59 protein-coding genes (2 of these 59 running past the window's edge) are annotated in these 55013 nt (G+C 63.0%); 31 read left to right on the top strand and 28 right to left on the bottom strand.

Annotated elements, in window-relative coordinates:
* On the top strand, positions 1-1419 hold the 3' portion of the coding sequence (locus P3C39_RS00570) for a hypothetical protein (protein WP_275952429.1). 156 nt of this gene lie to the left of the window's left edge; 1419 of the gene's 1575 nt are visible here — the last part of the coding sequence; its start codon lies off the left edge, out of view; the stop codon is at positions 1417-1419.
* A 115-nt stretch (positions 1420-1534) separates the two neighbouring features.
* Here the strand turns inward: P3C39_RS00570 and P3C39_RS00565 are convergent, their stop codons facing one another.
* The 3 genes from P3C39_RS00565 to P3C39_RS00555 form a co-directional block, all read right to left on the bottom strand.
* Positions 1535-1894, bottom strand: a complete 360-nt coding sequence (locus P3C39_RS00565) for a tRNA-binding protein (RefSeq protein WP_013530010.1) — start codon at positions 1892-1894, stop codon at positions 1535-1537.
* 27 nt (positions 1895-1921) lie between these two features.
* Positions 1922-2422 carry a YbjN domain-containing protein gene (locus P3C39_RS00560; protein ID WP_013530009.1) on the bottom strand — a complete coding sequence of 167 codons (501 nt, stop codon included), beginning with the start codon at positions 2420-2422 and terminating at the stop codon, positions 1922-1924.
* A gap of 344 nt (positions 2423-2766) precedes the next feature.
* Positions 2767-3069, bottom strand: a complete 303-nt coding sequence (locus P3C39_RS00555) for an accessory factor UbiK family protein (protein ID WP_063168840.1) — start codon at positions 3067-3069, stop codon at positions 2767-2769.
* Between the two features lie 169 nt (positions 3070-3238).
* On the opposite strand from P3C39_RS00555, the gene lgt reads away from it, so the two are divergent.
* The 6 genes from lgt (at position 3239) to P3C39_RS00525 (ending at position 9075) form a co-directional block, all read left to right on the top strand.
* A complete protein-coding gene (gene lgt, locus P3C39_RS00550; protein WP_013530007.1) occupies positions 3239-4093 on the top strand; it encodes a prolipoprotein diacylglyceryl transferase in 855 nt (284 codons plus the stop codon).
* Positions 4090-5178 carry a class I SAM-dependent methyltransferase gene (locus P3C39_RS00545; protein WP_027162150.1) on the top strand — a complete coding sequence of 363 codons (1089 nt, stop codon included), beginning with the start codon at positions 4090-4092 and terminating at the stop codon, positions 5176-5178. Before lgt ends, P3C39_RS00545 begins: the two co-directional genes overlap by 4 nt.
* Before the next feature lie 105 nt (positions 5179-5283).
* Entirely contained in the window at positions 5284-6078 is a 795-nt protein-coding gene (pgeF, locus tag P3C39_RS00540) for a peptidoglycan editing factor PgeF (protein ID WP_063172937.1), read from the top strand.
* The gene (locus P3C39_RS00535) at positions 6078-7229 is read left to right on the top strand and encodes a Xaa-Pro peptidase family protein (RefSeq protein ID WP_013530004.1); all 1152 of its coding nucleotides are present in this window, start codon (positions 6078-6080) and stop codon (positions 7227-7229) included. The genes pgeF and P3C39_RS00535 overlap by 1 nt, the downstream gene beginning before the upstream one ends.
* A gap of 43 nt (positions 7230-7272) precedes the next feature.
* Complete coding sequence (locus tag P3C39_RS00530; RefSeq protein ID WP_063168841.1) at positions 7273-7902, top strand: hypothetical protein; 630 nt, start codon at positions 7273-7275, stop codon at positions 7900-7902.
* 237 nt (positions 7903-8139) lie between these two features.
* A complete protein-coding gene (locus P3C39_RS00525) occupies positions 8140-9075 on the top strand; it encodes a ribose-phosphate pyrophosphokinase (RefSeq protein WP_013530002.1) in 936 nt (311 codons plus the stop codon).
* Positions 9076-9087: 12 nt separating this feature from the next.
* On the opposite strand, the gene P3C39_RS00520 is transcribed toward P3C39_RS00525, so the two are convergent.
* Positions 9088-9972: a helix-turn-helix transcriptional regulator gene (locus P3C39_RS00520; protein ID WP_013530001.1), complete on the bottom strand. Its 885-nt coding sequence runs from the start codon at positions 9970-9972 to the stop codon at positions 9088-9090.
* Positions 9973-10123: 151 nt separating this feature from the next.
* Here P3C39_RS00520 and P3C39_RS00515 point away from each other — a divergent pair, with 151 nt between their 5' ends.
* A complete protein-coding gene (locus tag P3C39_RS00515) occupies positions 10124-11365 on the top strand; it encodes an MFS transporter (protein WP_063170320.1) in 1242 nt (413 codons plus the stop codon).
* A 68-nt stretch (positions 11366-11433) separates the two neighbouring features.
* Here the strand turns inward: P3C39_RS00515 and P3C39_RS00510 are convergent, their stop codons facing one another.
* Positions 11434-12291 (bottom strand): alpha/beta hydrolase, encoded by an 858-nt coding sequence (locus P3C39_RS00510; protein WP_275952428.1) that lies wholly within the window; start codon positions 12289-12291, stop codon positions 11434-11436.
* A 151-nt stretch (positions 12292-12442) separates the two neighbouring features.
* Between P3C39_RS00510 and P3C39_RS00505 the strand changes: the two genes are divergently transcribed.
* Positions 12443-12871 carry a MarR family transcriptional regulator gene (locus tag P3C39_RS00505; RefSeq protein ID WP_013529998.1) on the top strand — a complete coding sequence of 143 codons (429 nt, stop codon included), beginning with the start codon at positions 12443-12445 and terminating at the stop codon, positions 12869-12871.
* A 43-nt stretch (positions 12872-12914) separates the two neighbouring features.
* Here P3C39_RS00505 and P3C39_RS00500 read toward each other — a convergent pair whose 3' ends face one another.
* On the bottom strand, positions 12915-14921 hold the full coding sequence (locus P3C39_RS00500) for an EAL domain-containing protein (protein WP_032808605.1): 2007 nt from the start codon (positions 14919-14921) through the stop codon (positions 12915-12917).
* 295 nt (positions 14922-15216) lie between these two features.
* On the opposite strand from P3C39_RS00500, the gene P3C39_RS00495 reads away from it, so the two are divergent.
* From P3C39_RS00495 to P3C39_RS00465, 7 genes are all read left to right on the top strand, one after another.
* Positions 15217-16251 (top strand): methyltransferase, encoded by a 1035-nt coding sequence (locus tag P3C39_RS00495; protein ID WP_013529996.1) that lies wholly within the window; start codon positions 15217-15219, stop codon positions 16249-16251.
* Positions 16252-16500: 249 nt separating this feature from the next.
* Entirely contained in the window at positions 16501-17142 is a 642-nt protein-coding gene (locus tag P3C39_RS00490; protein WP_013529995.1) for a 50S ribosomal protein L25/general stress protein Ctc, read from the top strand.
* A gap of 23 nt (positions 17143-17165) precedes the next feature.
* On the top strand, positions 17166-17891 hold the full coding sequence (pth, locus tag P3C39_RS00485; protein WP_027162157.1) for an aminoacyl-tRNA hydrolase: 726 nt from the start codon (positions 17166-17168) through the stop codon (positions 17889-17891).
* An 88-nt stretch (positions 17892-17979) separates the two neighbouring features.
* Positions 17980-19083 (top strand): redox-regulated ATPase YchF, encoded by a 1104-nt coding sequence (gene ychF / locus P3C39_RS00480; protein WP_024505635.1) that lies wholly within the window; start codon positions 17980-17982, stop codon positions 19081-19083.
* A gap of 239 nt (positions 19084-19322) precedes the next feature.
* Entirely contained in the window at positions 19323-20297 is a 975-nt protein-coding gene (corA, locus tag P3C39_RS00475) for a magnesium/cobalt transporter CorA (RefSeq protein WP_275952427.1), read from the top strand.
* A 123-nt stretch (positions 20298-20420) separates the two neighbouring features.
* On the top strand, positions 20421-20897 hold the full coding sequence (locus P3C39_RS00470; protein ID WP_224621482.1) for a MaoC family dehydratase: 477 nt from the start codon (positions 20421-20423) through the stop codon (positions 20895-20897).
* On the top strand, positions 20894-21364 hold the full coding sequence (locus P3C39_RS00465) for a MaoC family dehydratase (protein ID WP_063168842.1): 471 nt from the start codon (positions 20894-20896) through the stop codon (positions 21362-21364). Before P3C39_RS00470 ends, P3C39_RS00465 begins: the two co-directional genes overlap by 4 nt.
* Positions 21365-21529: 165 nt before the next feature.
* Here the strand turns inward: P3C39_RS00465 and P3C39_RS00460 are convergent, their stop codons facing one another.
* The 6 genes from P3C39_RS00460 to petA form a co-directional block, all read right to left on the bottom strand.
* Complete coding sequence (locus tag P3C39_RS00460; RefSeq protein ID WP_013529989.1) at positions 21530-22075, bottom strand: adenine phosphoribosyltransferase; 546 nt, start codon at positions 22073-22075, stop codon at positions 21530-21532.
* A gap of 9 nt (positions 22076-22084) precedes the next feature.
* A complete protein-coding gene (locus P3C39_RS00455) occupies positions 22085-23230 on the bottom strand; it encodes an alpha-hydroxy acid oxidase (protein ID WP_275952425.1) in 1146 nt (381 codons plus the stop codon).
* A gap of 174 nt (positions 23231-23404) precedes the next feature.
* A complete protein-coding gene (locus P3C39_RS00450) occupies positions 23405-24100 on the bottom strand; it encodes a phosphatase PAP2 family protein (RefSeq protein ID WP_275952424.1) in 696 nt (231 codons plus the stop codon).
* A gap of 127 nt (positions 24101-24227) precedes the next feature.
* Positions 24228-25100, bottom strand: a complete 873-nt coding sequence (locus P3C39_RS00445) for a cytochrome c1 (RefSeq protein WP_013529986.1) — start codon at positions 25098-25100, stop codon at positions 24228-24230.
* 27 nt (positions 25101-25127) lie between these two features.
* Positions 25128-26429, bottom strand: coding sequence for a cytochrome b N-terminal domain-containing protein (locus P3C39_RS00440; protein ID WP_013529985.1), 1302 nt, complete (start codon positions 26427-26429; stop codon positions 25128-25130).
* A 17-nt stretch (positions 26430-26446) separates the two neighbouring features.
* Entirely contained in the window at positions 26447-27007 is a 561-nt protein-coding gene (gene petA, locus P3C39_RS00435; protein ID WP_013529984.1) for a ubiquinol-cytochrome c reductase iron-sulfur subunit, read from the bottom strand.
* Positions 27008-27321: 314 nt separating this feature from the next.
* Between petA and P3C39_RS00430 the strand changes: the two genes are divergently transcribed.
* Positions 27322-27666: a cupin domain-containing protein gene (locus P3C39_RS00430; RefSeq protein WP_013529983.1), complete on the top strand. Its 345-nt coding sequence runs from the start codon at positions 27322-27324 to the stop codon at positions 27664-27666.
* A 3-nt stretch (positions 27667-27669) separates the two neighbouring features.
* On the opposite strand, the gene P3C39_RS00425 is transcribed toward P3C39_RS00430, so the two are convergent.
* Genes P3C39_RS00425 through P3C39_RS00405 form a run of 5 tightly spaced genes read right to left on the bottom strand, consistent with a single transcriptional unit; the run spans position 27670 to position 32672 of the window.
* On the bottom strand, positions 27670-27981 hold the full coding sequence (locus P3C39_RS00425; RefSeq protein ID WP_013529982.1) for a DUF6665 family protein: 312 nt from the start codon (positions 27979-27981) through the stop codon (positions 27670-27672).
* A gap of 1 nt (position 27982) precedes the next feature.
* Entirely contained in the window at positions 27983-28462 is a 480-nt protein-coding gene (locus tag P3C39_RS00420) for a GNAT family N-acetyltransferase (protein WP_084015986.1), read from the bottom strand.
* A gap of 4 nt (positions 28463-28466) precedes the next feature.
* Positions 28467-30350, bottom strand: a complete 1884-nt coding sequence (locus P3C39_RS00415; protein WP_275952423.1) for an ABC transporter ATP-binding protein — start codon at positions 30348-30350, stop codon at positions 28467-28469.
* A gap of 10 nt (positions 30351-30360) precedes the next feature.
* The gene (locus P3C39_RS00410) at positions 30361-32247 is read right to left on the bottom strand and encodes an ABC transporter ATP-binding protein (RefSeq protein ID WP_064994492.1); all 1887 of its coding nucleotides are present in this window, start codon (positions 32245-32247) and stop codon (positions 30361-30363) included.
* Between the two features lie 29 nt (positions 32248-32276).
* Positions 32277-32672, bottom strand: a complete 396-nt coding sequence (locus P3C39_RS00405) for a hypothetical protein (protein WP_275952422.1) — start codon at positions 32670-32672, stop codon at positions 32277-32279.
* Between the two features lie 443 nt (positions 32673-33115).
* On the opposite strand from P3C39_RS00405, the gene P3C39_RS00400 reads away from it, so the two are divergent.
* Positions 33116-33574, top strand: a complete 459-nt coding sequence (locus P3C39_RS00400) for a tRNA (cytidine(34)-2'-O)-methyltransferase (protein ID WP_024504550.1) — start codon at positions 33116-33118, stop codon at positions 33572-33574.
* Between the two features lie 132 nt (positions 33575-33706).
* Positions 33707-34180, top strand: coding sequence for a redox-sensitive transcriptional activator SoxR (soxR, locus tag P3C39_RS00395; RefSeq protein ID WP_013529976.1), 474 nt, complete (start codon positions 33707-33709; stop codon positions 34178-34180).
* Positions 34181-34283: 103 nt separating this feature from the next.
* Here the strand turns inward: soxR and P3C39_RS00390 are convergent, their stop codons facing one another.
* On the bottom strand, positions 34284-34541 hold the full coding sequence (locus P3C39_RS00390; RefSeq protein ID WP_013529975.1) for a hypothetical protein: 258 nt from the start codon (positions 34539-34541) through the stop codon (positions 34284-34286).
* A 114-nt stretch (positions 34542-34655) separates the two neighbouring features.
* Here P3C39_RS00390 and hemF point away from each other — a divergent pair, with 114 nt between their 5' ends.
* From hemF to P3C39_RS00375, 3 genes are all read left to right on the top strand, one after another.
* Positions 34656-35570 (top strand): oxygen-dependent coproporphyrinogen oxidase, encoded by a 915-nt coding sequence (gene hemF / locus P3C39_RS00385; protein WP_024504549.1) that lies wholly within the window; start codon positions 34656-34658, stop codon positions 35568-35570.
* A gap of 311 nt (positions 35571-35881) precedes the next feature.
* Positions 35882-36142: a DUF1344 domain-containing protein gene (locus tag P3C39_RS00380; RefSeq protein ID WP_063172945.1), complete on the top strand. Its 261-nt coding sequence runs from the start codon at positions 35882-35884 to the stop codon at positions 36140-36142.
* Positions 36143-36376: 234 nt separating this feature from the next.
* Positions 36377-36562, top strand: coding sequence for a DUF1059 domain-containing protein (locus tag P3C39_RS00375; RefSeq protein ID WP_013529972.1), 186 nt, complete (start codon positions 36377-36379; stop codon positions 36560-36562).
* A 1-nt stretch (position 36563) separates the two neighbouring features.
* Here the strand turns inward: P3C39_RS00375 and P3C39_RS00370 are convergent, their stop codons facing one another.
* The 3 genes from P3C39_RS00370 to P3C39_RS00360 are packed head-to-tail and all read right to left on the bottom strand — an operon-like array spanning position 36564 to position 39090.
* Positions 36564-37829 carry a CCA tRNA nucleotidyltransferase gene (locus tag P3C39_RS00370; RefSeq protein WP_063172946.1) on the bottom strand — a complete coding sequence of 422 codons (1266 nt, stop codon included), beginning with the start codon at positions 37827-37829 and terminating at the stop codon, positions 36564-36566.
* A complete protein-coding gene (locus P3C39_RS00365) occupies positions 37826-38461 on the bottom strand; it encodes a CoA pyrophosphatase (RefSeq protein WP_063172947.1) in 636 nt (211 codons plus the stop codon). The genes P3C39_RS00370 and P3C39_RS00365 overlap by 4 nt, the downstream gene beginning before the upstream one ends.
* Positions 38461-39090: a DUF1285 domain-containing protein gene (locus tag P3C39_RS00360; RefSeq protein ID WP_063172948.1), complete on the bottom strand. Its 630-nt coding sequence runs from the start codon at positions 39088-39090 to the stop codon at positions 38461-38463. Before P3C39_RS00360 ends, P3C39_RS00365 begins: the two co-directional genes overlap by 1 nt.
* Positions 39091-39244: 154 nt before the next feature.
* Between P3C39_RS00360 and P3C39_RS00355 the strand changes: the two genes are divergently transcribed.
* The 4 genes from P3C39_RS00355 to P3C39_RS00340 all read left to right on the top strand — a co-directional run bounded on the left by P3C39_RS00355 (position 39245) and on the right by P3C39_RS00340 (position 46172).
* The gene (locus tag P3C39_RS00355) at positions 39245-40249 is read left to right on the top strand and encodes a MoxR family ATPase (RefSeq protein ID WP_275952421.1); all 1005 of its coding nucleotides are present in this window, start codon (positions 39245-39247) and stop codon (positions 40247-40249) included.
* Complete coding sequence (locus P3C39_RS00350; protein WP_013529967.1) at positions 40249-41211, top strand: DUF58 domain-containing protein; 963 nt, start codon at positions 40249-40251, stop codon at positions 41209-41211. Before P3C39_RS00355 ends, P3C39_RS00350 begins: the two co-directional genes overlap by 1 nt.
* A complete protein-coding gene (locus P3C39_RS00345) occupies positions 41208-44030 on the top strand; it encodes a DUF4159 domain-containing protein (protein ID WP_275952420.1) in 2823 nt (940 codons plus the stop codon). The genes P3C39_RS00350 and P3C39_RS00345 overlap by 4 nt, the downstream gene beginning before the upstream one ends.
* 63 nt (positions 44031-44093) lie before the next feature.
* Positions 44094-46172 (top strand): hypothetical protein, encoded by a 2079-nt coding sequence (locus P3C39_RS00340; RefSeq protein WP_275952419.1) that lies wholly within the window; start codon positions 44094-44096, stop codon positions 46170-46172.
* A gap of 53 nt (positions 46173-46225) precedes the next feature.
* Here P3C39_RS00340 and clpS read toward each other — a convergent pair whose 3' ends face one another.
* From clpS to P3C39_RS00320, 4 genes are all read right to left on the bottom strand, one after another.
* Entirely contained in the window at positions 46226-46531 is a 306-nt protein-coding gene (gene clpS, locus P3C39_RS00335) for an ATP-dependent Clp protease adapter ClpS (RefSeq protein ID WP_224621525.1), read from the bottom strand.
* A gap of 139 nt (positions 46532-46670) precedes the next feature.
* Entirely contained in the window at positions 46671-47036 is a 366-nt protein-coding gene (locus P3C39_RS00330; RefSeq protein ID WP_063168852.1) for a hypothetical protein, read from the bottom strand.
* A gap of 215 nt (positions 47037-47251) precedes the next feature.
* Entirely contained in the window at positions 47252-47485 is a 234-nt protein-coding gene (locus P3C39_RS00325) for a hypothetical protein (protein ID WP_013529962.1), read from the bottom strand.
* A gap of 39 nt (positions 47486-47524) precedes the next feature.
* Complete coding sequence (locus P3C39_RS00320) at positions 47525-47827, bottom strand: hypothetical protein (RefSeq protein WP_024504541.1); 303 nt, start codon at positions 47825-47827, stop codon at positions 47525-47527.
* Between the two features lie 254 nt (positions 47828-48081).
* On the opposite strand from P3C39_RS00320, the gene P3C39_RS00315 reads away from it, so the two are divergent.
* Positions 48082-48798, top strand: a complete 717-nt coding sequence (locus P3C39_RS00315; RefSeq protein ID WP_013529960.1) for a response regulator transcription factor — start codon at positions 48082-48084, stop codon at positions 48796-48798.
* Complete coding sequence (locus tag P3C39_RS00310) at positions 48795-50201, top strand: ATP-binding protein (RefSeq protein WP_063168853.1); 1407 nt, start codon at positions 48795-48797, stop codon at positions 50199-50201. The genes P3C39_RS00315 and P3C39_RS00310 overlap by 4 nt, the downstream gene beginning before the upstream one ends.
* 52 nt (positions 50202-50253) lie before the next feature.
* Here P3C39_RS00310 and choV read toward each other — a convergent pair whose 3' ends face one another.
* From choV to P3C39_RS00295, 3 genes are all read right to left on the bottom strand, one after another.
* Positions 50254-51435 (bottom strand): choline ABC transporter ATP-binding protein, encoded by a 1182-nt coding sequence (choV, locus tag P3C39_RS00305; protein WP_013529958.1) that lies wholly within the window; start codon positions 51433-51435, stop codon positions 50254-50256.
* Positions 51432-52286, bottom strand: coding sequence for a choline ABC transporter permease subunit (gene choW, locus P3C39_RS00300; protein ID WP_013529957.1), 855 nt, complete (start codon positions 52284-52286; stop codon positions 51432-51434). The genes choV and choW overlap by 4 nt, the downstream gene beginning before the upstream one ends.
* 134 nt (positions 52287-52420) lie before the next feature.
* Complete coding sequence (locus P3C39_RS00295) at positions 52421-53356, bottom strand: choline ABC transporter substrate-binding protein (RefSeq protein WP_013529956.1); 936 nt, start codon at positions 53354-53356, stop codon at positions 52421-52423.
* Between the two features lie 237 nt (positions 53357-53593).
* On the opposite strand from P3C39_RS00295, the gene P3C39_RS00290 reads away from it, so the two are divergent.
* From P3C39_RS00290 to P3C39_RS00280, 3 genes are all read left to right on the top strand, one after another.
* Entirely contained in the window at positions 53594-54205 is a 612-nt protein-coding gene (locus P3C39_RS00290; protein WP_013529955.1) for a thymidine kinase, read from the top strand.
* Between the two features lie 89 nt (positions 54206-54294).
* Positions 54295-54684 (top strand): cytochrome c family protein, encoded by a 390-nt coding sequence (locus tag P3C39_RS00285; RefSeq protein ID WP_013529954.1) that lies wholly within the window; start codon positions 54295-54297, stop codon positions 54682-54684.
* Between the two features lie 308 nt (positions 54685-54992).
* Positions 54993-55013, top strand: the 5' end (the start) of a protein-coding gene (locus tag P3C39_RS00280) for a hypothetical protein (RefSeq protein WP_024504535.1). It continues 1068 nt past the right edge of the window; the window shows 21 of its 1089 coding nt (coding positions 1-21); it begins with the start codon at positions 54993-54995; its stop codon lies beyond the right edge, outside the window.

Here is a 55013-nt window from a genome sequence, read left to right as displayed (position 1 = left end):
AGAATGTCGATCCTGATGCGCGCCGGTACGCCCGAAGCCCATCCCTACTATGAAGCCGCGTGGGCACCCTACCCTAATCTAGCCATGGATCTCGTCGTCCCGTTCGCTGGGCGCTTGATCGGGATCGAGCTGGCATCAAAGCTTTTCTATCTAGTCTCGCAAATGCTGGTCGTCAGCGGGGCAATGGCCGTCGGAGCGGCCGCACAGGGGCGTGTGATCCTCAGCGGCTTCGTCGCTTCGCTCTTCCTCTACGCCATGCCTTTCGCTTTCGGATTCGTGAATTTTGAATTTGGACTCGGGATCGTTCTTTGGTCCATCGCGGTTTGGATTTGGCTTGCGGAAAGACCTTTGCCGCTGCGCCTTGCGATCCACGCCGTCTTCGTCGTGGTTCTGTATATCTCTCACCTATTTGCCCTCGGCCTGTATGGCATTGTGGTGGGGCTGTACGAACTCTCCCGCTGGCCAGACCATATTGAGAATTGGAAACGCACGATCTTGCTGGTTGCCGGAATGGCTGCTCCGGTCGTCGCAGTTGGCGCCCTGGCGCTCGCCTACGGCGGCAAAGTGGGTGGCGAAGGAACCGAATGGGCCCTGTCGGCGAAATTGTTGGCGCTGGTTCAAGTCAACGGCTTCAGCAGATACACTTCCTCAGCCGTGACCGTGGTGCTGGTCATTCTCAGTTACCTTGCGGTGAAGCACAGGATGGTGGCGGTCTCTCGCGTCGGCTGCTGGATAGGCTTTGGGCTCTTGTGCCTGTTCATTCTCATGCCGTTTCGCGTTGCGGACACGGCCTTTGTCGACGGGCGCGTCCTTCTGGCGCTTGTTCTGATCCTGCCAGCCTTCGTCACGATCAAGCGTCCGCAAGGCTCGCGTGGAACACTTCTCGTCGCGCTGGCGTTTGGCGCCGGGCTTGCAAACAGTGGCATCGCGATCTGGGCCCAATTGTCGTGCCGCGGCGAATATCGTGCCCTTATGACCGCGTTCGACGCCATTCCAATGGGTTCGCGAATCCTTACCGGCCAGAATGGCCTCCCAGACGACCCGCCAACGAATCTGCTCCTTTATCCAATGTACAATGCTGCCGCGTTGGCTGTAGTCACACGCAATGCACTGATGCCAACGCTGTTCACCTATCCGGGAAAACAGCCGGTGAGGCCCCGGCCGGAAGTGGCAAACCTGACCGTACCGCAAGGCGGGCCTATCCCGATGTCTGAGCTGGAGGCCTACGCCGCCGGTGCTTTACCACCGGTCGAGGCAGCGTATGCAGCGCATTGGACCCGTGACTTTGACTATCTGCTGGTAATCGCGCCGGAGCGCAGCCCGCCACGACACGGCAACCTTGAATTAATCGCCGAAGGCAAACAGTTCAAATTTTACAGAATAAGGAAATTGGTCGACGCGGACAGGAAAAGCGGATGATGTCCACGCGCGACACTCCTGTCACGACATGGCATGAAATTCATGCTGAAGCATCTGCCGAAAGGATTATCAATCCATCCCGGTTCGCGGGGGATTCCGATCCCCAGTTGAGACCCTAAAACAACCGCCCGCCATCCGGCACCTTACGCTCGATCGCGCCGAGCACCACGGCGCCCTCTTCGTCGGGAAAGCCGAGAGTGAGCACTTCCGACATGAATGGACCGATCTGGCGCGGCGGGAAATTGACCACCGCGAACACCTGCCGGCCGATCAGCGTCTCCGGTGTATAGTATTTGGTGATCTGCGCCGACGATTTCTTGATACCGATGCCGGCGCCGAAATCGATCTTCAGCTTGAACGCGGGCTTGCGCGCCTCGGGAAACGGCTCGGCCTCGACGATCGTGCCGGCGCGGATGTCGACACGATCGAAATCGGCAAAACTGATCTCGGGCTTGCGCTCGGTGTTCGAACTCATCTTGGTCTTGTCTGCCTTAACGGGGACTCAGGCGTTGCCGTAGGTCTCGAACAGCACACCGGCCAGGGCATCCTTGGCCGAGGTTCCCGACCAGACGACGAACTGGAATGCCTGGAAATAGCATTCGCAGGCTTCCAGCGCCGACGACAGCAACACTTCGACCTGCTGGCTCGACGGCTCGACCCCGCCGGCCAGCAGCAGCGACTGGCGGAACATGATCGCGCCCTCCTGCTCCCAGAGGTCGAAATGGCCAAACAGCATCTGCTCGTTGATCAGCGACAAGAGCCGCATCACTTCCAGCGTGCGGGTCTCCGGCACCTTGATATCGAAGGCGCAGGCCAGGTGCAGCGCCTCGAAATCCTCCATCCACGAAAAGGAGACGTGATAGTCGGTCCAGCTTCCGGCAACCGAGATCGAAATCTCGTCGTCGCCGGCCCGCTCGAAAGACCAGTCGTTGTTGTGGGCCACCTGCTCGATAACATCCACCGGATGGATTTCGCGGGAGAATTCGAGTTCGAGAAGTTCCATGGAATGCTTCCTGTCGTTCTGTACGAGCGCCGCCACACGCTCCGCGGGAGGGCACACACAACGAACAATCTTGTCTAGAACTCGGACGGCCAGGACTTTCCTCGCGCAAAGACGACTTCTCGACGCAAAGACCCCAGACCGGACCCCACCGCCCGGTCGCATGATCCTGCTCCGAATCATGCAACAAATTCAGTCTATTGATCGGGAGTCGCGTGAACAGCCCAATTTTTCGCACTGCGTCATTCGCATGTGGAAAGCCGCTGTCACAAAGATTCATGCAATGCCGTTAAGCGATTCACGGCAAAGCGCTTTTCAGGATCGGGCTATGTGGAAAAGTTTAACGATTATTTTTTTGTGCGCGGCTTGGCGGCCGTCGCTGATGTGGCGTCGCCGGCCAGTTCTGCAAGCTTCGCCTCGAGCGCCTCGATGCGGGCGGCAAGGCGGGTATTCTCTTCCCGCGCTTTGGCGGCCATCTCGCGCGCGGCTTCGAACTCTTCGCGCTGCACCACGTCCATCGTGTTGAGAATGCGCTCGGCCTGCCCCTTGAAGGCGGTCTCCACCTCACGGCGCACGCCCTGGGCGGCGCCGGCGGCGTCGGTCATCAGCTTGGCGAATTCATCGAGAATGCGGTTCGGTCCGGTCGACATGGCAAATCCTCGCGCTTGCACAAAATTGACGTAGTGGCGCCGCGCGTCGAATGCAAGCTTGTTGCACCTTGCTGCGGCATCAAGTCGAGTGCGCCCACCTTGCCTTGACCCTGCCAAAACCCTGCCGCATGGTCCGCGCCGAAACACGTTCGCAATCGAGAGTTCCCCGTTGAACGAATATTTCCTGCTGCCGCTGGCCTCCCTGCCCTTCCCCAACATCAACCCGATCCTCATCCAGATCGGGCCGCTGGCGGTGCACTGGTATGGCGTCGGCTATATCGTCGGCATCCTGTTCGCCTGGTGGTATGCCAAGCGGCTCGCCGCCAATGCCAGGCTGTGGCCGAACGGCGTCCTGCCGATGAAGCCGGAGGATCTCGACGATTTCATCGTCTGGGCGGCCATCGGCGTCGTGCTCGGAGGCCGCACCGGCTATGTGCTCTTCTATGATCTGGCGCGCTACATCGCGCACCCGCTCGATATCTTCGCCGTGTGGCAGGGCGGCATGTCGTTCCATGGCGGCCTGCTCGGCGTCATCCTCGCCATGACGCTGTTTTCCATCAAGCGCGGCATCCGCACCTGGTCGCTGTTCGATGTCGTGGCGGCCGGCGTGCCGGTCGGCCTTGGCCTGGTGCGCGTCGCCAACTTCATCAATTCCGAGCTGTGGGGCCGGCCAACCGACGTGCCCTGGGCGTTCGAATTCCCCAATGGCGGGCCGTTTGCCCGTCATCCGAGCCAGCTTTACGAGGCGCTTCTGGAGGGCGTGGTGCTGTTCCTCGTGCTGCGCATCCTCACCCATTCGCGCCTCAGGCTGAAGACGCCGCGCTTCGTCGGCGGCGCCTTCATCTGCGGCTACGGCCTGTCGCGTATCTTCGTCGAGTTCTTCCGCGAACCCGACCAGCAGCTCGGCTATCTCCTCGGCACCAACTGGTTGACCATGGGCATGATCCTGTCGTCGCCGATGGTGTTGGCCGGCATCTGGGCGATGCTGACCGCCAAGCCGGTGGCACAGCCGCAGCCGGCATGACACGGCTGAAGACCCGCATCGTCGACCTGATCGAGGCCCTGGGGCCGCTTCCCGTCAACGAGTACATGGCGCTCTGCCTGTTCGACCCGGCGGACGGCTACTACACGACGCGCGAGCCCTTTGGTGCGGGCGGCGACTTCATCACCGCGCCGGAAATCAGCCAGATGTTCGGCGAACTGGTCGCCGTGTGGCTTTATCAAGCCTGGCTGGCGGGCGGCCGGTCGCGGTCGGCCACCATCGCCGAGATCGGACCCGGCCGCGGCACGCTGATGAAGGACATGCTGCGCACGCTGTCGCGGCTCGATCCTGACCTGGCCAACGGCGCCACCTTCGCCATGATCGAGACAAGCCCGCGCCTGACCGAGGTGCAAAAAAAGACGCTTGGCGTCACACCCTTCGCGGTTGGCTGGCACGAAACCATCGAGACCTTGCCGCAACAATCGCTGTTCATCGTCGGCAACGAACTGTTCGACGCCGTTCCCATCCGCCAGTTCATCCGCGCCGGCGCCGGCTGGCGCGAGCGCATGGTCGGCCTCGACGAGACCAACGACCTTTGCTTCTTCGCCGGCGCCGGCTCGGTCGACCCGACGCTGCTGCCCGCCGATGCCGCTCACGCGCCGCAAGGCGCGATCGCCGAAGTGGCACCTGCCCGCACCGCGCTGATGGCAACAATCGCCGAGCGCATATCCAGGCATGGCGGCGCCGGCCTGTTTCTCGATTACGGCCATTTCCAGCCGGGTGTCGGGGACACGCTGCAGGCCTTGCGCAGCCACGATCACGAAGATGTGCTGGCCAATCCCGGTGAGGCCGACCTCACGTCCCACGTCGATTTCGCCGCCCTTGCCGCGATCGCGCGTGCACATGGCCTCGAAGCCCATCTGACGACACAGGGCGACTTCCTGCTCGGCATGGGCATCCTCGAGCGCGCCGGCCGCCTTGGCGCCGATGCCGGTCAGGCGGCGCGCGAAAGGATCGCCGGCGACGTCGAGCGCCTCGCCGGGCCGCAAGCCATGGGCGAGCTGTTCAAGGTGCTTGCGGTGCTGCCTCGCGGCGTGGCGGTTCGGCCCTTTGCCGAGGCGGATTGACTTTTTACCGCCGCCCCTCCCAATCTCCCGTCCGCGCTTTGCAGCCTGTTCTCGACCAAGCACCTTCTTCTTGACGAAACCGCCCACACGGACAACAACGCCCGCATGCTGAATCAGACCAAACCGGATCCCGTTCGGTCGCCGCTGCTGGACAAGGCGCAGGCACAAGGCATCCGCCACGGCTATTTCACCCGCGTCGGCGGTGTTTCCGGCGGCATCTATCAGGGCCTCAACATCGGCACCGGATCGGATGACGACCAGGCGCTGGTTGCCGAGAACCGCGCCCGTGTCGCTGCCTGGATGGGCGTGCCGGCAAGCCATCTGTTGACCGCCTGGCAAATCCATTCGCCCGATGTCGTCATTGCCAGGGAGCCCTTTGCCGGCGAGCGCCCCAAGGCGGACGCCATCGTCACCGACCGGCCGGGCATCGCCATCGGCGCCTCGACCGCCGATTGCGGTCCCGTGCTGTTCGCTGATGCGCAGGCGCGCATCATCGGCGCTGCGCATGCCGGCTGGAAAGGCGCGTTCACCGGCGTGCTAGAAAACACCATCCTGGCGATGGAAAGCCTCGGCGCCCGGCGCCAAAACATCGTCGCCGTGCTAGGCCCCTCCATCGGCCCGCGAAACTACGAGGTCGGCCCGGAATTCGTCGCCCGCTTTGTCGAAGCCGACGCCGAAAACATCCTCTATTTCGCTCCGTCCGCCAATGCCGGCCATGCGATGTTCGACCTCAACCGCTACACGGTTGACCGGCTGGCCAAGGCAGGCGTGACGGCTGAGGGCCTAGACCGCTGCACTTACGCCGAGGAAGGCCTGTTCTACTCCTATCGGCGCACCACGCATCGCAAGGAGCCCGATTACGGCCGGCAGGTTTCGGCAATTGTCTTGGAGAGGGAATAATGGCGCTGCATTTTGAACGATCTGAATTTGACGCGCGGCGCGACCGGCTGATCATCGAGATGGCCGAAAAGAAGCTCGACGCCATCCTGCTGTTCGCGCAGGAAAGCATGTATTGGCTGACCGGCTACGACACGTTCGGCTTCTGCTTCTTCCAGTGCCTGGTGGTCAAGGCCGACGGTTCGATGGTGCTTCTGACCCGCTCGGCCGACCTGCGCCAGGCACGTCAGACCTCGATTATCGACAACATCGTCTTGTGGACCGACCGCAACGGCGCCAATCCCGCGGTCGACCTGCGCAATCTGCTCAACGAACTCGACCTACTCGGCGCCCGCATCGGCGTCGAATACGACACCCACGGCCTGACCGCCTTCAACGGCCGCCGCCTGGACGAGCAGTTGCAGACCTTCGGCCAGATCGCCGATGCGTCCGGCATTGTCGGCCGGCTGCGCCTGTTCAAGAGCCCGGCCGAGATAGCCAAGGCCGAGAAGGCCGCCAATCTCTCCGACGATGCGCTCGACGCGGCACTGCCGCTGATCAAGCAAGGCGGCGACGAAGCTCTGATCCTGGCCGCCATGCAGGGCGCGATCTTCGCCGGCGGCGGCGACTATCCGGCCAACGAGTTCATCATCGGCTCCGGCGTCGATGCGCTGCTGTGCCGCTACAAGGCCGGCCGCCGCAAGCTCACCAAGAACGACCAGCTGACGCTCGAATGGGCCGGCGTCTTCAACCACTACCATGCGCCGATGATGCGCACGGTGCTGACCGGCAAGGTGTCGAAGCGCCATCAGGAACTGTTCGACGCCGCCCGCGCAGCACTCCTGGCTGTCGAGAAGGCGATGATGCCGGGCAACAGCTTCGGCGACGTCTTCGATGCGCATGCCCGCACCATGGAGGCACACGGCCTGACCAAGCACCGGCTGAACGCCTGCGGCTATTCGGTCGGCGCCCGCTTCACCCCGTCCTGGATGGACATGCCGATGTTCTACCAGGGCAATCCCGAACCGATCGCGCCCAACATGACGCTGTTCGCCCATATGATCATCATGGACTCCGACACCGAGACGGCGATGACGCTTGGCCGCACCTACCTGACCACCGAATCCCAGCCCAGGCCGCTGTCCCGCCATGATCTCGACTTGATCGTAAAGTGAATCCACAGTGGGAGGCGTTCTTCGCCAAGGAGTTAGAAGGCAAATGAGACGATCGCATGTGACGACCGTGTCATTGCTTGTGGCATTGGCTCTTGCCGCCTGCACCAACGCAAAGGACGTGCTCGAACCGTCGGCGATCACCCCGCCGGCGACGTCGACCCAGACGCTGCCCGCAACGTCAGGCAACACGGCGGCAACGGTTCCGGCCGGACCCGCCACCAGCACGTCTGGCGCTCCCGCAACCGCCGCCGCACCGGTCACATCGGCCCAAAGCGCTGCCATCCTGTCGAAGACCCGCTTGCAGATCGCGCCGATCGTAGGCGCTTCGGTGGAAGCTGCGACACCTCTGACGGCGGAGTTGCAGACCCGTGCCAGGCAGCGCGGCATCACTCTCGCCGGCAGCGCCGACCAGACCGTGACACATGTGCTGAAGGGCTATTTCTCGACGATGTCGGAAGGCGCCGACACCACCGTCATCTATGTCTGGGACGTCTATGACCCCGCTGGCAACCGGCTGCACCGCATCAATGGCCAGCAGAAGGCTCCGTCGGTCAATTCCGGCGCCAGCGCGGGCGGCGACAGCTGGAAGGGGATCTCGCCGGCCACCATGCAGGCGATCGCCGACCAGACCATCGACCAGTTCGCCGCCTGGCTCGGCGGCAAGGCGGGCTAGAGGCATCGGACCCCAAAGTGGAGACGGTTTTGGGAAAATCCGATGCCCAATGAGAAGAAGAACCAGCACAAATCCCCTGCTCCCTGTTGCAGTCCGGCGATGGCGCGGAGCTTTCTTGAGTTTAGCCGGCGGATTCCCGATCTCGGCGCTTGCAATACCAGCGCGGGCCGCTAAAAGCCCGGTTAAAGGGCGCAAGCGAGTCCGTCAGGCCTCATCATCCTCCACCAGGAACCGTGCATGAAACTCTTCGCGGGCAATTCCAACAGGGTGCTGGCCGAAGCAGTCGCCCGGTACCTCAATGTCCCGCTGGGCAAAGCCACGGTCAGGCGCTTCGCCGACCAGGAAATCTTCGTCGAAATCCAGGAAAACGTGCGCGGCGAAGATGTCTTCATCCTGCAGTCGACCTCGTTTCCGACCAACGATCATTTGATGGAACTGCTCATCATGATCGATGCCTTCATGCGCTCCTCGGCCAAGCGCATCACGGCGGTCATCCCTTATTTCGGCTACGCCAGGCAGGACCGCCGCGCCTCCGGCCGCACGCCGATCTCGGCCAAGCTGGTTGCCAACATGATCACCCGCGCCGGCGTCGACCGCGTTCTGACGCTCGACCTGCATGCCGGCCAGATCCAGGGCTTCTTCGACATCCCGACCGACAATCTGTTTTCCGTGCCGGTCATGGCCCGCGACGTGAAGGCCAAATACAAGCAACTCGGCAACGTCGTGGTGGTTTCGCCCGACATTGGCGGCGTGGTCCGCGCTCGTGCGCTGGCCAAGCGCTTCGATGCGCAACTGGCCATCGTCGACAAGCGCCGCGAACGGCCGGGCGAATCGGAAGTGATGAACATCATCGGCGCGGTCGCCGGCAAGGATTGCCTGCTGATCGACGACATCGTCGATTCCGGCGGCACGCTGTGCAATGCCGCCGATGCACTGCTGGCCAACGGCGCCACCAGCGTCACCGCCTACATCACCCACGGCGTGCTGTCGGGCGGTGCCGTTGCCCGCATCAGCGGCTCGAAGCTGCAGGAACTGGTGATCACCGATTCCATCCAGCCGACCCAGGGCGTGCTCGACGCGCCCAACATCCGCGTCATCTCGATCGCCGACCTGATGGGCGAAGCCATCTCGCGCACGGCGACTGAGGAATCGGTGTCCAGCCTGTTCGACTAAACCCGCCTGCCCTTAAGGCGCGGAGCTTTCCAACCGAACCGGGCCGATCAGGCGACGAGCGACCTCGACGTTCTCGCGTGCGCCGCGCATATAGCCGCGCGGCGAGGTCCCCAGCATGCGCTTGAACATGGTGATGAAGGCCGGCACGCTGTCATAGCCGAGATCAAGCGCCACCCTGGTGATCGGCTCGCCGTCCGCCAGCCTGGGCAGCGCCGCGAACAGGCAGGCCTGCTGGCGCCATGTCGACAGCGACAGGCCGGTCTGGCGCTGGAAGGCGCGCGTGAAGGAACGGCGGCTCATGCCGGCTGCATCGGCCCACTCGTCGATGGTCGCATGCGGCGACGGTGCTGCGACGAAGCGTCGGCACAGCGCCGACAATCTTGGATCCGACGGAAATGGTAGCCCAAGAGGCCGTTCCGGCAAGGTCGGGATTTCGTGCAGCAAAAGGTTCATGATCAGCCCACCGCGTCCTTCCAGAACGCCGCCTTGCGGGAGCTTCTCCGATTCCACGATCAGGCTGTGCATCAGGTCGGTGACGCCGACGACGCGCAAGCCTTCGGGCAGCCCGGGGATCGCCTGTGGCATGACATAAACCGAACGCATCGAGACGTCGCCCAGCATCTCGACGGAATGCTCGGTGCCGGCTGGAATCCACATCGCGTGGTCGGGCGGCACCATCCAGCGCCCGTAGCGGGTCGTCACCAGCACCACACCGACAAGCGCATGCAAGAGCTGGCTGCGGCTGTGGCGGTGCTGTGGCACGCGGTAGCCGTCAGGATATTCGGTCGGCAATGCCACCGCCGGCCCGGCCACTTGCTCAAGCCACTGCCAGCGGCTCTCGTGCAACTGGCCGAGATTGGCATTGCCAGCGTGAAAGACTTCTTTGCCGTGCGGCATCTAGTTATGGCCCACTTGCGAAACTATTGGACCAAACCACGAAAGAAGTCGTCTCGCAAGCGGCTTATAAGGCACCGTCCCTAGGATGGCCGCAAGGAGCGTCCGCCAGTTGCCTGCGGGCGTGCCCGCCAAAAAGACCACGGAGCCTACCTTGACCGATACGACAGCAGCCAGCGTCGCCCCACCGGCGAGCGCCAGTCACGCCTCAGCCCAGGCGACGGCCTTCACCGTCATCCTGGCGGTGAGCTTCTGCCACTGCATCAACGACATCATGCAGTCGCTGCTATCGGCCATTTACCCGCTCCTGAAAGAGAATTATGGCCTCGATTTCTGGCAGATCGGCTTGTTGACCTTCACTTTCCAGGTGACCGCATCCTTGCTGCAGCCGCTGATCGGCATGATCACCGACAAGCGGCCGATGCCCTATTCGCTGCCCTATGGCATGGCGTCGTCGCTGATCGGCCTGATCGTGCTCGCCTATGCCGGGCATTATTCGCTGCTGCTGATCGGCGCCTCGCTGATCGGCATCGGCTCGGCGATCTTCCACCCGGAATCCTCGCGCATCGCCCGCTTCGCTTCCGGCGGCCGCTTCGGCCTGGCGCAGTCGCTGTTCCAGGTGGGCGGCAATTTCGGCCAGTCCATGGGGCCGCTGCTGGCGGCCTTCATCGTCGTGCCGTTCGGCCAGACCAGCATTTCCTGGTTCGCCGTCGGCTCGCTGATCGGCATCATCGTTTTGTGGCAGGTCGGCGGCTGGTACAGCCGGCTGCGTGCCGCGCAGGGCACCCGCAAGGCGGCGAGCTTCGTTTCGCCCTTCCCGCGCCGCAAGGTGATGAATGCATTGATCGTGCTGACACTGCTGGTTCTGAGCAAGAATGCCTACATCGCCAGCCTCGCCAGCTACTACACCTTCTATTCCATGCATAAGTTCGGCGTTTCTGTGCAGATGAGCCAAGTCATGCTGTTCCTGTTTCTCGGTGCCTCGGCGCTGGGCATCCTGCTCGGCGGCCCGTTCGGCGACCGCTATGGGCAAAAGGCGATGATCTGGTTCTCCATCGTCGGCGTGCTGCCCTTCACGCTCGCCCTGCCCTACGCCAATCTGGAATGGACGATGGTGCTGACGGTGCTGATCGGGCTGATCCTCTCCTCGGCCTTCTCCAACATTGTCGTCTTTGCGCAGGAGCTCGTGCCGGGCCGCGTCGGCATGATCGCCGGCATCTTCTTCGGCTTCGCCTTCGGCATGGGCGGCATCGCGGCGGCCGTGCTCGGCGTCGTCGCCGACATGAAGGGCATCGATTTCGTCTTCCAGATCTGCTCCTATTTGCCGTTCCTTGGATTGCTGACCGTGTTCCTGCCCAACATGAAGGAAGCGCGCAAGGCGCAGGCGGCCGCCTAGATCAGGCCTGAAACCCACGCAAGGAAAAGCACCCGCCGGACGGCGGGTGCTTTTTTCGTTCCAACGGCCTATGCTTTGAAGAAGGCCAGCAGGTCGGCGTTGACGATGTCTGCATGGGTCGTGGCCATGCCGTGCGGGAAGCCCTTGTAGACCTTGAGCTCGCCCTTCTTGAGCAGCTTGATCGTCAGCAGCGCCGAGTCCGCGATGGGAACGATCTGGTCGTCGTCGCCGTGCATGACCAGCACAGGCACGTCGATCGCCTTCAGATCCTCGGTGAAGTCGGTTTCCGAAAAGGCCTTGATGCAATCATAATGCGCCTTGGTGCCGCCCATCATGCCCTGGCGCCACCAATTGTCGATGACGCCCTGCGATACCTCTGCGCCCGGGCGGTTGAAGCCGTAGAACGGACCTGATGGAACGTCGCGGAAGAACTGGGCGCGATTGGCTGCCTGCGCGGAGCGGAAGCCGTCGAACACTTCGATCGGCAGGCCGCCGGGATTGGCGGCAGTCTTGAGCATGATTGGCGGCACCGCGCCGATCAGCACCGCCTTGGCGACACGGCCGCCGGCGCCATACTTGGCGACATAACGCGCCACTTCGCCGCCGCCGGTCGAATGGCCGACATGGATGGCGTTCTTGAGGTCCAGATGGGCTGCGAGTTCCGCGACGTCGGCGGCATAGGTGTCCATCTCGTTGCCGATATCCGTCTGGGTCGAGCGGCCATGGCCTCGGCGATCATGGGCAATGACACGGTAGCCCTGTGACACGAAGAACAGCATCTGGGCGTCCCAATCGTCGCTGCTCAACGGCCAGCCGTGATGAAAGACGACAGGCTGCCCGGTCCCCCAGTCCTTGTAGTAAATCTGCGTTCCGTCCTTGGTGGTGATCGTACCGCTGCCGGAGCTGGGTTTGGTTTGCGAGGTCATCTCAATCTCCTTCTGGTTATTTTCGCGATAAACAATATCGCGATAACGACATAGCTAACGCGGCCTAAAACCCTTGTCCACAAAAATATGTATCGCGATATCATTTTTCGTGGTATCGAAATGATGCCCACATTGGCAAAAGGAATGCGCCGTGCCTCTCCCGTTGGACAATCAGCTCTGTTTCACGCTCTATGCCACCAGCATGGCGATCAACCGCACCTACAAGCCGATGCTGGACGAGATGGGCATCACCTATCCGCAGTACCTGGTGTTGAACGCGCTTGGAGAGGCCGACGGCATGTCGGTCGGCACCATCGCCCATCGGCTCGCTTTGGAATCGAGCACCGTCACGCCGCTGGTGAAGCGAATGGAGCAGGCCGGGCTGGTGACCCGCCAGCGCAGCCAGACCGACGAACGCCAGGTGCAGGTCGATCTGACATCAGCCGGGCGCGCACTGCTTGTCCAATGCAACTGCCTGAACGAAGCCTTGGTCGAACGCTCGGGCATGACGCTGACTGAGCTCGATGCGCTGAACCGGCAGATCCAGGCGTTACGCGCCGCGTTGACCGGCGACCGCTAGCACGGCTTGACGACGGCTAGCCAAACGTCGGAAGAGGCCACCATCATGCGGACTTAAGCACGGCAAATGGCCGTTTGCGCATGGCTCGCTTTGCCTGGAAACTGACGGCGGGAGCGGGACGGCCGACATGGAAGCCCTGGATCTTGTCTATGCCGAATTCGCGCATGAGGGCCATCTGCTCGTCTGTCTCCACCCCTTCGACCAGGATTTTGTGGCCGCGATTTCGAACCAGGGTGATAATGTCCTGCAGCATCGCCTTGCCGCTCGGGGAGCTGCAGTCATGCAGAAACGAGCGATCGATCTTCACCGTATCGAAATCGATCAGGCGAAGCCACGAAAGGCCCGCAAAGCCGGTCCCGAAATCATCAAGCCAGATCTTGATCCCGAGCAGCTTCAGATCGCTGATGCAGCGCAGGATGTCGGAGTGCATCTCCATCTCCAGCCCTTCGGTGATCTCGAAGGCCAGCCTGCTGCCTGCGACACCGGTCTCGCCCAGAATTGTCGCGACCGACGTCGCGAAGCCCGGTGTCTTGAGCTGGATCGGGGAGACGTTGACACTGACGACACGGACGTGGTCGTCCGCCAGCAGTTCGGCGCACACTGTCCTTATCGCCCAGCGCCCGAGTTCCAGGATCGCACCGGTCCGTTCGGCGACCGGAATGAACAGGCTCGGCGGAACCGATGTGCCGTCGAGCATCTTGAGGCGCATCAGAGCCTCCACCGCTTCAACCCGGTCCGATTTGACATCCTGGATAGGCTGGTAAACGAGTGAAACGAGATTCTGGCCGATCGCGATCTTCAGCAAAGCCGCAATGTTCTCGCTCTCGTCACTGCTTTGCGGGTCGGTTGGATCGAACAGCCGGGCACAATTTCGGCCGCCGGCTTTTGCCAGATAGAGAGCGCGATCGGCCTCGTGAATGATTTTCTCCAGCTTGGCCCCGGTCTGCGTCCGGGTGAATGCGGCGCCAACGCTTACCGTTACGATCGAGACGCCGTCGCGCCGCAGTTCGTGCGTCAGAGCCAGGTTCTCCACCGTGCTGCAAATGGCTTCCGCAATGTCCAGGATCTGCTCCTTTTTCTCCATGCGAGCCAGGACGATGAACTCTTCGCCGCCATAGCGGCCGATGGAGCCATTATACTGTTTGATCATATCGCTAAGGGCATTGGCGACATGGATCAGGCAGCGGTCGCCTTCCTGATGGCCGTAGCAGTCATTGAACTTCTTGAAGAAGTCCACGTCGATGAGGATCGCCCCAAAGCTGGTGCCGACCTTTTGCCAATCGTTCCAGTAGTCTCGCAGCTTCTCGTCGATCGCGCGCCGGTTCTCCAGACCCGTGAGCGGATCGGTCCGCGACAACCTCAGCAGGGCCTTGCCGCGTTCGGTCGCCTCATTGTGCTGGATCTTGGCTTCCAGGGCGTTCAGGAAGACGTTGTAGCGTTCCTCATTCAGTTTCCAGTTCACATATGAGGTGAACGTGAAACAAGAAACATAGAAAGCCCCAAATACCATTTTGTATATGAGAGTTGAGGGAACAAAGTAATTTACGATATAAAGTATACATAAGATTATTGTCGAGGTTACGATAGAAAGCTTGAAATTGAATGTAAAGAAGAGATTGGCGCTCATCATGAATATGGTCCCAAAGACCATATAGTAAGAGACGCTTTCCTTGTCCGCGCCCATAATCGCCGGACACAGCCAACCAACATAGCCAAAGATGATGGCCCCGGCGCAGGTCACGTCGAGCCATTCCGTCCCGACGCCGTGGCGAAGCTGCGCTTCCAGGATCAAAAGCGCGCTCAAGCCGACCGCGAAGCGCGCCGTGATCGTATAGGCGGCCACATCCGGGATCAGCAGCAGATCCGTTGCCGAAAACAAGAGATAGATCGCAACTGCGATCCAAAGCCCTGGCCTGGCTTCCCCTCTTCGCGTCGCCCGGGCTTCGGTGCGGTAGAGGGCGCGAAGTTCGTCGGCCCCCAGTTCGTAGCGCGGCTCGTACGGCTCCGCATCAACCGTATCGGCCAATGCGGATGACACGTGTTCGTTCATCACAATCGACCCCTTTTGAAAGGGATTTTGTTTTCCGAACTCATTTCCAGCTTCTGCCCCCACGCGGGCCGGCTCCTTGGGACGCGACGGCGATTGCGAACGCCGGGCAAACAAATGCAATCGCGCAAGACAAGTTTCCGTTAACTCGAACCCGGAATCCGGCTCGGAAGCTGATTAACCAACGAACATGGTTGGCGGGAAATTAATCATAAACCTAAAATGCCGTCGGCCCGACATTGGCAAAGGGAGCATTCTACGCAATAAGTTAACCGACTGTTAACTATGGAGTGATGGCGTGCAGACCGTTCTTGATGGCAAAAGCTTGATTACTGCCGAGATGCTCGCCGGCACGCTGCCTCGGGGAAAGATCGAGCATCATGGCGAAGCGTTCGAAACCGCGCGCGCGGAGCTTGCCCTCATTCTCCACGCGACACAGCAGCAGGTCGAACAGGACAAGAACCCGGCCGAGATCGTCGGCCGCTTGCTGTCCTTCCTCAATGGCCTGCATTCCAAGGTTCATCCCGACGTCTGGCATGCGTTGATACCGGTCGCGCAGAACCATCCGATCCTGAAGTATTTTCTCGAGGATCCACTGACGCACTGGTCCTTCACCAAACCCAGGGGCTATTCCGGCGACGCGCAGTTGCTCGACTACATCTATTGTGATCCGCACGTGGCAGAGAGCGTGGCGAACGCCTCGGAGGTCGGCAAAGCACTCTATAGCCATACCCAGAACGTACCGTCATGCGTCGCGGCCCGGGAACGACGCGACCTCCTGACCCGATATGTCGACGAGATCGCGGCCAAGAACGGACCGGAAACCGAGGTTCTGGCGATCGCGGCCGGCCATTTGCGGGAAGCCAATCGTTCGGTCGCCCTGACGGAGGGCCGTCTCAAGCGCTGGGTTGCGCTCGACCAGGATCCCCAGAGCGTTGGGCTGATCTCGCGCGACTTCCAGGGCACCGCCGTCGAAGCCATCGACGGCTCGGTGCGAACCGTGCTCACGCGGGGCCACAAGCTCGGCAAATTCGACTTCATCTACGCCTCCGGCCTTTACGACTACCTCGCCCACAACGTCGCGGTGAAACTCACGAAGACCTGCCTGCAGATGTTGAAGCCGAACGGAACATTCCTGTTCGCCAACTACGCCGAGGGCACCCCCGACGCGGGGTATCGGGAGACGTTCATGGACTGGGTGTTGCTGCTGCGATCGGAGGTCGATATGTGGAACATCGTCAATGCCAGCGTCGACCGCAACACCGTCGAGGCGCAGGTATTCTTCGGCGAGAACCGCAACGTGCTCTATGCCGTCATCGAAAAGCGCGGATAGCGGCCGTCTGGGCTGCACCAGGCCGGTCGTGCCTTTGGCTTGCACCTCCGGCCGCCTTCCGCTATAGAGCCGCCACCCGCGTAGACACCCTTGGAGGCAACGCGGCGGAAGGCCGCCTTCCCGCATGATCCCGAAAAGTGGATTCCGGTTTTCGGACCAGATCATGCATGGGTATGTCGGCTTTCGACGTTTACGGTCCAGGCACTCTGCCCACCGTGAGCGCTCCAGAACAAACCGAAAGGAAATGCCATGAGCCACGACACTTACGAGCTCAAGGCCGAAGCACGCGAACAGGTCGGTAAGGGGTCCGCCCGTGCAGTTCGCCGCAACGGTAAAGTGCCTGCAGTAATTTATGGTGACAAGCAGCCTCCCCTGGCTATCGCGCTCACCTACAAGGACATCTACTACAAGATCCATGGCGGCGGGTTCCTGACCACGATCGCCACGATCGATGTCGACGGCAAGAAGATCCAGGTCCTGCCGAAGGACTTCCAGCTCGACCCGGTCAAGGATTTCCCTGTCCATGTCGACTTCCTGCGCATCGGCAAGGACACCGAAGTCAATGTCGACGTGCCTGTCCACTTCATCAACGAGGACAAGTCGCCCGGCATCAAGCGCGGCGGCGTGCTCAACATCGTGCGTCACGAAGTCGAGTTCCACTGCCCGGCCAATGCGATCCCGGAATTCATCACCGTCGATCTCACCGGCGCCAACATTGGCGATTCGATCCACATCTCGGCGGTCAAGCTGCCGGCTGGGGTCAAGCCTGTGATCTCCGACCGCGACTTCACCATCGCGACCATTGCCGGTTCGTCGGCGATGAAGCCGGAGACGGAAGAGACGGCTGAAGCGGCTGCACCTGAAGCGGCTCCTGCCGCCGAAGAGAAGTAACTCTTTCACGCCCGGAGCAGGCGATGCTGCTGTTTGCAGGTCTCGGCAATCCGGGCGCGAAATACGCCGGCAATCGGCACAATGTCGGTTTCATGGCGGCGGACGCAATCGCCCGCCGCCATTCCTTTTCGCCCTGGTCGAAGAAATTTCAGGGCCTGATCGCCGAGGGCTCGCTCGGCGGCGAAAAAGTCGTCCTGATCAAGCCGCAGACCTTCATGAACCTGTCCGGCCAGTCGGTCGGCGAAGCGCTGCGCTTCTACAAACTCGAGCTTTCCGCGCTCACCGTCTTCTATGACGAGATCGATCTTGCCGAAGGCAAGCTGCGCATAAAGACCGGCGGCGGTGCCGGCGGCCATAACGGCATCCGTTCGATCGATGGCCATGTCGGCAACGCCTATCGCCGCGTACGCATCGGCGTCGGCCATCCAGGCGTCAAGGAAATGGTCCAGCACCATGTGCTCGGCGATTTCGACAAGGCCGACCGCGAATGGCTTGACCCGCTGCTCGACGCGATCGCCGACAACGCCGCCATGATCGCCAAAGGCGACGAATCCGGCTTCATGAACAAAGCCAGTCTCGCCGTCCAGGGCAAGGCCGGGCCGGAGCCCGAAAAATCGGCACCTAAGCAGCCGGCGCAGAAGCAGCAAAGTCACGTCCGCCAGGCACGGCCCCAACAGCCCCTGGCCAAGCTGCCGGAAAGCGGTCCGATGGCCGCCATGCTGAAGAAGCTGTTCGGCGGCAAGGACTGAGCATCAAGGGAACCGAAGGGCTTGACGTTGATCACCCCTATCGCCATAGCCCTGATCAAATTTCTATTTCCCGATAGGACCGGACAAAATGGGTTTCAAATGCGGCATCGTTGGCTTGCCCAACGTCGGCAAGTCGACGCTTTTCAACGCGTTGACCAGAACAGCTGCGGCGCAGGCCGCCAACTATCCGTTCTGCACCATCGAACCGAATACCGGCGAGGTCGCGGTGCCCGATCCGCGCCTGCAGAAGATCGCGGCGATTGGCAAGTCAAAGGAGATCATCCCGACCCGCATCTCCTTCGTCGACATTGCCGGTCTGGTGCGCGGCGCCTCGAAGGGCGAAGGGCTGGGCAACCAGTTCCTCGCCAACATCCGCGAGGTCGACGCCATCGTGCATGTGCTGCGCTGCTTCGAGGATGACGACATTACCCATGTCGAGGGCCGCATCGACCCGGTGGCCGATGCCGAGACGGTCGAAACCGAGCTGATGCTCGCCGACCTCGACAGCCTCGAGCGCCGCATCGTGCAATTCCGCAAGCGCGCCGGCAGCAAGGACAAGGAAGCGACGTCAGTGCTGCCGATGATGGAGGCAGCGCTCGAACTGCTGCAGGCCGGCAAGCCGACCCGCATCCTGCTCAAGGATATTTCGGCCGAAGATTTGCGCATCCTGCAGGGCCTGAACCTTCTGACCTCGCATCCCGTGCTCTATGTCTGCAACGTCGCCGAGGCCGACGCAGCCACCGGCAACGAGCACACCAGGGCCGTGGAAAAGATGGCGACCGCCCAGGGCGCCGGCACCGTGGTGATCTCGGCCGCTATCGAAGCCGAGGTCGCACAGCTCTCCGATGAGGAAGAAATGGAATTCCTGTCCTCGCTCGGCCTCGACGAGCCCGGCCTCAACAAGGTCATCCGCGCCGGCTACGATCTGTTGCACCTCATCACCTACTTCACCGTCGGGCCGAAGGAGACGCGCGCCTGGACCATCCATAAGGGCGACAAGGCCCCCCAGGCCGCCGGCGTCATCCACACCGATTTCGAGCGCGGCTTCATCCGCGCCCAGACCATCGCCTACAATGACTTCGTCACACTGGGCGGCGAAGTGGCGGCCAAGGAAGCCGGCAAGGCCCGCGACGAAGGCAAGGAATATGTCGTCCAGGACGGCGACATCCTGCTGTTCAAATTCAACACCTGAGGCTGGTCTATCGAGCATCCAGACATCCGACGGGGTAACCGACGAAACTTTCAGGCGTGATTTTCCGACTCGGCCGGCGGCCATCCGGCGGGCCGCCCGGGACAGCCACTTGTCTTGATTTTGTCACGTCACAGGTCTAAGCGGCAGACGCACGGTCGGCGCTGGCGCCGGGAACCGTGCAATCCAACACGACGCGTCAATCCGAACGCACCCTTTGGCCCCAGCAAGGGAATCCGGCGATGATCAAGGCCTTCGTCGTGGACAATGATCGCCTGCGCGTCGTCGACGATCTCCTGGCAAACAGCGAGACCATCGTCTGGGCGGACCTCTTCAACCCGACAAAGGAAGAGGAAGCGACGATCGAGAGCTGGCTCGGCGTTGCCATTCCGACGCGCGAGGAGATGGAGGAGATCGAGATTTCGAGCCGCCTCTATGTCGAGGACGGCGCCTACTTCATGACCGCAACCCTGCCCGCGCAGACCGAGGTCGACGATCCCTTGATGTCGCCGGTCACCTTCGTGCTCGCCGGCACAAGGTTGATCACTGTGCGCTACCATGAGCCGAAGGCCTTCAAGACCTTTCCGCAGCGCGCCGAGAAGGTGGCGACCGGCTGCACCAGCGGCGACACCATCCTGATCGGCTTGCTGGAGGCGATCGTCGACCGTCTCGCCGACATTCTGGAGCGTGCCGGCCGTGACATCGAGGCGATCTCGCGCGATATCTTCGAGGCGCGATCGACCAAGGTTTCCAAGCGCAATCGCGACTTCCAGGAATTGTTGAAAGCCATCGGCCGCAAGGAGGACATCGCGTCTTCGATCCGCGACAGCCTGATCTCGCTGCAGCGCCTGGCGGGCTTTTTCGCCCATGCCTCGACCCGCACCAAGATGAGCAAGGACACCAAGGCGCGCATCAAGACGCTGTCCCGCGACGTGCTGTCACTCGCCGACCACGCCACCTTCCTATCGCAGAAGATCTCTTTCCTGCTCGACGCGACGCTCGGCATGATCTCGATCGAGCAGAACGCCATCATCAAGATCTTTTCGGTCGCCGCCGTCATCTTCCTGCCGCCGACTTTGGTCGCCTCGATCTACGGCATGAATTTCGACGCCATCCCCGAGTTGAAATGGGAACTTGGCTATCCCTTCGCCATCGCCATGATGGTGCTGTCGGCGATCCTGCCCTTCTGGTATTTCCGCCGCCGCGGCTGGCTCTGAGTGGGCCTGTCGATCGGCTGCCACAGGCTGGCGCAGTAGAAATCGCTTGACCAAATGAACGCCGGCCTGCATCCGGAAACCCCGATCCTGGGGATCGTGGGTCGACAAGCCGGATTCCAGACCATGACCGCAGAGATAAAAACATGGGCCTATGAGGACTTCATCGAGGGTGCATCGATCGACCTCGGCTCGAAGCTCGTGAGTGCCGCTGAGATCGTCGAATTCGCCGGAGAATTCGACCCGCAGCCGATGCATCTCGACGAGGAAGCCGGCAAGGCCAGCATCCTCGGTGGGCTGGCGGCGTCGGGCTGGCACACCTGCGCCATGTTCATGCGCATGCTGTGCGATGCCTTCCTGTTGGACTCGACCTGCCAGGGCGCGCCCGGCGTCGATCAGGTCAAATGGAAGAAGCCGGTCCTGGCCGGCGATCAACTGACCGGCACCCTGGTGGTCGTTGCCAAGCGCCTGTCCAAATCGAAGCCGCAACTCGGCTTCGTTACAATGCGCAGCGAACTGTTCAACCAGCGCGGCGAAAGCGTCTTCGAGCTCGAGAACTCCGTCATGTTCCTCACGCGCGATGCCGCGGGGAGCCAAGCATGACACTGGACGAGTTCTTTCGTATCGGCACCACGGTGACGCTCGGCTCGCACACATTCGAGCCCGAGGCGATCAAGGCCTTCGCCCGCAAATACGACCCGCAGATCTTCCATACCGACGAGGAGGCCGCGAAGAAAAGCGTGCTCGGCGGGCTCTGCGCATCCGGCTGGCACACCGCCGCCACCTGGATGAAACTCAATCTCGAAAACCGCATGGACGCCGAGATCGCTGCGTGGAGCGGCCCCGGTCCGGTGCCGGAATTCGGCCCCTCGCCTGGCTTCAAGAACCTGAAATGGCTCAAGCCGGTCTATGCCGGGCAAACCATCACCTTCACGCGCACCGCGCTGTCGCACCGCCCGATTGCCTCACGCCCCGGCTGGCGGCTGCTGGCGCTGCGTTCGGAAGCTTTCGATTCGACCGGCGCCAAGGTGCTCGAGTTCGAAAGCGCCGTGCTGGTGAAGGTGGAGTAGGTTTCTTCCTTCTCCCCCTGTGGGAGAAGGTGGCCGAGCGAAGCTCGGTCGGATGAGGGGTGCTCCAGCTTGGCGCCGACGGCACTCCGTCACCCACCCCTCAACCGTCTCGGCGCTGCGCGCCGATCCACCTTCTCCCACAAGGGGAGAAGGAAGAACTGCCCCTCAATGCCCCTCGAACCCAATCAGCGTCCGCACCGGCACGCCAAGCGCCTCCAGCTTGGCACGGCCGCCGAGGTCCGGCAGGTCGATGACGAAACAGGCGGCGAGGATGTCGGCACCTATCTGGCGCAGCAGCTTGACCGCCGCTTCAGCCGTGCCGCCGGTGGCGATCAGATCGTCGACCAGGATCACTTTCTCGCCCGGAGCAACACCGTCCTTGTGCATCTCCATTTCGTCCAGCCCGTATTCCAGGCTGTAGGCGACGCGCACCGTCTCGTAGGGCAGCTTGCCCTTCTTGCGGATCGGCACGAAACCGGCCGAGAGCTGATGGGCGACGGCGCCACCAAGGATAAAGCCGCGCGCCTCGATGCCGGCGATCTTGTCGATCTTCTGGCCGGCATAGGGATGCACCAGTTCGTCGATGGCGCGGCGGAAGGCGCGCGCATTGCCAAGCAGCGTGGTGATGTCGCGAAACAGGATGCCGGGCTTGGGATAGTCCGGAATGGTGCGGATCGCGGCAAGCAGCGTGTCTTCGAGCGAGGATTTCATGGGGCGAGATTACCTGAAACGGAGGTTGTTGCGCGACAATTGTTCGATCGAGCTGCAGCCCATCAGCTTCATGCCGCGTTCGATCTCGACCCGCATCTGTTCGAGCGCCAGTTCCACGCCGGGCTGGCCGGCCGCCGCGAGCGGAAACAGATAGTAGCGGCCGACGCCGACGGCCTTGGCGCCGAGCGACAGCGCTTTCAGCACGTGTGTGCCGCGCTGCACACCGCCATCCATGATGACGTCGATCCTGTCGCCAACGGCATCGACGATCTCGGCAAGCTGGTCGAACGCCGCCCGCGAGCCATCCAGCTGCCGCCCGCCATGGTTCGACAGCACGATGCCGCTGCAGCCGATGTCGACAGCGCGTTTGGCATCCTCCACCGACATGACGCCCTTGAGGCAGAACGGACCGGACCAGAGCTTGACCATCTCGGCGACATCGTCCCATGTCATCGACGGATCGAGCATCTCGGTGAAGTAACGGCTGATCGACATCGTGCCGCCGCCCATGTCGACATGCTCGTCGAGCTGCGGCAGCTTGAAGCCCTCATGGATGAAATAGTTGATCGCCCAGGCCGGCTTGAGCGCGAACTGCGCCATTCCGGTAAGGTTGAGCTTGAAGGGAATGGCAAAGCCGGTTCGTTTGTCGCGCTCGCGGTTTCCCCCGGTGATGCTGTCGACGGTCAGCATCATCACCTCGACGCCGACCGCCTTTGCGCGCTGCATCATCGCCCGGTTAAGACCGCGATCCCGATGGAAATAGAACTGGTAGACCTGCGGGCCGCTGCTGATGCTGCGCGCCTCCTCGAGGCTGACAGTGCCCAGCGACGACACGCCGAACATCGTGCCGTATTTGGCGGCGGCCTTGGCGACCGCGCGCTCGCCCTGGTGATGGAACAGGCGCTGCAAGGCGGTCGGCGAGCAATAGAACGGCATCGCCAGCTTCTGGCCCATGACCGTCACCGACATGTCGACCACGCTCACCCCGCGCAGCACGTTGGGAACGAGGTCGCAGGTCTCGAAGCTTTCGGTGTTGCGGCGATAGGTGACCTCGTCGTCCGCCGCGCCGTCGATGTAGTTGAAGATCGGTCCCGGCAGCCGCTGCTGCGCCATGCGGCGGAAATCGGAAAAGTTGTGACAGTCGCTGAGCCGCATCATCGAATTCCAAAGGCCATGGCGGGACAAGTTTCTCGCCACCGTTCGATGCATCGAATATCAACCTGTTGTCGGCGTGCCAACGGACTATTTTTCGAACCGCCCTTCGGACATGGCCATGAGCAAAAAGGGACGCCGAAGCGCCCCTTTCTGGTCTGATCCGATTGACGAAGATTACATGCCGAGATCCGAACGAAGCTCGGCCCTGGCCACTTCATATTCGGCCTTGAAGTCGTCCCGGTTGAGCAGGACCGCGGCGATGACGCTGCCGGAAATCCTGCCCATCTCGACGTCGGACGCATAGTGGATGCCGCCGACCTCGCGGTTGTGGGCGTATTCGGCCGCACGCGCCATGATCTCGGCGCGCTTTTCCGGAACCATATCGGACAGGATGATGCCCATCATGGTGCCGACGGTGGCGTGGCCGGACGGCCAGGAACCCGAACTCGACAGCTTGACCGCCGGCTTGACGAGGTCGCTGAGCTGGTGCGGACGCGGGCGCTTCCAGATATCCTTGGCCGGATCGATGACGGCGCCTTCGGTGGCCACGACGCGGTCGAAGAAGGCGCTGAATTTGGGCAGCGTTTCCTTGTTGAATTTCGGCCCCATGACGTTGGCGAAGCGCCAGACATTCTCGTCGGCATCGGCGACGGCGCTGGCTACCATCTCGGGCGTGCGTGTCACCTGCAGCATCAGCACCTCGCCGAGTTCGGCCTTGGTCTGCGCCGAATCGTTTGCCGGCGGCGGCGGCAGGATCATCGTCAGGTCGACATCCTTGTTGGTGACGAAAGGCTGGGCGTCTTCCGCTTGCGCGGCCGAGCCGACGATGAGCAGCAACAGGCCTGCCGCGAGCGATGCGTATCTTTTCATGGGTGCGATCCTTTGATGAGAGCAGCACAGGATCGCCGGATGCGGTGACGGCCATGTGACATGGCCGGCTTCTGGAAATGCAAAAGGGCGCCTCTCGGCGCCCTTCGTGATCACTTGATCGTGTGGCTTAATGCGCCACGCCTTCCCACACCTTGCGCTTGGTGAGATAGACCAGCGCGCCGAACAAAAGCAGGAACACCAGAACGCGAAAACCGGTCTTCTTGCGGTCTTCCATATGCGGCTCGGCCGCCCATGCCAGGAAGGCGGAGACGTCGCGGGAATACTGGTCGATGGTCTGCGGCGCTCCGTCATCATAGGTCACCTGACCATCGGAGAGCGGCTTGGGCATCTTCAGCGACACGCCGGACATGAAGTACGGATTGTAGTGGGTGCCTTCCGGGATGACCATGCCGGCCGGCGGCGTCTGGTCGTAGCCGGTCAGCAGCGAGTGGATATAGTCGGGGCCGCCCGCGTCGTACTGAGTAAAGATATCGAAGACGAACTGCGGAAAACCGCGTTCGACACCGCGAGCCTTGGCCAGCAGGGACATGTCTGGCGGAGCAGCACCGCCATTGGAGGCAGCGGCGGCTTCCTCATTGGCGAAGGGCGGCGGGAAGTGGTCGGACGGCTTGCCGGGACGGTCGAACATGTCGCCGGCATCGTTGGGACCGTCGTGGATGGTGTACTCGGCCGACAGCGTCTTGATCTGCGCATCGGAATAGCCGAGGTCCGACAGCGTGCGGAACGCCACCAGGTTCATCGAATGGCAGGCCGAGCAGACTTCCTTGTAGACCTTGAGGCCGCGCTGCAGCTGCGCCTTGTCATAGGTGCCGAATGGGCCAGTGAAACTCCAGTCCATTTCCTTCGGCTCGTCGATCGGGAAATGCGTCGGATTGGCCACATTGTGTGCCTCTTCGGCGGCGATCGCCCGAGTGCCCGCGGCCCCAGCGGCGACGGCCACAAGGCCGATCAGCGCCAGCGAGGTGAGAATCTTTTTCATGCCAAATCCCCTTAGATTCTCTACCGCTCAGCCTTTGGTTTCCGGAGCCGCCGTAGCGCCCGCCGGATGTCCGCTGCCGCCCTTGTTCTTCTCGAGCACCGCCTCGGTGATCGAGTTCGGCAGCCGTCGCGGCGTCTCAATCAGGCCGAGCACCGGCAGCGCGATCAGGAAGAAGGCGAAGTAGAACAATGTCGCCATCTGCGCCATGAACACATAGCTGCCTTCCGCCGGCTGCGAGCCCAGCCAGCCAAGCAGGATGGCATCGGCCACGAACAGCCAGAAGAACAGCTTGTACCAAGGGCGGTAAACCGCCGAGCGCACCTTCGAAGTGTCGAGCCACGGCACCAGAAACAACATGACGATGGCGCCGAACATGCATAGCACGCCGCCGAGCTTGGAGTTGATCGGCCCGACATTGAAGGTGATGGCGCGCAGGATCGCGTAGAACGGCAGGAAGTACCATTCGGGCACGATGTGGGCCGGCGTCTTCAGCGGGTTGGCGACGATGTAGTTGTCGGGATGGCCGAGATAGTTCGGCAGGTAGAAGACGAAATAGGCGAAGAAGAACAGGAACACGATCATGCCGAACGCGTCCTTGATGGTCGCGTAGGGGGTGAAGGCCACGGTGTCGGTCTTCGACTTGACCTCGATGCCCGTCGGGTTCGACTGGCCGACGACATGCAGCGCCCAGATGTGCAGCACGACAACGCCGGCGATCATGAACGGCAACAGATAGTGCAGCGCAAAGAAACGGTTCAGCGTCGGGTTGTCGACGGCAAAGCCGCCGAGCAGCAGCTGCTGGATCCAGTCGCCGACCAGCGGAATGGCGCTGAAGAAGCCGGTGATGACGGTGGCGCCCCAGAAGCTCATCTGGCCCCACGGCAGCACGTAGCCCATGAAGCCGGTCGCCATCATCAGGAGATAGATGATGCAGCCGAGGATCCACAGCAGTTCGCGCGGCGCCTTGTAGGAGCCGTAATAGAGGCCACGGAAGATGTGGATGTAGACGGCGACGAAGAAGAACGAGGCGCCGTTCGAATGCATGTAGCGCAGCAGCCAGCCCGAATTCACGTCGCGCATGATCTTCTCGACCGAGCCGAAGGCCAGATTGGTGTCGGCCGTGTAATGCATGGCCAGCACGATGCCGGTCAGGATCTGCGCCACCAGCATGATCGACAGGATGCCGCCAAAGGTCCATGCATAGTTGAGGTTGCGCGGCACCGGATAGGCAACGAAGCTGTCATAGACCAGCCGCGGCAGCGGCATGCGGGCGTCGAACCAGCGTCCGAGACCGGTTTTGGGCGTATAGGTCGAGTGTCCCTCGCTCATCGAAATATCCCCCTGCCTCAACCGATAAGGATCTTGGTATCGGAAATGAACTTGAATACCGGAACCGCCATGTTCTCCGGCGCCGGGCCTTTGCGGATGCGGCCGGCGGTGTCGTATTGCGAACCGTGGCAAGGGCAGAACCAGCCGCCGAAATCGCCTTCCTGGCCAAGCGGAATGCAGCCGAGATGCGTGCAGACCTGAACCATCACCATCCAGGCTTCCTTGCCGGGCGTGGTGCGATTGGCGTCGGTCGCCGGTGCGTCGGCCGGGAGATTGGCGTTGCGGGCGATCGGATCCTTGAGATCGGCCAGCTTGACCGCCTCGCCGTCCTTCATTTCCTGTTCGGTGCGGTTGCGGACCACGACCGGCTTGCCGCGCCATTTGACGATCAGCGACATGCCCGGCGTCAGCGAGGCGACGTCGACTTCGACCGAGGCGAGCGCCAGCGTCGAGGCGTCAGGGCGCATCTGGTCGATGAACGGCCACGCGAAAGCACCCGCGCCGACCACTGCGGCCATGCCGGTGGCGACGTAGAGAAAATCACGACGGTTGGGATCCTGGGTGTCGGTTGCGCTCACGGGTGCCTGATCCTTTCGCCTCTTCCGTGCCGGTGGTTGAGCCTTGTTCCCCGCTCAATTACGCCAACCCGACAGCGCATGGCGAACAGGCTTGCGAATTCCTCCGGCATTTGGACTTCGGTTTATGCGTGAAGCCCGTTTTTGTCCAGACGGGTGAAGGCACAAGGGCAGATTGTCGCGGGGACAAAATCCGCCGCCGGTCAACACGACGCCGGATAGCCGCCAACCATCACTAAACAACCGGGAAACAACCGCAAATCCGACGCCCTTGTTCGGCTCGACACAAGGCCCCAGCCGGGTCTATCCTTGTCATCATGGCACACGTCATAGACCGCGACACCTGGGCCGTTCGCTCCGACCATTGGAAGGGCGAGTTGCAATGTGGCGCCTACGGCTCCAACTCCTGCCTGATCTTCAACTATCTGCCTGATGTCGGCGGCGGCCCGCGCCTGCACACACATCCCTACGCGGAGATCTTCATCATCCGCCAGGGCACCGGCCTGTTCACCGTCGGCGACCAGGAAATCGAGGCATCCGCCGGCCAGATCCTGATCGTGCCACCCAATACGCCGCACAAATTCACCAATCTCGGCCCAGGCCCACTGGAAACGACCGACATCCACGAGAATGGCAGCTTCATCACCGAATGGCTGGAGTGATCCCTATTTCGCGCCGAGCCTGGCCAGCACCGCTTTCGGGATGTTGTATTCACGAATGACGGCATCGTGCTTGCGCAAGCCGCACAACTCGCGCTGGATGAAATAGCCATGCACCGCCTCGGCGGCATCCTTGAGCAGAAGGGGGCGCAGTTGCTCGTCGGCATTGTCGCGCAGCCTGGCCAGCGTTTCCTCTACCCGCTGGCCGGCGCGGCCGAGTGCTGCCGCCTTTTCCGCCAATATTTCATGGCCGAGCGCGTCGAAGGCGGCTTCGGCGGCCGAGGCGCCGGCAAGATGAGATGGCGGACGCAAGGACATTTCAGCCTCCTTTCCCGAAAACCATGCGGTGTGTGACGAACTCTTCGCCCGCCACGCGCTGAAAGCCAAGCCGTTCATAGAAACCGAAGGCTTCTTGCGGCGCGCGGGTGTTCAGCATGGCGAAATGGTGACGTGCCCTGTCGACAACGGTTTCGACCAGCATCCGGCCAAGGCCGGCGCGACGGTGGCGCGCGCTCACAAACAGGTGCCGGACCCGGCCGTGGCCCCTGCCCTCGAAATAGGGATCGATGTTCAACCCGCACACGCCGGCGAGTTCCCTTCCATACCAGGCTCCGTACAGCGCCTCCCCCCGTTTCAGGAACTTGCTGCGGCCACTTGCCCAGCCATCCGCAAGGCGTACCAGCATCCAGTAGCCCTCCAGCCGGCTCTCTTCCTTCAGCGTATCGAAGGCCGGCATGGTCGGCCGGAGCCGCTTGAGCACGTAGCCGACCTCTGGGATGGCGCCTGTCGATCCACCCATGGAGCTACTCCGCCGGGCGCGTCTCTTCGAGCACGCTGTCTTCGTGATAGAGAAAACCGCCGGACTGCCGCTTCCACAGCCGCGCATAGAGCCCGTCGAGCGCCACCAATTGGTCATGCGTGCCTTGCTCGACAATGCGGCCGCCGTCGAGCACCACCAGACGATCGAGTGCTGCGATCGTCGACAGCCGGTGGGCGATGGCGATGACCGTCTTGTTTTCCATCAGCCGTGTCAGATTCTCCTGGATCGCCGCCTCGATGTCGGAATCGAGTGCCGAGGTCGCCTCATCGAGAATCAGGATCGGCGCATCCTTGAGGAAGACGCGGGCGATCGCCACGCGCTGGCGCTGGCCTCCCGACAGCTTGACGCCGCGCTCGCCGACAAACGCCTCGTAGCCGGCGCGGTCCCTGTTGTCGCGCAAGGTCAGGATGAACTCGTGCGCCTCAGCCTTTTTCGCCGCCGCGATCACCTCCGCATCGGTCGCGTCAGGCATGCCGAGCTTGATGTTGTCGCGCAGCGAACGGTGGAACAGCGCCGTGTCCTGGCTGACGACGCCGATATTGGCGCGCAGCGAATTCTGCGTAACTTTGGCGACATCCTGGCCATCGATGGTGATCGACCCGCTCTCGAGATCGTAGAGGCGCAGGATCAGATTGGCGAGGGTCGTCTTGCCGGCGCCGGACGGTCCGACCAGCCCTACCTTCTCGCCTGGCCTGACGACAAGGTCGATGCCGTTCAGCACGCCGAAACCTTTGCCGTAATGGAACTCGACGTTCTTCACCGCGATACGGCCGCCTGCCACGACGAGTTCCTTGGCGTCGGGCGCATCGGTGAGGCCGAGCGGCTGCGAGATCAGCGCCTTGGAATTTTCCAGCACGCCGAGGTTTCGCAAGATGCTGTTGAGCTGCATCATCAGCCGGCCGAGCAGCATGTTGAGGCGCAGCACCAGCGACAGGGTGAAGGCGACCGCGCCGACGGTGATCGAGCCCTCGACCCAGAGATAGACGGCAAAGCAGCCGATCGCCGTGATCATGATGCCCGACAGCGTGGTCAGCGCCATGCGCACGCCGGTCAGCCGGCGGGTGAACGGGCGCAATGCGTCGAGATAGATGTCGAAACCGTTCCTGATGTAGCGGTCGTCGCCATCGGCCGAGAACAGTTTCAGCGTCTGCACGTTGGAATAGGAATCGACGATGCGGCCGGTGATCATCGAGCCGGCCTCAGCTGTTTCCCCGGCATGCTTGCGGATTGCCGGCAAATAGAGCTTGGCCAGCCAGCCGAAGGCGGAAATCCAGATCACCACCAGAACCGCCAGCCTGAGATCGAGGCCTGCGACCAGCGCCAGCGTCGTCACCGTGTAGACGATCATAAACCAGACGACCTCGATGAAGCTTTCCATCAAGTCGCCGGTCGCCTGGCCCGCCTGCCAGACCTTTGTCGCGATGCGGCCGGCGAAATCGTTCTGGAAAAAAGCGTAGGACTGGCGCGAGACATGCCGGTGCGCCTGCCAGCGCACCAGATTGTAGAAGCCCGGCGTGATCGTCTGTTCGTCGACCAGCGCCGACAAGCCGACGACGACGGTGCGGATGACCAGCACCACCACGGCCATGAAAACCAGTTCAGGGCCGGCAGCGGCCCACAGTGCGTGCCAGCTGCGCTCGGCGGGAAGCTGGTCGAGAATATCGACCAGCCGCCCGACGAAGTAGAACAGGCCGGCCTCGACCAGCGGCGCGATGCCGCCGATGACCAGCATGGCGAAGAAGGCGAACTTCGCCTGGCCGACATAGTGCCAGAGAAAGCCGCCGACACTGATCGGTGGCCGAAGATTCGCCGGCTCCCTGAACGGATAGACCCAGTTCTCGAACCAGCGATAGACGGCTGTCATCATGCGGCGGCCATCATTCTGCGGCTTGCCCCTTTGCAAGTGCGTCGTTGGCGGCGTCGGCGGGACCGTCCTCAAGCAGGAACCCGCCCGACTGGCGCTGCCAGAGCTGCGCGTAGAGCCCGCCCTTGGCGACGAGTTCTTCGTGCGAACCTTCCTCGATGACGCGGCCCTTGTCCATCACCACCAGCCTGTCCATCGCCGCGATGGTCGACAGCCGGTGCGCGATGGCGATGACGGTCTTGCCTTGCATGAGCTTGTAGAGATTCTCCTGGATCGCCGCCTCGGCTTCGGAATCAAGCGCCGAGGTCGCTTCGTCAAGGATAAGTATAGGTGCGTCCTTCAACATAACGCGAGCAATGGCGACGCGTTGCCGCTGGCCACCGGACAATTTGACGCCGCGGTCACCGACATGGGCGTCGAAGCCCTTGCGGCCGCTGGCATCCGAAAGCCCTGATATGAAGTCCAGCGCCTCGGCGCGCCGCGCCGCCTCGACAAGCATCTCGTCGGTTGCATCGGGCCGGCCATAAAGGATGTTCTCGCGCACCGAACGATGCAGCAGCGAGGTGTCCTGCGTGACCATGCCGATCTGCGCACGAAGCGAATCCTGCTTCACAGCGGCGATTTCCTGGCCATCGACCAATATCTGCCCGGCTTCGAGGTCGTAGAAGCGCAGCAACAGGTTGACCAGCGTCGACTTGCCGGCGCCGGAACGGCCGACGATGCCGACCTTCTCGCCCGGCTTCACCGCCAGCGACAGGCCCTCGATCACACCCTTCTGCTTGCCGTAGTGAAAGCGGATGTCCTCGAAGCGGATCTCACCCCTGGAGACGCTGATCTCCTTCGCGTCCGGCCGGTCCTCGACAAGGCGCGGCAGCGAGATCGAGGCGATACCGTCCTGCACCGTGCCGATGTTCTCGAACAGGCCCGACATTTCCCACATGATCCATTGCGACATGCCCCACAACCTGAGCACAAGGCCGATGACCACGGCGACCGCGCCGATCGTCACTGCTTGCCCCAGCCACAGCCACAGCGCCATCGCGGTCACCGAGAACAAGAGCAGCGCGTTCAGTATGTAGAGCGAGCCGAAAAGCACTGTCACCAGGCGCATCGACCGGTAGACCGTTTCGAGAAAGCCGGACATACCGTCTTTGGCGAATGACGCTTCGCGGCGTGCATGGCTGAACAGCTTGACCGTCTGGATGTTGGAGTAGCTGTCGACGACCCGGCCCGTCATGATCGAGCGCGCATTGGCCTGTTCCTCGCCGACCTTGCCCAGCCGGGGAATGAAAAACCGCAGCAAAAGGATATAGCCGACCAGCCAAACGCCGAGCGGCGCGGCCAGCCGCCAGTCGGCCGAGCCGACGATGAGCAGCATGCCGAGGAAGTAGACGATAACGTAATTAAGGACGTCGATCACCTTGATGACGCATTCGCGCACGGCGAGAGCCGTCTGCATCAGCTTGGTCGCGATGCGGCCGGCGAACTCGTCCTGGTAGAAACTCATCGACTGCTTGAGCAGATAGCGGTGCACCTGCCAGCGGATGCGCATGGGATAGTTGCCCATCAGCGTTTGCTGGTTGAGGAGCGAATGCAGCCATACCGTGCCCGGCAGTGCGAACAGCACGATGAAGGCCATGCCGGCAAGCTTCCAGGCTTCCGTCTGCAGGAAGGTTTCGCGATTCTGCCCCGACAGCCAGTCGACGATGCGGCCGAGGAAGCCGAACATCCACACTTCCGCGATCGCGATGGCCGTCACCAGCACTGCGTCGAAAAGGATATAGGGCCAGGCGCCGCGCGTATAATGCACGCAGAAGGCAACCAGCGTCTTGGGCGGCTCGACCGGTTCCGCCGCGGGGAACGGATCGAGCCTTTTTTCAAACCAGCTAAACAACAACATAGGTCATGCCTGTGAAATGTGTTTGCCGCTTACGCGGCACGTGAGCGTACGAAGTCCCCGGAACCCATGGCGTCGAGTGCCGACGGTCCGGAATCACCCGGACCGTCGGCAATGCTTCGCGCAATATAGGGGCTCGCGGGCTTTTCGCCGACAGCTGCGCCAGACGATCCTGACGACACGATGCCGCCAGCCCGGTTTTTAGCGCCAGGCCGGATCAGCCGGATGATCCGGCGCACCAGCGACGGCCGCCCGGGATCGGGAACCGCGCGCGAAAAATCGACATCCGGCAGCATGCCGCGATGCGGCCGGCGGCGAACCTCGGCGTGAACCGCCGACGAATAGGTGTCGCCGATCAGCAGCGCCCAGGTCGGCAGTCGGTGGATATGCAGGCTCCTCGAGCCCGGTATTCTGTAGGGATCGAACATCGGTCCGTCCTCCGTGTGAAAATCGAGATAAAAAGGCGAAGCAATATCGTCCGCCGGCATTCGCCCGGAGGCACGCATTGCATCGGTCCGGACATGACGAGTGTCGGTCCGGACAGCTTCAGTTGGGGCGTTCAGCCCTTTTGACTTTTTGAAAAACATCGCAGGATTCCTTCGAGAGCCGAAAAATCGTTTCGGCGGGAATCGGTGCGATCAAGTCTTAGAGAGTCAGGAGAATCGTCGTACCGAAACCGCCGGCAGGCAGGTAAGCCCACGAGAGGGGCGCTGGATGTGCATGGTCATCATGAATTACCCCTCCATCGGTTCGGGTTGACAATGCTGGTTGTATACCCGACTTCGCAGAAAATGGCCACCCGCAGGTCCAGCAATTTCCAAAACCGCCAAGCCGCTGTGGCCGATCCGCCACTTATTAGAAGGACGCGGAAATGAACCGTCGTCTCCGCATCGCGCTCTACCAGCCTGACATTGCCGGCAACACCGGAACAATCCTGCGCTTCGCCGCGTGCCTCGGACTTGGTGTCGACATCATCGAACCGGCCGGATTTCCGCTCTCCGACAAGGCGCTCAAGCGAGCCGGCATGGACTATCTCGAAATGGCTGCCCTGACCCGGCATGTCGACTGGCACGCCTTCGAGGAATGGCGCAAGGCTGGTTCGCACCGGCTGGTGCTGCTGTCGACCAAAGCCACGACGGCCTACACCAGCTTCAGCTTCGCGGACAATGACGTCCTCCTGTTCGGCCGCGAATCCGCAGGCGTGCCGGATCCTGTCCATCAGGCGGCGGATGCGCGCCTGACCATCCCCATGCAGGGTACGGCGCGCAGCATCAACGTGGCGCTCTCCGTCGCCATGGTGGTGGGCGAAGCCATCCGGCAACTCGGATAACGGCACTCCGTCTCCCGACATCTCGACCCAGGCGCACATCGCCTTCTCCTTCGTTTGCACATCCAGGGTTTCTTCGCTACAAGCTCAACTTAACTTGAGGTCAAGCAGAAAAATCGGGACGGAAAATCAGACATGGCGCCTGTAACGGAATTAACGGTTGGCCAGGTGGCCATGCGCAGCGGGGTGGCGGTGTCGGCGCTGCATTTCTACGAGGCCCGCGGCTTGATCCGCAGCCACCGCACGTCGGGCAACCAGCGCCGCTACGGCCGCGACGTGCTGCGGCGCGTGGCGATCATCAAGGTCGCACAGGAGGTCGGCATCTCGCTGGCCGAAATCGGTGCCGCACTTGAATCACTGCCCGAAAGCCGCACGCCGACGCGCGACGACTGGAACCTTTTGTCGACCGCCTGGCGCGACGGGCTCGATCACAAGATCGCCCAGTTGAAGAAACTGCGCGACGGGCTGACCGACTGCATCGGCTGCGGCTGCATGTCGATCGACAAATGCCCGCTGCGCAACAAGGGTGACCGGCTGGCACGCGAGGGAACGGGGGCAAGGAGGCTGGTCGCTCTTCCTTCTCCCCGTTCACGGGGAGAAGGTGCCTGAACGCAGTGAAGGCGGATGAGGGGCGGCGCCAGCATTGAGAGGTTCGCGCCGCCCCTCAACCTGCCTGCCGGCACCCTCTCCCCGTAAACGGGGCGACGAAGTCCTAGTCGGCCGCAGGCAACCGCCTGATGGTGAACTCGATCAGGTCGCCCGGCCGCTCGAACCAGCTTTCGATCTCGGTCCAGTAGGCCTGCTTGGGAAAGCGCTCGAACCATTCCTTGGCCTTGAGCCGGGCATCGGAGCGTGGCAGCACGAAGGTCTCGCGCAAGAAACCGTCGCGCGGCATACGCACGCGCTCGGCACGGCTTTGGTCGAGCCTTTTCTTTAGGCCATCCAGCGGCGGTCTTGCCGGGGTGCGCACGAAACAACTCCTTGCACCGTAATGACACTTGACCCTGTCCCCTAAGAGATTAGGGATCGCGCCGGCAAAAGACGAGTCATTTGTGGGACTCGCCGCCCCAACCGGAGACGGCATTTGGAACGACCAGAAATACCGGCGGGCCTGCCCGCCGACATCGAACAGAAGAAGATGAAGGCGCGCCTCTGGTTCGAGGCGCTGCGCGAACGCATCTGCGCCACCTTCGAGCAGATCGAGCAGGATCTTGGCGGGCCGCTGGCCTCGTGGTCGCCCGGCCGCTTCGAAAAGACGCCATGGGAACGTGACGAGGGGCGCGGCGGCGGCGGCACCATGTCGATGATGCACGGTCGCGTCTTCGAAAAGGTCGGCGTCCACACATCGACCGTCCATGGCGAGTTCTCACCCGAATTCAGGAAGCAGATGCCCGGTGCCGAGGAAGACCCGCGCTTCTGGGCATCCGGCATTTCGCTGATCGCGCACCCATGGAATCCCAACGTTCCGGCCGTGCACATGAACACGCGCATGGTGGTCACATCCAGCCAATGGTTCGGCGGCGGTGCCGATCTGACACCGGTGCTCGATCGCCGCCGCACCCAGGACGACCCCGACACGGTCGCCTTCCACCGCGCCATGCAATTCGCTTGCGAGAAGAATGTCGCGGTGGCCGATTACCCAAAATTCAAGGCCTGGTGCGACGAGTACTTCTATCTGTCGCACCGCAACGAGCCGCGCGGCACCGGTGGCATCTTCTTCGACTGGCTGCATTCGGGTGAGGACAAGGGCGGCTGGAATGCCGATTTCAACTTCGTCCAGGATGTCGGCCGCGCTTTTCTCGTCGTCTACGGCCACCTTGTGCGCGCCAACTTCAACGAGAACTGGACCGATGGCGACCGTGACGAACAGCTCATCCGCCGCGGCCGCTACGTCGAATTCAATCTGCTTCACGATCGCGGCACCATATTCGGACTGAAGACCGGCGGCAATGTCGCCGCCATCCTCTCCAGCCTGCCGCCCGAGGTCCGCTGGCCGTAACAAAATGGTGAGCCCGGCGTGAGCCGCATTGATGTCCCATTCGCTCGAAATGGGCATGGAATGTGGCACACGGTGCGGCGAAAAATTTCTTTTTCGTCTAATAGGCTCTTGAAAAGACTGGTCTATTTGTGGCGCGGGGTCGGGAAGCGCCGGCGGTTCGCCTGCGCGCAATTTCAGGAAAGTGCGAAACGGCTTTCCGACCGGAATTGCGTCAAGACAAAGCGAGCCGCGACCCGACGCGACCGGACGGCCCAAGACGACGCGGGACATCTTCGTCAAAAAGATACCCGCCTTTCCAGGAGTACTTCGCAATGCGCAAGATCATTGTTTCAGCGACCGCCGCTGCCCTTCTCGCTTCCGGTTCGGTGGCGTTCGCCGCCGTCAAGCACACCACCGGGACGATCAAGACCTTTGACACCACGGCCATGAGCCTGGTCCTCGACGATGGATCGTCTTTTACGCTTCCCAAGACCTTCAAGGATCCTGGCCTGCAGGTCGGTGAAAAGGTCCGTGTCTCATGGGACATGAGCGGCAAGAAAAAGATTGCCGAGGCTGTCAAGATCGCCAAGTGAAGGCCTGCCCGCCAAAACGGGACGAGACGATGTCTGGCCCTGTTTCGGGGTAGTGTTTAGAGGGCGGAGCGATGCTGCTCCGCCCTTTTGCCGTTGACGGCAACCAATACCACCCCATCTGTGTTATGCTTCTCACCCGTTCGCGGTCCGCGGTTTCAACCCTGGAACCGGACATGAGCCAAAAAAAAGTGCCGGAGCCTCGACCAGGCTCCACGGAGGAAAAGGAGAAATCTCATGAAGGAATTTCACTGCGGGTCGCTCGTGCCCGGCTGTGACTGGCACACACGTGCCGACGAAGAAGCCGAGGTCATGCGCCGTGCCGTCGAGCACATGCGCGAGACACATGGCGAGACGGTCATCCGCGAGACGATGATCGAGGCGATCCGTTCGCGCATCGAAAAGACCCGCGACGCGGCCTGATCTACCCGGCCTGCAAGGCTTCGGCGGCGCGCTTGAGGAGCGCGTCGCGATCAGGGGCAAACCCGGCTTCGACCCATTCCGCTTCGAGATTCCTCAGGATTTCGCCGAGTTTCGGGCCTGGAGTTGCGCCGAGCGCCGTCAGATCGGCACCTTTCAGCGGAAACAACGGCTTTTCCCATTTGGTGGCGAAGCCAAGCAGGCGCGAAAAGCCACCGGCTTCGAGCAGCGCCTCATTGTCCTCGACGGCGCGCATCCTGGCTGCCGCAAGCGACAGCCGCAGACGGTCGACAAACCCCTGCCGGTCGCCGCGATAGAGCCTTTTTGCCAGTTCGCCCTCGGTCGTCTTCGGCTCGACGGCGGTGGCGAGCGCCCAGTGGCGCAGGCGATCCGCTTCGGCGGTCGAGAGTTTGAGCCGCTCGGCGAGCGTCTTCATGCGAGCGGCATCGGGCGGCACGATCGCTTCCAGTCTGAGCAGCGGGTCGGGTGCCCAGCCCAGATCCTTGCCGGCCTTGGCCAACCCATGGATGGCATCGATACCCCATTTCTCGCTTTCCGGCAGCGCCGCGGTCAAGACACCTGCCTGCCGCATCCAAAGCAGCGCCCGTGACGGATCGGGCGCCGACAAAAGTTTCTTCAGTTCCGACCAGATGCGCTCGGACGAAAGCTGGGCCAGCCCTTCCTTCAGACGGGCGCAGGCTTTCAGCCCCTCGGCGTCCGGCCGTCCGTCGCCGTACCAGGCGAAGAAGCGGAAGAAGCGCAGGATGCGCAGGTAGTCTTCGCGAATGCGCGCTTCCGGGTCGCCGATGAATCGCAGCCGGCGCGCCTCGATGTCGGCAATGCCGCCGACCAGGTCGACCACCTTGCCATCGGCCTCGGCATAGAGCGCGTTGATGGTGAAGTCGCGCCGCTCGGCATCGAGCTTCCAGTCGCGCCCGAACGACACTTTCGCGCGCCGCCCGTCGGTTTCGATATCGGCGCGCAAGGTGGTGATTTCATAGGGCTTTCCACCGGCAACCACGGTGATTGTCCCATGCTCGATACCGGTTGGCACCGCCTTGAACCCTTCCGCTTCGGCGCGGCGGAGGGTTTCCTGCGGCAAGCAGGTGGTGGCGATGTCGATGTCGGCGACCGGCTGGCCCATCAGTGTGTTGCGCACCGCGCCGCCGGCGACTCGCGCCTCTTCACCGCCTTCGGCCAGTGCGAACAGCAGGCGCTGCAGATGCTTGTCGGTGAGCCAATCGGCCCTGCCCGCGATCGAGACACTCACGCATAGAGCCTTTCATAGAGAGTACGAAGGATGCCGGCGGTGACGCCCCAGATGCGCCGGTCGCCGTAAGGCATGTCGTAGAAGAACCATTCGAGATCGTTCCACATACGGCTGTCGCGCTTGTGGTTGGCCGGGTCCATCAGGAAGCGCAGCGGCACTTCGAAAGCGGCATCGACCTCGTCTGCGTTGAGCGTCAGTTGGAAACCGGGCCGCACGATGCCAAGCACCGGGGCGATGCGGTAGCCGCTGCCGGCGACATAGTCGGGCATGCGGCCGATGATCTCGATGCGATCTCGGCCAAGCCCGATCTCCTCGAAGGTCTCGCGCAGCGCCGCCGCCTCAGGGCTCGGATCGGTCGGATCGATAGTGCCGCCGGGAAAGGCCACCTGCCCCGAATGGCTGCGCAGCTTTTCGGCCCGTTTGGTCAGAAGAACCGTCGCATCGCCCTCATGATCGACCACCGGGATCAGCACCGCGGCATTGCGCAGCGCCTTGCCCTGATTGAGGCGCGGATGGCCGGGGTTGAAGCGATGGTCGCCATAGTCGTCGTCGCCTGCATGCGCATCGGGCTGCACGGCAAAGCGCGCGCGAAAATCCGCGGATGAAAACGGCGCCGGCGTCGCCTGGTCCATCACGCGCTCAGCCGCTTCAACTGGTCCGCCGGCATGATCGGGAACACGGCGCCCTTGGAGCGCACCGCGAACATCGTCTCGCCGTCGATTTCGATCTCCTCGCCATGCCCGACCAGTTCATACATCACCGGCCGCGCCACCAGCGCCTCCAGACGGCCACGCACCAGCACATAGGGCTTCAACCCGCCGGTCTCGTTCTCATCGACAAACCGCAGCGGCCGTTCCGGCCCGGCTTCGACGACGTCGCCGACATTGGTGCGGAAGGTGATTGTCTGCGCCTCGCCGCTGCCCGAAACGTCCATTTCGACGGCGATGAACGGCGCATCGGCGACGCGGATGCCGACCTTTTCTACCGGTGTCACCAGATAGGTCCTGCCATCGGCGTCCTTGCGCAGCACCGAGGAGAAAAGCTGCACCAGCGGCATGCGCCCGATCGGCGTGCCCAGATAGAACCAGGTGCCGTCGGCCTTGATCTCCATGTCCAGATCGCCGCAGAAGTCGGGATTCCAGCGTTCGACAGGTGCCGCGCCCTTGCCGGCACGGGCGGCGCGCGAGATCAGCGCCTCGAGACCACGCGCCTCGGTGGCATCAGTCAGGCTTTCTCCACGATGTCCCAAGGGTCCCGTCATGGTCACGAAATAGTCACTGTTGTTCCGCTTGTCAGCCTAGGTCTGTGATTTAAGTTTCGATGTAGGCGCCACGCGAGGCCGAATCGCGGCAACTTATGGTATGGTGCAGCCGTTGTTCCAGCCATGGTATTCCAACCACAAGGATCGATGCGGCATGAGCGTGATGGTCAAGGAAAGCCCGATCAGCGAAAAGGACATGATCGCCGAGGCCGAAAAGGCGCTTGCCGACATCTCCCGGATCCGCGACCGGGTCGGCCGGGTCATCTTCGGACAGGAAAGCGTCGTCGAGCGCACGCTGGTGGCGCTGCTGGCCGGTGGCCATGCGCTTTTGGTCGGCGTGCCGGGTCTCGCCAAGACCAAGCTGGTTGAAACACTTGGCATCGTGCTCGGCCTCGATTCGCGTCGCATCCAGTTCACGCCGGATCTGATGCCGTCCGATATCCTCGGCTCCGAAGTGATGGAGCAGGACGAGACCGGAAAACGCTCCTTCCGCTTCATCTCCGGGCCGATCTTCGCCCAGCTGCTGATGGCCGACGAGATCAACCGCGCGTCGCCGCGCACTCAGTCGGCGCTGCTGCAGGCCATGCAGGAATACCACGTCACCATTGCCGGCGCCCGCCATGACCTGCCGGCGCCCTTCCACGTGCTGGCAACCCAGAACCCGCTGGAGCAGGAGGGCACCTATCCGCTGCCCGAGGCACAGCTTGACCGCTTCCTGATGCAGGTGGACATCCTCTATCCCGAAATCGAGGCGGAGCGCCGCATCCTTCTGGAAACCACCGGCATCGAGGACGCGAAAGCGCAAAACGTGCTGCAGCCGGTGCGGCTGAAGGAGATCCAGACGCTGATCCGCCGCATGCCGGTGCCTGAAAGCGTCGTCGAGGCGATCCTGACGCTGGTGCGCTCGGCGCGTCCCGGCCAAGGCAATGCCGAGACCGATAAGAACGTCGCCTGGGGTCCCGGCCCGCGCGCCAGTCAGGCGCTGATGCTGTGCACAAGGGCGCGCGCGCTTTACGACGGACGGCTGGCGCCCTCGGTCGACGACGTCCGTGCGCTGGCCGAGCCGGTGCTGCAGCATCGCATGGCGCTGACCTTCGCCGCCCGCGCCGAAGGCACCAGCGTGCGTGACGTGGTGGCGAAACTCGTGAAAGGGATTTGATGCCGCGCATCGGCGAGGTCCAGGCTCCGGCAGCGACGCGCGACGCGCTCGCCCGTGGCCGGTTGCGGGCCTCGCTTGTGCCAGACCTGCTGGTCGAGGCGCGGCGCATCGTCAACACCGTGATCGCCGGCTGGCACGGCCGCCGCAAGCGCGGCATCGGCGAGAATTTCTGGCAGTTCCGGCCCTATGTCGAGGGCGATTCCTCGCGCATCGACTGGCGCCGCTCGGCCCGCGACGACCACACCTATGTGCGCGACCGCGAATGGGAAGCCGCCCATACCGTCTGGCTGTGGGCCGACCCCTCGCCGTCGATGCTCTACAAATCGACAGGCGCCAGCGTTTCCAAGCAATCGCGCGCGCTGGTGCTGGCGCTGGCCATGGCCGAGCTGTTGTCGCGCAGCGGCGAACGCATCGCCTGGCCGGGCCTCACCGACCCGTTCACCGCCCGCAACGGCGCCGAACGCATTGCCGCCCAGTTGATGCATGCCGGCGAGCTGCCGGCAAAACCCGACCTGTCCGACATCAGGCGCTTCTGCGACATCGTCATCGTCAGCGACTTCCTCGATCCCGTCGAGGAGACGATGGCTTGGCTCGACGTGCTGGCCCGCCACGGCGTGCGCGCCCACCTGATCGAGGTCGCCGACCCGGCCGAGGAGACCTTCCCCTATGCCGGCCGCACCGAATTCACCGATCCCGAGACCGGCGACAAGCTGACCGCCGGCCGCGCCGAAATGCTGGGTGATGAGTATCGCCTGCTCTACACCGCCCGCCGCCACGAACTGGCCGCCTGGTGCAAGCGGCTTGGCTGGAGCTTTACCGTCAACCACACCGATCGGCTCGCCTCCGACGCGCTGGTGCGGCTGCACATGGCGATGACCACTGATGGCCCCTCGGTCAGGCCGACCGCTGGCGGTCGTGCAGGCATCGCTGGTGGCGATCGGCCAGGAAAGGCTGTCGCATGAGTTGGCTGCCGCTCTCCTTTGGCGCCCCCATGGTGCTGTGGGGCCTGCTGGCACTGCCGGTGATCTGGTGGCTGCTCAGGCTGACGCCGCCCAAGCCGCAGACCGAGATCTTCCCGCCGCTGAAGATCCTGGCGCGCGTACTGAAGCGCGAGGAGACGCCGCAGCAGAGTCCGTGGTGGCTGACGCTACTCAGGCTCTTGATGGCGGCCCTCATCGTCGCGGCATTGGCCGACCCGGTCTTCAATCCGCGCGAAAAGCTGCCGGCCGAGGGAGCCGCCCTTGCCTTGGTCATCGACAATGACTGGGCAAGTGCCGCCGACTGGGGCAAACGCGTCGCCACCGCCGAGCGGCTGATCAACGACGCCGGCTCCAACGGCGTGCCGGTCGTCATCGCCTTCACCGCCGAAAAGGCCAATGCCGAGATCGGCCCGTTCGATGCCACCACCGCCCTTGACCGGCTGCGCGCCGCCAAGCCGCGGCCGATCCCGACCGACCGGCCGGCCGTCTATACCCGCGTCGCCGGCGTGCTGGAGACCTTGCCCGGGGCCAGTGTCGCCGTGCTTGCCGACGGCCTGGCGGCAAAAGGCGATGAAGCCGCCTTCAACACGCTTTTGTCGAAAAATGCCGCCCGTGTCGTCTGGGCAACCGCCGACAGGCTGTCGCTGACGGGCCTGACCGCCGCCGACAACCAGGTCGACGGCTTTGCGCTGACCGCCATCCGCGCGCCGGGCGACCCTGCCCCGGCGCAGGTCACCGCCGGCGCCTTCGACGACAAGGGCCGCCGCATCGCCGATGCGACGCTGACCTTTTCGCCTGGCGAAACCACCGCCACCGGCACCATGGCGGTGCCGTTCGAATTGCGCAACGACTTCGCTTCGATCGCGCTCGACGGCGAGCGGCAGGCCGGTGCGGTGCGCGTCCTCGACGAAAGCTCCAAGCGCCGCCGCGTCGGGCTGCTGTCGCAGGCCGAGGCCGACCAGGCGCAGCCGCTTTTGTCGCCACTCTACTACATCAGGCGGGCGCTGCAGCCCTTCGCCGATCTGGTCGAACCCTCCAGCGCCGACCTCGCCGACGCCATCCCGCAGATCCTCGACCAGAAGCCCGCGATGATTGTCATGGCCGATATCGGCACCATTCCCGGACAGGTCCGGCAGAGACTTGTCGATTGGGTCGACAATGGCGGCACGCTGGTGCGTTTCGCCGGTTCGCGGCTGGCCACGGCGGGCGATGACGACGATTTGCTGCCGGTCCGCCTGCGCACCGGCGAGCGTTCGCTCGGCGGCGCGCTGTCATGGACGTCGCCGCAGCCTGTCACCGAATTCCCCAAGGCCGGCCCGTTCGCCGATCTGGCGCCGCCGACCGAGGTCACTGTCAGCAGACAGGTGCTGGCCGAGCCGACACCCGATATCGTCGAGCGCACCTGGGCGGCCCTTGCCGACGGCACGCCGCTGGTCACCGGACTGAAGAAAGGCAAGGGCACGCTGGTGCTGTTCCACGTCACCCCTGAGGCAACCTGGTCGAACCTGCCGATCTCCGGCAGCTTCGTCGAGATGCTGCGCCGCATCGTGCAGCTGTCGCGCAACCAGGGCGCGGCCATCGCCAATGCCGAAGCCGCCGCGGCGTCGCTGGCGCCCTATCGCATGATTGCAGCCGACGGCTCGCTGGTGCCGCCGACACCGGATGCACGGCCGCTTGTACCGGGCGCCGGCGCGCTGCCGGTGACTTTTGAAAACCCGCCCGGCCTCTATGGTTCCGAGACGGGTGTGTTTGCCCATAATCTGCTTGAAGCCGACAGCACGCTGGCCCCGCTGGCGCGCCCGCAAATCACTGTTCCCGTCACCTCGATCCAGTATGCCTTTGACGAATCGCGCAATTTGAAGGGCGCGCTGGTCGCGGCCGCCCTGGTGCTGATGCTGCTCGATACGCTGGCGGTATTCTGGATGGGCGGCCTGTTCTCACGCCGACCGCGCCGCGCCGGTGCCATGGCAACCACCGCCGCGGTCCTGATTGCGCTGGGTAGCTTGTTCGGTCATGCCGACCTTGCCCGCGCCGACGACGCCAAGCCGGGTGACGAAATTGCCATCGAGGCGATTTCGAAGACCCGCATCGCCTATGTGCTGACCGGCGTGCCGGGCGACGATTCGATCAGCCGTGCCGGGCTCGAGGGCCTGACCCGTTTCCTGGTCGAAAAGACGGCCCTTGAACCGGGCGCGCCAGCCGGCGTCGACATCTCGAAGGACGAGCTGTCGTTCTATCCGCTGATCTACTGGCCGATCGATCCGGCCGCCCCGATGCCGAGCCAGGCCGCCATCGCCCGCATCGACGCCTATATGCAGCAGGGCGGCACGGTGCTGTTCGACACCCGCGACCAGTTCGCCAACGGCATCGGCGCCGATTCGACCAGCCCGGCGACGGAGCGGCTGCGCGACATCCTCGGCAACCTCAACGTGCCGCCGCTGGAGCCGGTGCCGTCCGACCACGTGCTGACCAAATCCTTCTTCATCTTGCCCGAATTCCCCGGCCGCTTCGCCGGCAGCCCACTGTGGGTCGAGGCGTCGCTCGACGCCAGCAATGCCGAGAACCGGCCGGTGCGCACCGGCGACGGCGTCTCGCCTATCATGATCACCGCCAATGATTTTGCCGGCGCCTGGGCGGTCGACGAGAATGGCGATCCGCTGCTGCCGACCGTACCGGCGGACCCGATGCAGCGCGTCTACGCGCTGCGCGCCGGCGTCAACATCATGATGTACATGCTGACCGGCAACTACAAATCCGACCAGGTGCACGTGCCCATACTGCTCGAACGGCTGGGGCAGTAAGATGAGTTTGTTTGGTGCCCTCCGGTCGCGGATAAACCCTCCCCAAAAAGAGGAGGGTAAGGAATGAACTGGTCGATTTCCTTCGAACCGCTGATCTCCTGGCCCCTGTTGGCCTTGGCGCTGGTGCCGCTGGCGCTGCTGGCGCTTGTCGGCCTGTGGTTTCGCCAGCGCGGCTCGGTCTTCCGCTTCATCGCCCTTTTGGCGCTCGCCGCCGCTTTGTTCAACCCGGTGTTCCTCAACGAGGAGCGCGAGCCGCTGAAAAGCGTTGTCGCCCTCGTCGTCGACCGCAGCCAGAGCCAGGATATCGGCGATCGCACCAAGCAGACCGACGAGGCGCTGGCCGGGCTGCAGCAGCGGCTTGGCCGCTTCAAGCAGTTCGACGTGCGGGTCGTCGAGGCCGGCAAATCCGAGGCCGCCGAAGAGCGCACCGAGACACGGCTGTTCGGCGCGCTTGAAGGCGCCTTCCGCGACGTGCCGCCGTCACGCATCGGCGGCGCGATCATGATCACCGATGGCGAGGTCCATGACGCGCCGCCGGGCGCGCCCGATTTCAACGCCCCGCTGCATGCGCTGATCACCGGCAATGACCACGAAAAGGACCGCCGCATCCGCTTCGAGAACGCGCCGCGCTTCGGTCTTGTTGGCAAGCCGCTCGACATGACCTACCGCGTCATCTCGACCGAAAACGAGACTGGCCCGGTCGATGTGCGCGTCTCGGTCAATGGCGAGCAGGTCGCCGTCGAGCACGCCACCGTTGGCCAGGCCATGCCGCTGCAGGTCACCATTCCGGGCGCCGGCCGCAACATCGTCGAACTCGCCATCGATCGCGAGCCGGGCGAACTGACCGACACCAACAACCGCGCCATCGCACTGATCGACGGCATTCGCGAGAATCTGCGTGTGCTGCTCGTCTCCGGCGAGCCGCATGCCGGCGAGCGCACCTGGCGCAACCTGCTGAAATCCGACGCCTCGGTCGATCTTGTCCATTTCACCATCCTGCGGCCGCCGGAAAAGCAGGATGGCACGCCGATCAACGAATTGTCGCTTATCGCCTTCCCGACCCGCGAACTGTTCGTCGAGAAGATCAAGGATTTCGACCTCATCATCTTCGACCGCTACCAGCACCGCGACGTGCTGCCGATCCTCTATTACGACTACATCTCCGAATATGTCGAAAAGGGCGGCGCGCTGCTGATCGCGGCCGGCCCCGAATATGCCGGCGAAAGCTCGATCGCGCGCACGCCGCTGATGGCCGCCCTGCCGGCGATGCCGACCGGCGAAGTTGTCGACAAGGCCTTCTATCCGCGCCTCACCGAACTCGGCCAGCGCCACCCGGTGACGCGTGGGCTCGATGGCTCGGCCACCGAGCCGCCGCACTGGAGCCGCTGGTTCCGCACCATAGGCGTGCAGAACCCGGAAGGCGAAGTGGTCATGAAGGGCGCCGACAACCGGCCGCTGCTGCTGCTCGACCGCAAGGGAGAAGGCCGCGTCGGCATGCTGCTGTCCGATCAGGGCTGGCTGTGGGCGCGCGGCTTCGAGGGCGGCGGCCCGCATGTCCAGCTTTATCGGCGCATCGCGCACTGGCTGATGAAGGAGCCGGAGCTCGAGGAGGAGCGGCTGACCGCCGATGGTCGTGGCATGGTGCTGGAAATCCGCCGCCAGACGATGGCCGACGATCCCGGCGCCGCGCAGATCATCACTCCGTCCGGCAAAACCTTGACGGTCAAGCTCGACAAAGCCGAGCCCGGGGTCTTCCTCGGCAGCGTCGAGACCAGCGAGATCGGGCTCTACCAGGTCGCCAATGGCGACCTCACCGCGCTCGCCCATGTCGGGCCGGTCAACGAACCGGAATTCGCCGACGTCATTTCCACCGAAAACCGGCTGAAGGCGCCGGCCGAAGCCACCGGCGGCAGCGTGCGCCGGCTGGCGTCTTCCACAGCCCTTGGCAGCGACGTGACGCTGCCTTCCATCGTGCCGGTGCGCTCGGCTGGTGCCGCATCCGGCAGCGACTGGATCGGCCTGCGCACGACAGACGACAGCGTGCTCAAAGCCGTCTCGCGCGTGCCGCTGTTCGGCGGCTTCCTCGGCCTCGGCCTGCTGCTTCTGGCAATGGGTTCGATGTGGTACCGCGAGGGACGGTAGCGCGGCGCTCTTTTCCTTCTCCCTTGTTGTGGGAGAAGGGAAAGCCCCCTGCTCTACTCCTCCGGCTCCGTCGTGAACATCAGCGGATAGCCCTTGGCCTTGCCGGCTTCGGTGGCGCGCGTCGCCTTGGTCTCGGCGACATCCTTGGTGAACACGGCGACGACGCAGACGCCACGCCGATGCGCAGTGATCATCACCCGGTGCGCTTGGTCCTCGCTGAGTTTGAACTCGCCCTTCAGCACCGTCACCACGAATTCGCGCGGCGTGAAATCGTCGTTGATGAGGATGACCTTGTAGAGTTTTGGCCGTTCGACTTGCGGCTTGATCTGGGTACGCGGTTTTGTGGTGATTTCAGGCATCGGAACCGACAGTTTTGCGTAAGCGATGTGACCGCCATTCTGGCACCGGTGAAAACGGTCGTCCATTTTGATCGACGCGCGAAACCGGTGTCCGCCGACGCGGCCATTCACAATCATGTGGGAAAGTGTCGGTTGCCGTTCAACGGCCTTGGCGGCCGAACATGCGACGGCCGGGAATCTGCCGCACGGCCGCAGCGGGCGGTATATCGGACCGAAAACGGTTTCCGCCGGCATCCGCCCGGCGTTCCAGCCAGGTCGCGATCAGCCACGCGGCGACGCAGATCAACGTCGCGCCGGTCAGCACGACCAGCAGCCAGGTCTGTGCCGGCGTTATGTAGTCCCAGTTGGTGGAAATCGCCGGCGCGAACAGCGAAGGCTCGGTGCGTCCGCTGGCCGGATCGGGAACCGGGCTGGCGGTGAACAGGATAAGCACTCTGGCGAGGCCGGTGGCAACCAGACCGCCGATCACCATCGAGCGCAAAATGGACGAAAGCCGCTTCTTCATGCGGATTGTCCTACACGGCCGGCGTTGCAAACGGGTTAAGTGTCAGTCGAGGCGGAAGCTGCCGGTGCCAGACTTCGCCAAAGATCAGTTGAACCCATCGACCGCTTCATCGCCAATGTCAGGGCTTCAGCGGCTCGGACAGGAAGAAGGCCGCTCCAACCGAAACCAGCTGGAGCGGCCTTGGTCAACAGGCCGGCATTTTATGCCGGACCTTATCAGGTCTTCGGGGCGTCCTTCTTGACGGCCTTCTCAGCAGCCTTCTTGTGCTTCTTGACGGTCTTCTTGACGACCTTCTTCGGAGCAGCCTTGGCCGGAGCGGCAGTCGCCGGAGCGGTGGTCGTCGAAGCAGCCGGAGCAGCGGTCGTGGTGGCGGCGGCGTTGCCGAGAGCCGGCATCGCGAAAGCGAGAGCGACGGCGAGACCGGTTGCGGAGAGGATGGACTTTTTCATGGCTTCGTTTCCTTTTTATGCGGGTCAAGTTTCGGAGCGTTACTGAACCGGGTCGTTCGGCGTCACTCCAAGCAGCTTCAAAGCATTGGCGAGCATCCGGATGCCCTGTGCCTGTTTCTTGGCGGCGCAGTACCGGTTGCCCTTTCTCTGAAGTGCCTTTGCCGCGGTGACCTGCGTTGCCGTGGCATGGGTTTCGAGGGCTTCATCAAATTGGTGGCTGAGATTGGCGCACCGTTCGCTCCGGGTTGTGAGCGTCGCCTTTGCGTCCGATTGTCCGACAGCGGCAGTGACCAGGCAGAAGCCCAGCAACGCACCCAACAAACTGATCGACAACCTTGGCATCGGTTTATCCGTAAACCCGGAGACTAGCGTCGCAGCCGATGACCTGACCGCCACGAGATCAGTTATGCCTTTGAAATTTTTCAGGAGTTTTTCTGAACTGTAGAATTTTGTTTCTGGAGTGTGTCTGAGAAAGCCGGTGTGAACTCCATCATAGCCACTGGCCAACATATGGCCTGAATTCTATCGTGTGGGTTGCGACCGAAGGGCTTGGCAATCAAAGACAGAAGGGGCTTGGCAACAATGACAGGGCTGCTGTGAAATCCGATGCACACATACTGATCGTCGACGACGATAAGGGCATCCGCGACCTGCTGCAGGAATTCTTCCAGAAGCGGGGCCTGCACACCTCGGTTGCCGCCGACGGCATCGAGATGGAGACCATCCTGCGGCGCGTCCAGGTGGACCTCATCGTCCTCGACGTGATGCTGCCCGGCAAGAGCGGGCTGGAGCTGTGCCGCGACCTGCGCGCCCAGTATTCGACGCCGATCATCATGCTGACCGCCGTCACCGAGACGACCGACCGCGTCGTCGGCCTGGAAATGGGCGCCGACGACTATGTGCCCAAGCCCTTCGACCCGCGCGAGCTTTTGGCGCGCATCCGGGCCGTGCTCAGGCGCAATGGCGCCGCCGAGCCGAAGCGCGCCACCACCAAGCAGATCTACCGCTTCGCTGGCTGGACGATGGACTGTGCCCGGCGCCGGCTGATCGCACCCGACGATGTCAGGGTCGAGCTGACCATGGCCGAATTCAACCTGCTGCAGACCTTCGTCAAGAGTGCGCAGCGTGTGCTGACCCGCGACCAGCTCATCGAATTGTCCGGCGGCGACAGCGACTATTCCTTCGACCGCAGCATCGACATCCTGGTCAGCCGGTTGCGGCGCAAGATGGAGGACGACCCGAAGACGCCCAAGCTGATCCTGACCGTACGCAGCGGCGGCTACCAGTTCCTGCCCGAGACGACCTCCGAATGAGACGTTTCCTGCCGCAGACCTTGCCTGTCTGGGTGCTGCTGATCGTCATTGCCGGCCTGCTGATCAGCCAGGTCGCGACCCTCTACATCGTCTCGCGCGACCGCGCTGCCGCCAACGACGTCGTCGACCTCTACCGGCTCAACGACCGTGCCTTCTCGCTGGTGCAGCTCATGCATGACGCCAGTCCGGACGAGCGCAAGGCGACGGCGACCGGCCTGTTCAACTCCACCTACGCGCTCACCGTTTCGGACACGCCGGCGGTCACTTCGTCGATCGCCGGCGATGACGAACTGGCCGAACTCGAAGACATCCTCGTCGGCCGGCTGTCCAAATTCGGCATCACCGATGCACGCGTGCGCCGCGATCCGGCGACGCGCGAGGCCGACGACGCGGACGGCACGACGCCAGGACCCGACATCGGCCAGGTCGAGCGCGACCTTCTGGTGCTGGCCGCCGACTTCGCCCAGAGCGATAAGCTGACGGCATCGCTGCGCTTCGCCGACGGCCAATGGCTGAATTTCACCGAACCGATCACGCCCGTCGGCCCGATCCTGAGCTTCGACAGCCTGCCGCTCTATTCGCTGATCGCAGGGCTGGTGGTGATCATGTCGATCTGGTCGCTGCGCCGGCTGACGGCGCCGTACCGGATGATGGAAACCGCCGTGAACCGGATCGGCAAGGATCTGAAGAGCCCGCCGATCGCCGAGGGCGGCAGCCGCGAGGTGCGTGCCGCCGCCAAGGCGATCAACGCCATGCAGGCGAGGTTGCGCGAATATGTCGAGGACCGCGAACATCTGGCGGCGGCACTGGCGCATGATCTGCGCACGCCGATGACCAGGATGCGCCTGCGCCTGGAGCTGTTGCGCAAATCGGCGGTCCGCGAGGCGCTGGCGCACGACCTCGCCGATGTCGAGAGCATCGCCAGTTCGGTGATCGACTTCGCCACCTTCGAAGTGACCGAGGAAAAGAACGAACGCATCGACTTCTGGTCGCTCGTGGAATCGATCGCCGACGGCTATGACGACGTCTCGTTCGACGACGAGACCCGTTCGCGCGGGCTGATCTGCATGGCGCGGCCGGTCGCGCTCAAGCGCTGCGTCACCAATCTGGTGCAGAACGCGGTCACCTACGGCAAGAAGGCGCATCTTTCGCTGCGCCGGTCGGAGGACATGATCCTGCTCACCATCCGCGATGAAGGGCCTGGCATACCGCAGGCGCAGATCGACGCCGTGTTCGGCTCGTTCGTGCGCCTCGAACAATCGCGCAACCGCCAGACCGGCGGTCTTGGTCTCGGCCTGACCATTGCCCGCAACATCGCGCGCGCCGCAGGTGGCGAGATCCGCCTGTCCAACAATCCCGGCGGCGGCCTGCTGACGCAACTGCGCCTGCCGCTGGCGGCATAAAAACAAGGCGCGCCCGGTCGCCGCGCCTCGCCGCCGTTGGATTCCGGAGAAACTACCGCCGCAACACCGCGCTCAGCACGTCGCGAATGCCGATGGCGCCGACGAAGCGCGACTGGTCGTCAAACAGCGCTACCGGAGCGGTCTGCGAACGGTGCATGGCCAGCATGACGGTTTTCAGCGAGGTGCCCGGGTTGGCCCAGAACACTTGCGCGGCTTCCTCGGATTGGCCTTCGACGTCGGCGCACGACACCCAGACCGCCGGCTTGCCGTCGCGTTCGGCCGCCGCCACCAGCCCGTGGTCGTCGATCTTGAAGCGCGTCGTCTTGCGGCGGTCGAGCCAGACCCAGCCGTCCTTGCCGTGCTCCAGATCGCGACGGTCGCGCATCACGTTCCAGGCGGTCAGCACCGACAGCGGGTTCACATTGGCGATGAAGTCTCGGACATAGTCGTTGGCGGGCCGCAGCACGATGTCTTCGGGCGCGCCGGTTTGCACGATGCGCCCACCCTCCATGATGGTGATGTGGGAGCCGATCTTCAGCGCCTCCTCGAGGTCGTGGCTGACGAAGATGATGGTCTTCTTCAATTCAGTCTGCAGCTGCAGCAATTCGTCCTGCAGCTTGGTGCGGATGAGCGGGTCGAGCGCCGAGAACGGCTCATCCATCAACAGGATCGGCGCCTCGGTGGCGAAGGCCCGCGCCAGGCCGACGCGCTGCTGCATGCCGCCCGAAAGCTCATGCGCATATTTCTTCGACCACTGGTCGAGATTGACCAGCTTGAGCTGGCGTTGGACGCGCTCCTTGCGTTCGGCTTCCGGGACGCCGGCCAGTTCGAGGCCGAGACCGACATTCTCCTCCACCGTGCGCCAGGGCAAAAGGCCGAACTGCTGGAACACCATCGCCACCTGTTTCTGGCGCAGGCGCCGCAAGGTCGCCTCGTCGCAGGTGACGACATCGACGGTCTTGTCGCCATCCTTGACCAGCACCTGGCCGCGCGACACCACGTTGAGCCGGTTGACCGCCCGCAGCAATGTCGACTTGCCCGAACCGGAGAGGCCCATCAGAACGGAGATCTCGCCCTCGTTCACGGTCAGGCTGGCGCCGGCGCAGCCCAGTACATTGCCGGTCTTTTCGAGGATCTCGGCGCGGCTGGCGCCGGCGTCGATCATCTTCAGCGATCCGGCCTGGTCGGCGCCGAAGACGATATCGACGTTCCTGAAATCGACGGCGACGGTCATTTCTTGCCTCCAACGGCGATGCGGGTCATCCGGTCGAGCACGATGGCCAAAACGACGATGGCAAGCCCCGCCTCAAGCCCGAGGTCGATGCGGCGCGAGCCGAGCGCCCGGTTGATCTCGGTGCCGAGCCCGCCGGCGCCGATCAGTGCGGCAAACACCACCATCGACAGCGACAGCATGATCGATTGCGTCAGGCCGGCCATGATGGTGGGCAGCGCCGACGGCAGTTCCACCTTCCACAGCAGCTGGCTCTTGGTGGCGCCGAAAGCCTCGCCGGCCTCGACGATCGACTTCGGCACCGAGACGACGCCCAGATGCGTGAGCCGGACCGCGGTCGGAATGACGAAGATGATGGTGACGATGAGGCCGGGCGCGTTGCCGAGGCCGAACAGCGTCAGCACCGGGATCAGGTAGACGAAGGTCGGCAGCGTCTGCATCAGGTCGAGCACCGGCAGCATGACGCGGTAGACCTTCGGCTTGTGCGCTGCCCAGATGCCGAGCGGCACGCCGATGGCCATGGCCATGGCAGCGGCCGCGACGACCAGCACCAGCGTCTGCACCGTCTGCTTCCAAAGGTTCTGGTTGATGATGAAGATCAGGCCGAGAAAGACGCCGATGGCAAGCGGTCGCGAGCGTTGCAGCAGCCAGGCGATAACAGCGATGATCAGCGCCAGCAGCACCGGCGGCACCATCAAGAGGATGCCGACCAGCCCATCCAGCAGGAAATTGAGGCCATTCGAAAAGGCCCTGAACACAGTGTCGAAATTGTCGGTGAGGAAACCGAAGAAGGCCTTTCCCCAGGCGCCGATCGGAATCTTGTGATCGACCATGAATTTCGAAATCGGATCCATATCGCCCCTCTCGTGCAGGAGACCGCCCTGCCCCTCGGCCTCGACCGTCGTCATCTTGTCACAGGATATGAAAAAGGGCAGCCTTTTCTAAGATGGCTGCCCTTCCTGGTTCGGCTTTGCCGAATTCAGTCGGCTCAGCTTCCGAGCGCGGTCTTGATGGCGGCGGCAGCGTCACCGCCGTCGAAGGTAGTCACGCCGGCAATCCACGGGGCAACGGCATCCGGGTGCTTCTTCAGCCAGTCGGTTGCAACCGTATTGGCGTCGCCGCCCTTGAGGATCGCGTCCATCATCTCGCCTTCCATGTCCAGGTTGAACTTCAGGTTGGCGATGAACTTGCCGGCGTTCGGGCATTCGGTGGTGTAGCCCTTGCGCACATTGGTGTAGACGGTGGCGGCGCCGAAGCCGCTGTCGCCCATGCCGTCGAGATAGGTGATCTTCATGGCGCCCATCACCGGATGCGGCGTCCAGCCGAGGAAGGCGATCCATTCATTGTTCTTCATCGACTGCTCGGCCTGCGTCAGCATGCCGGCTTCCGAGGATTCGACCAGCTCGAAGCCTTCGAGATTGTCCTTCGGGTTCTTGATCATGTCGAGGATGATGCGGTTGCCGTCATTGCCGGCCTCGATGCCATAGATCTTGCCGTTGAACTTGTCCTTGAACTTGCCGATATCGGTCAGCGATTTGACGCCGGCGTCGGCGACATAGGTCGGCACGACGATGCCGTAGCCGGCGCCGGTCAGGTTGGTGCTGATCGTCTCGACCGAACCGTCGGCGGTATAGTCCTTGATGTCGTTGGTCATCGACGGCATCCAGTTGCCGAGGAACACGTCGAGATCCTTGTTCTTCAGCGACGCCATGGTCACCGGCACCGACAGCTGGATCGTTTGCGGCTCATAGCCGAGCGCGGTCAGCAGCACGGAGGCGACGCCGGTCGTCGCCTGGATGTCGGTCCAGCCGACATCGGAAAGGCGCACCGCCTTGCAGCTTGCCGGATCACCGGCGTAGGCAGCGCTGGTTGACAAAAAAGCCGCCAGGCCGAGGCCGGCGACGAAAGAGTTCATACGCGACATAGACAGTCTCCCATTGTGATTCTTTGGCGAAGCGTAGCTACGGTTTCTGTGCCCGCCTTGTTTCGTCAGCCAAACACCATTCTGGTGTGGTTTCAAGCATTAAGACAATCACGATCAACGGCGCGGGCTGGCCAATCAGCGACACATCAGGCGCTTTTGTCTGGCCAGCCGGCTTTTTCAGGGGAATGCCGCTCTGGCCCCTCCCCGTGTCAGGCCAAGTCGGCTTAAAAGAGCGGCATGGCCAAGCTTTACTTCCACTACGCGACGATGAACGCCGGCAAGACGACGATGCTCTTGCAGGCCTCTTACAATTACCGCGAGCGCGGCATGGGCACGATGCTGTTCGTCGCCGGCCACTACCGCAAGGGCGATACAGGCCTGATCTCGTCGCGCATAGGCCTGGAGACGGAAGCCGAGATGTTTCGCGACGGCGACGATCTGTTCGCCCGCGTCGCCGCTCATCACGCGCATACGTCGGTGCATTGCGTCTTCGTCGACGAGGCGCAGTTCCTCGAGGAAGAGCAGGTCTGGCAGCTCGCCCGCATCGCCGACCGGCTGAACATCCCGGTCATGTGCTACGGCCTGCGCACCGATTTCCAGGGCAAGCTGTTTTCCGGCTCGCGCGCGCTGCTGGCCATCGCCGACGATTTGCGCGAAGTGCGCACCATCTGCCGATGCGGCCGCAAGGCGACGATGGTCGTGCGCCTCGGCCCCGATGGCAAGGTGGCGCGCCAGGGCGAGCAGGTGGCGATCGGCAAGGATGTCTATGTCTCGCTCTGCCGCCGCCACTGGGAGGAAGAGATGGGCCGCGCCGCGCCAGACGACTTCATCGGCTTTATCAAGGGCTGACGGTCGGCGGCCTTGACCCCGGCCCTATGCAGCGTTTCTTAAGGCCTCGGTACTATAACGCAGCCAGCCAGAGCTCCCCGGGGTCAGCCATGCTTCGAGCCGCTTCGTTCGCCAGTATCCTTCTCCTTGCCAGCTCGCTCGTAGCCCATGCCGGCGGCGATCCTGCCCTGGGCAAGAAGGTCTTCAACCGATGCATGGCCTGCCATGACGCAGCCACCGACCGCGACAAGGTCGGTCCGCATCTGTTGGGCGTCGTTGGCCGCACTGCCGGCAGCGCCGAGAGCTTTCTTGGCCACTATTCCGAGGCGATGAAGAGTGCCGGCGCCGCCGGCCTGGTCTGGGATGAAGCCAATCTCGCCGAGTATCTCAAGGCCCCAAAGCTGAAGGTGCCGAGCAACAAGATGGCGTTCGGCGGCCTGACCAATGACGACGACATCGCCAATGTCATCGCCTATCTGAAGGCCGATCCCAAGCCCTGATCCGCTGTTCGTCAGCTGTAAACCGGCTTTCGCGTCGCATATCGCGGCCGCGATTGCTTCAGTGATTTGCCGAATACAAAGGCATCCGTGCGCCATCGGCTTGCCGCATGAAAGTTCAATGACAGCTGAACTACGGCTGGCAGGCAAGCTAATCACGCCAGGCCCCCGCCTTCACTGGTTTTCAAGACCCTGATGGATTCTTTTGTTTTCACGCCGCCCTTGTCTTCACGTCTTTCAATCCCCCGATGCCCCACATATATTCGCCGCTGTTCGCGACCAGCGACGTCATGCCGAAGCGGGAGGCCCCAATGGCGACATTGCAGAATTTC

Source organism: Mesorhizobium sp. XAP4 (genome assembly GCF_029269325.1).
In the GTDB taxonomy this organism is placed as follows: Bacteria; Pseudomonadota; Alphaproteobacteria; order Rhizobiales; family Rhizobiaceae; genus Mesorhizobium; species Mesorhizobium ciceri.
The sequence above is the reverse complement of the archived record's forward strand: the minus strand, read 5'-3'. Positions and strand labels throughout refer to the sequence as shown.

Excerpts from the sequence above, each read along its gene's own strand:
- P3C39_RS00565 (WP_013530010.1), bottom strand. The coding sequence starts at position 1,894 with ATGAGTTCGAACACCGAGCGCAAGCCCGAGATCAGTTTTGCCGATTTC.
- P3C39_RS00560 (WP_013530009.1), bottom strand. The coding sequence starts at position 2,422 with ATGGAACTTCTCGAACTCGAATTCTCCCGCGAAATCCATCCGGTGGAT.
- P3C39_RS00555 (WP_063168840.1), bottom strand. The coding sequence starts at position 3,069 with ATGTCGACCGGACCGAACCGCATTCTCGATGAATTCGCCAAGCTGATG.
- P3C39_RS00545 (WP_027162150.1), top strand. The coding sequence starts at position 4,090 with ATGACACGGCTGAAGACCCGCATCGTCGACCTGATCGAGGCCCTGGGG.
- pgeF (WP_063172937.1), top strand. The coding sequence starts at position 5,284 with ATGCTGAATCAGACCAAACCGGATCCCGTTCGGTCGCCGCTGCTGGAC.
- P3C39_RS00535 (WP_013530004.1), top strand. The coding sequence starts at position 6,078 with ATGGCGCTGCATTTTGAACGATCTGAATTTGACGCGCGGCGCGACCGG.
- P3C39_RS00530 (WP_063168841.1), top strand. The coding sequence starts at position 7,273 with ATGAGACGATCGCATGTGACGACCGTGTCATTGCTTGTGGCATTGGCT.
- P3C39_RS00525 (WP_013530002.1), top strand. The coding sequence starts at position 8,140 with ATGAAACTCTTCGCGGGCAATTCCAACAGGGTGCTGGCCGAAGCAGTC.
- P3C39_RS00520 (WP_013530001.1), bottom strand. The coding sequence starts at position 9,972 with ATGCCGCACGGCAAAGAAGTCTTTCACGCTGGCAATGCCAATCTCGGC.
- P3C39_RS00510 (WP_275952428.1), bottom strand. The coding sequence starts at position 12,291 with ATGACCTCGCAAACCAAACCCAGCTCCGGCAGCGGTACGATCACCACC.
- P3C39_RS00500 (WP_032808605.1), bottom strand. The coding sequence starts at position 14,921 with ATGAACGAACACGTGTCATCCGCATTGGCCGATACGGTTGATGCGGAG.
- P3C39_RS00490 (WP_013529995.1), top strand. The coding sequence starts at position 16,501 with ATGAGCCACGACACTTACGAGCTCAAGGCCGAAGCACGCGAACAGGTC.
- pth (WP_027162157.1), top strand. The coding sequence starts at position 17,166 with ATGCTGCTGTTTGCAGGTCTCGGCAATCCGGGCGCGAAATACGCCGGC.
- ychF (WP_024505635.1), top strand. The coding sequence starts at position 17,980 with ATGGGTTTCAAATGCGGCATCGTTGGCTTGCCCAACGTCGGCAAGTCG.
- corA (WP_275952427.1), top strand. The coding sequence starts at position 19,323 with ATGATCAAGGCCTTCGTCGTGGACAATGATCGCCTGCGCGTCGTCGAC.
- P3C39_RS00470 (WP_224621482.1), top strand. The coding sequence starts at position 20,421 with ATGACCGCAGAGATAAAAACATGGGCCTATGAGGACTTCATCGAGGGT.
- P3C39_RS00465 (WP_063168842.1), top strand. The coding sequence starts at position 20,894 with ATGACACTGGACGAGTTCTTTCGTATCGGCACCACGGTGACGCTCGGC.
- P3C39_RS00460 (WP_013529989.1), bottom strand. The coding sequence starts at position 22,075 with ATGAAATCCTCGCTCGAAGACACGCTGCTTGCCGCGATCCGCACCATT.
- P3C39_RS00455 (WP_275952425.1), bottom strand. The coding sequence starts at position 23,230 with ATGCGGCTCAGCGACTGTCACAACTTTTCCGATTTCCGCCGCATGGCG.
- P3C39_RS00450 (WP_275952424.1), bottom strand. The coding sequence starts at position 24,100 with ATGAAAAGATACGCATCGCTCGCGGCAGGCCTGTTGCTGCTCATCGTC.
- P3C39_RS00445 (WP_013529986.1), bottom strand. The coding sequence starts at position 25,100 with ATGAAAAAGATTCTCACCTCGCTGGCGCTGATCGGCCTTGTGGCCGTC.
- P3C39_RS00440 (WP_013529985.1), bottom strand. The coding sequence starts at position 26,429 with ATGAGCGAGGGACACTCGACCTATACGCCCAAAACCGGTCTCGGACGC.
- P3C39_RS00430 (WP_013529983.1), top strand. The coding sequence starts at position 27,322 with ATGGCACACGTCATAGACCGCGACACCTGGGCCGTTCGCTCCGACCAT.
- P3C39_RS00425 (WP_013529982.1), bottom strand. The coding sequence starts at position 27,981 with ATGTCCTTGCGTCCGCCATCTCATCTTGCCGGCGCCTCGGCCGCCGAA.
- P3C39_RS00420 (WP_084015986.1), bottom strand. The coding sequence starts at position 28,462 with ATGGGTGGATCGACAGGCGCCATCCCAGAGGTCGGCTACGTGCTCAAG.
- P3C39_RS00415 (WP_275952423.1), bottom strand. The coding sequence starts at position 30,350 with ATGATGACAGCCGTCTATCGCTGGTTCGAGAACTGGGTCTATCCGTTC.
- P3C39_RS00410 (WP_064994492.1), bottom strand. The coding sequence starts at position 32,247 with ATGTTGTTGTTTAGCTGGTTTGAAAAAAGGCTCGATCCGTTCCCCGCG.
- P3C39_RS00405 (WP_275952422.1), bottom strand. The coding sequence starts at position 32,672 with ATGTTCGATCCCTACAGAATACCGGGCTCGAGGAGCCTGCATATCCAC.
- P3C39_RS00400 (WP_024504550.1), top strand. The coding sequence starts at position 33,116 with ATGAACCGTCGTCTCCGCATCGCGCTCTACCAGCCTGACATTGCCGGC.
- soxR (WP_013529976.1), top strand. The coding sequence starts at position 33,707 with ATGGCGCCTGTAACGGAATTAACGGTTGGCCAGGTGGCCATGCGCAGC.
- P3C39_RS00380 (WP_063172945.1), top strand. The coding sequence starts at position 35,882 with ATGCGCAAGATCATTGTTTCAGCGACCGCCGCTGCCCTTCTCGCTTCC.
- P3C39_RS00375 (WP_013529972.1), top strand. The coding sequence starts at position 36,377 with ATGAAGGAATTTCACTGCGGGTCGCTCGTGCCCGGCTGTGACTGGCAC.
- P3C39_RS00365 (WP_063172947.1), bottom strand. The coding sequence starts at position 38,461 with ATGGACCAGGCGACGCCGGCGCCGTTTTCATCCGCGGATTTTCGCGCG.
- P3C39_RS00360 (WP_063172948.1), bottom strand. The coding sequence starts at position 39,090 with ATGACGGGACCCTTGGGACATCGTGGAGAAAGCCTGACTGATGCCACC.
- P3C39_RS00355 (WP_275952421.1), top strand. The coding sequence starts at position 39,245 with ATGAGCGTGATGGTCAAGGAAAGCCCGATCAGCGAAAAGGACATGATC.
- P3C39_RS00350 (WP_013529967.1), top strand. The coding sequence starts at position 40,249 with ATGCCGCGCATCGGCGAGGTCCAGGCTCCGGCAGCGACGCGCGACGCG.
- P3C39_RS00345 (WP_275952420.1), top strand. The coding sequence starts at position 41,208 with ATGAGTTGGCTGCCGCTCTCCTTTGGCGCCCCCATGGTGCTGTGGGGC.
- P3C39_RS00340 (WP_275952419.1), top strand. The coding sequence starts at position 44,094 with ATGAACTGGTCGATTTCCTTCGAACCGCTGATCTCCTGGCCCCTGTTG.
- clpS (WP_224621525.1), bottom strand. The coding sequence starts at position 46,531 with ATGCCTGAAATCACCACAAAACCGCGTACCCAGATCAAGCCGCAAGTC.
- P3C39_RS00330 (WP_063168852.1), bottom strand. The coding sequence starts at position 47,036 with ATGAAGAAGCGGCTTTCGTCCATTTTGCGCTCGATGGTGATCGGCGGT.
- P3C39_RS00325 (WP_013529962.1), bottom strand. The coding sequence starts at position 47,485 with ATGAAAAAGTCCATCCTCTCCGCAACCGGTCTCGCCGTCGCTCTCGCT.
- P3C39_RS00320 (WP_024504541.1), bottom strand. The coding sequence starts at position 47,827 with ATGCCAAGGTTGTCGATCAGTTTGTTGGGTGCGTTGCTGGGCTTCTGC.
- P3C39_RS00310 (WP_063168853.1), top strand. The coding sequence starts at position 48,795 with ATGAGACGTTTCCTGCCGCAGACCTTGCCTGTCTGGGTGCTGCTGATC.
- choV (WP_013529958.1), bottom strand. The coding sequence starts at position 51,435 with ATGACCGTCGCCGTCGATTTCAGGAACGTCGATATCGTCTTCGGCGCC.
- choW (WP_013529957.1), bottom strand. The coding sequence starts at position 52,286 with ATGGATCCGATTTCGAAATTCATGGTCGATCACAAGATTCCGATCGGC.
- P3C39_RS00295 (WP_013529956.1), bottom strand. The coding sequence starts at position 53,356 with ATGTCGCGTATGAACTCTTTCGTCGCCGGCCTCGGCCTGGCGGCTTTT.
- P3C39_RS00290 (WP_013529955.1), top strand. The coding sequence starts at position 53,594 with ATGGCCAAGCTTTACTTCCACTACGCGACGATGAACGCCGGCAAGACG.
- P3C39_RS00285 (WP_013529954.1), top strand. The coding sequence starts at position 54,295 with ATGCTTCGAGCCGCTTCGTTCGCCAGTATCCTTCTCCTTGCCAGCTCG.